Below are 57,671 nucleotides of genomic sequence, written 5' to 3' on the forward strand. Positions count from 1 at the left end.
CGGCAATTATACCGCGAAATATGCGACGCCGTTCGACGGCTATGATCCGACGGTGGCTTTCTCGCAGAAGACGCGGAGCTGGGCGATCTTCGCGCAGGACGAATGGAAGATCGACGATCATTGGAAGCTGATCGGGGGCCTGCGTTTCTGGCACGATCACAAGGTCGGCACCTATGACGGCAGCGAGCTCTTCTCGGGCTTCACGATGCATTACGGCCCCGACGGGATCCGCTATAACGACCCGACCGGGACGACCCCGCTGACCGGGGTGACCGCGACCCCGGGCGATGCCAGCGCCAATTTTTCGGGTGTCACCGCGCGCGCCGAGATCGATTACAAGCCGAGCCGCGATACGTTGATCTACGCCAGCTATAATCGCGGCAGCAAATCGGGCGGCTTCACCTTCAGCACCGGCACCCCGACATTGGGCCAGTCGGTGATCGATACGATCAACAATATCGCCTATAAGCCGGAGACGCTCAACGACTATGAAGTCGGTCTCAAGACCCGGCTCGGTGCGAACACGACCTTCAACCTTGCCGGCTTCTATTACGATTATCAGCATTATCAGGCGTTCGTGCAGGTCGGCTTCACCCAGTCGGTGCGCAATCTGCGCGCCAGCAACCTGGGGGTCGAGGCGGAACTGGTCAGTCATCCGCTGACCGGGCTGACGCTGCAGGCCAATGCCTCGGCGCAGCGCAGCCGGGTCTATAACGTGCTGCTGCCCGACGGGGTGACGGTGGTGACGCACAATCTGCCGCAGGCGCCGAGCTTCTCCGCCGGGGGCCTGATCCGCTACGAATTCGCGCTGGCGGGGGGTGTCGCCTCGCTCCAGGCCGATGCGCTCTATCAGGACAAGACCTGCTTCACCGTGATGTGTGCGCCGGTCGAGCGCGAGCCGGCCTATGACGTCGAAAACCTGCGCTTCGGCTTCACCCCGAGCGGGATGAAGCTCGATCTGGCGGTGTTCGTCAACAATGTGCTCAACCACGCCTATCGCGTGTACGCTTATGACGGCGCCTATTATAACGGCGAGGTGGCCGGCGTTTACGCGAAGCCGCGGACCTGGGGCGTGACCGCGACCTATCATTTCGGGGGGCAATGAGCATGCGGCATCGATCTCGACCGGCAACGCGCCGCTTGTCGGGACGAGGCGAGGCAAGGCGATGAACTGGTTCGAAACGATCAATCCGGCGACCGGCGAAACGCTTGCGCGGCTGGCGGTCGCCGGTGCGGCCGAGGTGGATGCGGCGGTCGTCCGCGCGCAGGCGGCGCAGCGCCAATGGGCGAGGCTGACCGGGACCGAGCGGGGCCGGATATTGCGCCGCGCGGTCGATCTGCTGCGCGCGCGCAACGACGAGCTCGCGCAGCTCGAAACGCGCGATACGGGGAAGCCGATTCAGGAAACCAGCGTCGTCGATGTCGCGTCGGGCGCCGATTGCATCGAATATTTCGCCGGCGTCGCCGCGACGATCGCGGGCGAGCATATCGATCTGGGGCCGGCGGCGTTCGGCTATACGCGGCGCGAGCCGCTCGGGGTGACCGCGGGGATCGGGGCGTGGAATTATCCGATCCAGATCGCCTGCTGGAAAAGCGCGCCGGCGCTGGCGTGCGGCAATGCGATGATCTTCAAGCCCGCCGAGCTGACCCCGCTGACCGCGATCGAACTCGAGAAGATCTATCTCGAGGCGGGATGCCCCGAGGGGCTGTTCCAGGTGGTGCAGGGGTTCGCCGAGACCGGGCGGCTGCTCACCCGGCATCCCGGGATCGCCAAGGTCTCGCTGACCGGCGAGGTCGGCACCGGGCGCAAGGTGATGGCCGATGCCGCCGCGACCTTGAAGCAGGTGACGCTCGAACTGGGCGGCAAGAGCCCGCTGATCGTGTTCGACGATGCCGATCTCGACAATGCGGTATCGGGGGCGTTGCTTGGCAATTTCTATTCGGCGGGGGAGGTCTGTTCGAACGGCACCCGCGTGTTCGTCCAGCGCGGGGTGATCGACGATTTCCTCGCGCGGCTGAAGGCGCGGACCGAGAAGATGATCGTCGGCGACCCGCTCGATCCCGCGACCCAGATCGGCGCGCTGATCAACACCGCGCATATGGAGAAAGTGCTCGGCTATATCGCGCGCGGGGTGGCGGAAGGCGCCGAGGTGCTGACCGGTGGCGAGCGGATGACCGCGGGCGCTTTGGGCAAGGGCGCGTTCGTCGCGCCGACCGTCTTCACCGCCTGCACCGACGAGATGGCGATCGTCCGCGAGGAGATTTTCGGGCCGGTGATGACCGTGCTGCCGTTCGACGGCGAGGATGAGGTGGTGGCGCGCGCCAATGCCACCGAATTCGGGCTGGCGGCGGGGGTGTTCACGCGCGACCTGACCCGCGCGCATCGCGTGATCGCGGCGCTCGAGGCGGGGACGTGCTGGATCAACGCCTATAATATCACCCCGATCGAGCTGCCGTTCGGCGGGTATAAGCAATCGGGGCTGGGGCGCGAGAACGGCCGCGCGGCGCTCGAACACTACACCCGGCTGAAGAGCGTCTATGTCGCGATGGAACCGGTCGATGCCCCTTATTGACGGCGATTTCGACTATATCGTCGTCGGGGCGGGATCGGCCGGATGCGTGCTCGCCAACCGGCTGAGCGCCGATGGCAGATACAAGGTGCTGCTGCTCGAATATGGCGGATCGGACCGGTCGATCTTCATCCAGATGCCCGCCGCGCTCGCCTATCCGATGGCGACCAAAAGGTGGAACTGGCATTATGAGAGCGAGCCCGAGCCGTATCTCAACAACCGCCGGCTGCACACCCCGCGCGGCAAGGGGCTGGGCGGGTCGTCGTCGATCAACGGGCTGGTCTATGTCCGCGGCAACCCGCTCGATTTCGAGCGCTGGCAGGACGAGGAGGGCGCGCGCGGCTGGGGCTATGCCGACGTCCTCCCCTATTTCAAGCGCGCCGAGACGCGGAAGGAGGGCGGCAACAGCTATCGCGGCGGGGAGGGGCCGCTCTCGACCACTTACGGGACGCTCGAAAACCCGCTCCACCAGGCGTGGCTCGATGCCGCGGTCGAGGCGGGCTATGAACTGAGCGAGGATTATAACGGCTATCGTCAGGAAGGCTTCGGCCGGATGGACATGACGGTGCGCGGCGGCGAGCGCTGCTCGGCGGCCAAGGCCTATCTCTATCCCGCGATCAAGCGCGCCAATCTGCGCGTCGAACAGCATGCGCTGGTGACGCGCGTGCTGTTCGAGGGGCGGCGCGCGGTCGGCGTCGATTATGAGCAGCACGGGCGGACGGTCACCGCGCGCGCGGCGCGCGAGGTGATCCTGTCGGGCGGGCCGATCAATTCGGTGCAATTGCTCCAGCTGTCCGGCATCGGCCCGGCGGCGGCGCTGGCGCGCCACGGCATAACGCTGGTCGCCGATCGCGCGGGGGTTGGCGCCAATCTGCAGGATCATCTCGAATTCTATTTCCAGATGGCCTGCACCCGGCCGGTGACGCTCTACGGCCACGCCAATCTGTTCGGCAAGGCGATGATCGGCTTGCAATGGCTGCTGACCAAAAAGGGGCTCGGCGCGTCGAACCATTTCGAAAGCTGCGGCTTCATCCGCAGCCGCGCCGGCGTCAAATATCCCGATATCCAATATCATTTCTTCCCGATGGCGATCAATTACGACGGCTCGTCGCTCGCCACCGAGCACGGTTTTCAGGCGCATGTCGGGTCGATGCGCAGCAAGAGCCGCGGCACCGTTTCGCTGCGCAGCGCGAACCCGCATGACAAGCCGCTGATCCGCTTCAACTATATGAGCCACCCCGACGATTGGGAGGAGATGCGCGCCTGCGTGCGGCTGACGCGCGAGATCTTCCAGCAGCCCGCCTTCGCGCCGTGGCGCGGGCGCGAGATCCAGCCGGGGGCCGATTGCATCTCGGACGAAGCGATCGACGCCTTCATCGCCGAAAAGGTCGAAAGCGCGCTGCATCCTTCCTGCACCTGCAAGATGGGCGCGGCGAGCGATCCACTGGCGGTGGTCGATCCCGAATTGCGCGTCATCGGGGTGGAGGGGCTGCGCGTCGTCGACAGTTCGGTGATGCCGTCGATCACCACCGGCAACCTCAACGCGCCGACGATCATGATCGGCGAGAAGGGCGCCGATCATATCCTCGGCGCGCCGCTGCTGGCGCCGTCGAACGAGCCTTATTATGTGGCGCCGAACTGGGAGAGCGCGCAGCGATGATCGCCGACGATCTCGACGCGGCGGTCGCCGCCCCCGCGATCCGCCGCGCGCCGGAACCCGCCGCTGCGCATAACGGCGAGCTGCACCGCGAGCTTGATTGGAAGGGCGCCTTCTGGGCCTCGTCGGGGGTGCCCGCCGGGGTGCTGCTGACGATGGGCGGGATCGCCGCGACGATCGGCCAGCCCGTCTGGGTGGTGTTCATCGCCTCGATCCTGATGGGGTTCATCCAGAGCTTCGTCTATGCCGAGATCGCCGGGCTCTATCCGCACAAATCGGGCGGCGCGTCGGTCTATGGCGCGGCGGCGTGGCTGCCCTATTCGAAATTCGTCGCGCCGATCTCGGTCTGGTGCAACTGGCTGGCGTGGTCGCCGGTGCTCGCGCTCGGCACCAGCCTTGCCGCGGGCTATGTGATGGCGAGCCTGTTTCCGCCGACCGCGGCGATCAACACCTGGCATATCACGCTCGCCGATCTCGGCTTTATCCGCGAAGGGCTGACCCTGCGGATCAATTCGGTGGCGATCATCGGCGCGGGGTTCCTGCTGCTCACCTTCGCGCTCCAGCATCACGGCGCGGCGCGCGCCGCCTCGGCGCAGAAGATCCTTGGCATCGCCTGCCTCGCGCCGCTGATCCTCGTCGGGGTGGTGCCGCTGGTCACCGGCGATCTGCCGTCCGATCATCTGTTCCCGCTGCTGCCGCTGGTGCGCGACGCCGCCGGAACGGTGCATTTCGGCAGCTGGGACATTTACGGCATCACCGTGCTGATGGGGGCGATGTTCGGCGCGGGCTGGTCGACCTACGGCTTCGAGACCGCGGTCTGCTACACCCGCGAATTCAGGAATCCGGCGCGCGATACGCCGCGCGCGCTGATCGCCTCGGGATTGCTGTGCATCCTGATCTTCGCGCTGGTGCCGCTGGCGTTCCAGGCCTCGCTCGGGCTCGAAGGGATGCTGACGCCGGGGATCTACGACGGATCGGGGGTCGCGCTCGCGCTGGCGCGGATCGTCGGCGGCGGGGTCGTCGTGTCGAACATCTTCATCACGATGCTGATCCTCTCGCTGCTGCTGATCGTGATGACCTCGATGATGGGATCGTCGCGCACGCTCTATCAGGCGTCGGTCGACGGGTGGCTGCCCAAGTATCTCGCGCGGGTGAACCCGCACGGCGCGCCGACCGCGGCGATGTGGACCGATCTCGGATTCAACCTCCTGCTGCTGCTCACCTCGGATTATTTCGCGGTGCTGATGATCAGCAACGTCTGCTACATGGTCTTCAATTTCCTCAACCTGCAATCGGGGTGGATCCACCGCATCGACCGCGCCGGCTGGGAGCGCCCGTTCCGCTGCCCGACGTGGCTGCTCGCGACCGGCGCCGTGTTCGGCTTCGTCAACATGGCCTTCATGGGAGCGGGGGCGGATGTGTGGGGGAAGAATACGCTGCGCAACGGGCTGATCGCGGTGTTGCTGATCGTCCCCGTCTTCCTGTTCCGTCACTTCGTGCAGGACAAGGGGCGGTTCCCGGTGCGCGCCGAGGGGGTTGCCGAGCCGCCGACGGTGCGGCGTGCGGGGGTGCTGCCGTGGGTGGCGCTGCTGGCGTGCGTCGTGGTGGTGGCGGTGGCGCACGCGGTGGCGCGGCTACCGCTCCATTAAATCCGTGCAATGCTGGTGAACCCCGGCTGCCAGGCCAGTTCAGCGTGCGAAAAGACGTGCCCCGCTAGACCCACTCCTATCGAACAAGCGTAGAGGAGTGGGACCATGAAGATCACAATCCCCTTGATCGCCATCCTTGCCGGGAGTGCTTTCGCAACGATCCCTTCGGTCGCATCGGCGCAAAGCTGGGGTGTCTATGTCGGGTCGGACAGTCCCTATTATGACCGGGGCTATTACAACCAGGGTTATAATTACGACCGGTCTTATTATCGGGATCGCGATGGCGGTTATTACCGGCATGACGACTGGCGCGATCGCCGCGAGCGGTGGGAGCGCGAACGTGCGCGGCGCTATTGGATGCAGCGCCGCTGGGAACGCGAACATCGCTGGCATCACGATGACGACGACGACAATTGATCGTTAGCGTCGCGGGCTCAACCGCGTCACCGCGGTTGCGCCTTCGCGCGCCTCAATTGTCGCAGGCGTCGTAATATCCCGCGCGGCAGGCCGCGACGGCGCGGCGCCATTCGGCCATCTCGCGCTCATATTGCGCGCGGCTGCGGGCATAGCGATCCATATCGCGGTCGTGGTCACGCGATGCCGCGACATAATCGGCATCCTCGTAACCGCCCGGGCGCACGACATGATAACGCGGCCCGCGGTTGGCGGCGGCGGCCTGGAGGTTGAGCTGGCGGGTTTGCTCGCTGTCGCGCGCATGCGCGTCGGCGCTGCGCATCGAGGGATCGCGCGGATCGTCGGCGAAGGCTGCCGTGGGAATTGTCGCTGCGATGATCGCCACGCCGATAAGCCGCTTGCCGCGCATGTAACGCACCCCACCCTTGAACCCGGCACGGGCGTATCAGCGCGCTAGCGTTTCGCAAATCAATTGCGACGAGATGCCGGCGCGCGCGTCAGGCGGGTTGGTGCGCGGCCTTCACCGATCGTCGCAGCACATCGCCGTAGCCGGTCGCGATACAGGCGTAACCCTCGTAAAATCCCCGGCTTTTCAGCAGGCGGTGCATCTCGCGCAACCGATAGGGCGGCACTCCGGCGGCAAGATGGTGTTCGAGATGGTAACTCACATTATTGGGCGCGACGAACAGCCGTTCCCACCAGCGCACCAAGGTGGTCGAGGTATTGAGTCGCGCATCGGTGTCGCTGCGGTCGGTCGCGACGCCGTGCTCGCCGATCTGCCGCAGCCGGACGATCGCGGGATAGACGAACAGCAACGCCACCCACCACAAGGCATAGGCCCACCAGCCGCCCGCGAGCGCGAGGATCGCGAACAGCCCGGCCTGAAACACCAGCCAAGGCCATTGTTCGGCAAAGCGGAAACGGCGGAAGGCGAGCAATTGATCGCGAAATCCGGTCCGCCCGGTCAGATCGCGCGCGAATTTGCGGCGCAACGATTCGCGCGCGACCGGATAGCTTTTGACGAAGCCGATATCGGGATCGTTCGGGGTGCCGGCAAACCGGTGGTGCTTGAGGTGATAGCTGCGATATTTGGGCAGCGAGCTCATCATCGGCACCGCGGCGAGCCATTGCCCGACGGTCTCGTTCAAGCGTCGTCCGCTGAACAAGGCGTGATGCGCGCAATCGTGGACGATGATGCCGAGCCCGAGTTGCCGGCCGGCGATCACCAGCACCGCGAGCACGATCGTCAGCGGATTCGGCCAGGCGATCGCCAGCGCGAAGGCGCCCGCGATCAGCGCCCAGTTGACGGCGAGCGTCCACCAGCCCCACGCATTGGAGGTACGCGTCAATTGTGCCAGTTCATCCTTGCTGAGAAAGTCGGTGAACCGATCGCGGGGCATCGTGCGGGTCCTTCGGGCTGTCGAACGGAGTTGTAACAGGAAATGGCTTTGTGAGTCAAATATCGTTACATCACTGGCGCGAGCCCTTGTCGGCGCGGACGCTCGCGCTGGCCTTTCTGTCGACCAGCGGCGCGCGGCCGATGCGCGCGGCGGCACTGGCGCGCCGCGCCGAAATCTGCGGGGTCGACGGCGCGGCGATGCGGATGGCGCTGGGGCGGCTGGTGCGCGACGAGATGGTCGAGCAGGTCGAGCGCGGGGTCTATGCGATCGGGCGCGAGGGGCTGGCGCTCAATCGCGTCGCGCGCGGCTGGGCCGAGGCGGAATCGCGCGTCCGGGCGTGGGACGGACGCTGGATCGTCGTTGCGGTCGATCATCTCGGGCGCAGCGACCGCCGGCAGGTGCGCGCGCAGGAGCGCGCGTTGCGGCTTAACGGGCTGGCGCGCGCGGAAAGCGGCTTGTGGGTGCGGCCCGACAATCTGGCGCTGTCGCTCGAGGATTTTGCCGCGCGCCTCGTCGGGCTCGGGCTCGACGAGACCGCGACGATCCTCGGCGACGTGCGCGCGCTCGCGACGCAGGAGGCGGCGTTCCGCGGTCTATGGCCGGCGGCGGCGATCGCGGCGCGCTACCGGCACTGGATCGACGAGATGGCAGCGAGCGAGGATCGCCTCGCCGCGATGACGACCGTCGAGGCGGCGCGCGAGACGTTGCTGCTCGGCCAGTCGGTGATCCGCACGATCAACACCGATCCCTTGCTGCCCGCCGAGATGGTCGATGCCGCGCTGCGGGCGGAAATGATCGCGGCGATGCGGCGCTACGATACGATCGGCAAGAGCTTCTGGGCGAAGGTCGAGTGAGCGATATCCTTAGTAGTTGAAGTATTCTGCGCGCGGGGATAGGTCTGGCGGCACTTCGACCCGATAGAATAACGGAGAGCCGCAGATGGAGATGACGCGCAGGGGGCTGTTGGGTGGCGCGCTGGCGGGGGCGGCGATCTCGGCCGCGCCGCTGCGCGCGGCGACCACGCCCGAGGATCGCTGGATATTGCTGGGGACCGGCGGCGGGCCGGTGATGCGCAAGACGCGGATGCAGCCGGCCAATCTGCTCCAGGTCGGCGATCGTTCCTATCTGATCGATCTCGGCGCGGGGGTGACGCGGCAATTGGTGCAGGCCGGGGTCGCGCCGAGCCGGATCGACGCCGCGTTCATTTCGCATCTCCATCTCGATCATACCGCGGGGATCGCCGCCTTCCTGTCGCTCGATTGGGTACAGGCGGCGATGCAGCGGCTGCGCAGCGCCCCGGTGCCGATCTACGGCCCACCGGGGACGCAGACGGTGATCGACAGCAGCATCAAGGCGATCGCGATCCAGGCGGATATCTTCCGCGGCGAGAGCGCGCATTCGCCGCCGCCCGACAAATTCTTCTTCGGCAAGGATATCACCCAGCCGGGGCCGGTGGAGGTGTATCGCGACGAGATGCTGCGGGTGACCGCGGTCGAGAATACGCATTATGCGACGATGCACCTGCCGGCGCGGCCTTATGGCCACGACATGTCCTTCTCCTATCGCTTCGAAACGCCGCGGCGCAGCATCGTCTATACCGGCGATACCGGGCCGAGCCCCGCGGTGGAGGCGCTGGCCAGCGGCGCCGACGTGCTGATCAGCGAGATCATCGACCTGCCGGGGGTGGTCGCGGATATCCGAAGCCGCAGCGCGGACAAGAGCGTCGATGTCACCCCGATGATCCGGCATATGGAGCTGGAGCATCTGACCCCGGAGAATGTCGGCGCGCTGGCGGCGCGGGCCAAGGTGGGCAAGCTGGTGCTGACCCATTTGGGCATGGCGCCGGGGGCGGAGGATCTCGACGAAACGGCGGCGCTGGCGGCGATCCGCAAGAATTACCGCGGCCCGGTGGTGGTGGGGAAGGATCTGATGCGCGTTTGAGCATCGCGCCTCAGATCGGGACGACCTCTCCGTTCGCGCTGAGCTTGTCGAAGCCCTGGCTTTTTCTTCCGACGAAGAAGGACAGCCCTGCGACGAGCGCAGGGCGAACGGATCATAGCCGCCCACGAATGTTCGGGCCCGGCGCCGATCCAGCCCCGGGCCCCCGTTTTCTTACTTCGGCATCCCGCTCAATCCGCTCGCCGTGCGCAGCGCGGTGCCGTCGAGGCGATAGCCGTCGAGGAACACGGTGTTGACGTGGCGGAGGGTGCCGAGATCCTTCGAGGTGTCGCCGTCGACGAGGATGATGTCGGCGGCCTTGCCCGGCGCGATCGATCCGGCGCGATCGGCCATCCCGGTTATCCGCGCGGGGATGATGGTCGCGGTCTGCAATGCCTCGGCGTTGCTCAGCCCGGCCTGCTGGTAGAGCTCCAGCTCGCGCACCAGCTCGAGCCCATAGCCGTCGGTGCCCGCGACGATCCGCACCCCGGCCTTGTGCAGCCGGTTGACCAGCCCGACCATCTTGTCGAAGCTCTTGCGGAAATCGTCGCGCGTCAGCCCGCCGAACAAGGGATAGCCGCCGACCCGCCAGCTCCGCGCGACCGCGGGCGGCGCGATATCGGCGAAGGGCGCATATTCGGGCGAGATCGCCGAGCCGTCGGAGGTCATCATCGGCTCCCACACCGTCAGCGTCGGATCGATGATCGTGCCGCGCTTGGCGAGCTCGGCATAAAAGGCCGTCATCGCCGGGGAATCGAGATCGACGTCCTTGCCGTATTTCGCCGGGCCTTCGAGCCGCGCGGCGGTATTGGCCTTGTCGACCACCTCCTGCGGCATCGCCTGCATCATGATGAAATTGATGTGGGTGACCTCGTCATAGCCCGCGCGCACCGCATCGAGCGGGCGCATCCCGGCGGGGATATGGCCGTGGACGTGGAGCCCCAATTTGTGCGCCTCGGCGGCGGCCGGGGCGATCCACGCCGGATTCATCGAGGTGTAGAATTTCGCGCCCCACAGCCCGGCCTGTTTGATCTTGTCGACCGCGGCGACCGCCTCCGCCGCCGAGGAGACGGTGAGCGCCCCCTGCGCGGCGAGCGGGTCCTTGCGATCGATGATCACCGAGATCTTGCCGTCGGGGGCGAGCAGATCGCCCGCCGCGCGGCGCCTGTAGATGCTGTGCGCGTCGTCGATCAGCGAGCCCGGGCTGCGATAATTGGTCATCCCGGTCGCGACATTCTGCAGCAGGTTCCAGTCGTCGCCGACATGCTGGTGCGAATCCCACAGCCCCGGCGACAGCGTCTTGCCGCGCCCGTCGATCACCGTCGCGCCGGCGGGAGGCTTGATCGACCCGCCCGCGGCGACCGCGGCGACCTTGCCCCCGGCGATCAGCACCGCGCGATCGGGCAGATATTTGCCCGCCACCGAATCGAACATCAGCACATGATCGACCAGCGTCGGCGTGCGATTGGCCGGGGTGAGGAATTGATGCGCGACATCGCGGACCATCGCCGCGGTGGCCTTGTCCTGGATCTCCTTCAGCTTCGGGCCGTTCTTCTCATATCCTTCGGGCAGCAGCGAAATGACCCCGGCATTGCCGAAGAAGCGATTGTCCTTGTCGAGCCACACCGGCAGCGGGGCGAAGCTGTAGCCGCGGATGAAGGCGAGTTTGACCGTTTCCGCGCCGTTCGGCCCGTCGATCTGCGCCGGCTGGCCGATCGTGATGCTGGCATGCCCGCCCGGCAGCATGTCGATGCCCTTGTCCCCGGCAGCGACCAGCGCGTCGACCTCGCGTTCGGCGGCGAGCGGCGGCCCGCCATAGGTGTTGTAGCGTTTGCCGGCGAACGGGGCCGAGCCCGAATCGATCACCGTCTTCCACCGCGCGACGCCGCCCGCGTCGACGTCGAACGTTTCGGTCGCGTCGCCCTGATCGGTATAGCCGCGGATCGCGATCGCGGTCGGCCGCTTGTCCGGCCCGAGCGTCATCACCTCGTCGGTCTCGGTGACCCAGCCGCGCAGCGACATCGACATGCGATAGGCGATCCGCCCGTCGGGCATCGTCCACGACCAGACGTCGCCGTGTTTTCCGGCGATCGAGCTGAAGGTATAGTGACGCGCGCCAGCCGGCGCGGTCATCAGCTGATCCTTTGAGATCGGCTCGGCGGTGGCGGTCGACGCGGCAATGACGAGCAGAGACGCGAATAATATCCGGCGCATAGATGTGGCCCCTCAACGAGAATGGGGCGGAAACTGACAAGCCGCTGGCGCCAGCGCAACGATTGTTTGATCGCGCGGCAGCTTGTCGCGCTCACTGTGGCGCCGCTGCCGCATCGCGGACCCGGAATCAGCGTCACAAAGCGGCTTCATGAACGCGCGTCGGACGATTACGGTCGCGTGCGATGCTGGACCAAATCAACATCCGCGCCGCAAGCGTCCTCGCCGCGGTCCTGATCCTCGCGGGGTGCGCGGGCGGCAATTATCGCCCCGTCAGCGATACGCCGGTCAGGATCGGCCGGCCCTATGTCGTCCGCGGCACGACCTTTGTCCCCGCCGCCGATCCGACCTACGACATGCTCGGCTATGCAAGCTGGTATGGCGCGGAATCGGGCAATCGAACCGCCAACGGCGAACGCTTCCGTCCGCGCTGGATCACCGCGGCACACACGACATTGCCGCTGCCGACCTATGTCGAGGTGACCGCGCTCGAAACCGGGCGGCGGATCATCGTGCGGATCAACGATCGCGGGCCGTTTGCGACCGGTGGCGGGCGCATCATCGACCTGTCGCGCGGTGCCGCCGACGAACTCGGCATCAAGGCGCAAGGGCATGCGCCGGTCCGCGTCCGCCGCGTCGAGCCTTCGGAGAAAGATCGCGCACGGTTGCGCGCGGGCAAGCCGGCGAGCGAGCTGCCGCCATTGCCGCCGGGGCAATTGGCGAACCTGCGCATGCAGCTTGCGACCGGTATGCAGGCGCCCATCGCCGAGTCCGGCGATCCGGGCGCGCCGATCACCCCGTTGCGGCGCTGAGACGAAAGGCCAGTGTCGGCGCCGGCCCGCCCAAGGGAGAAGGGGCCTTGGCCGGCGCCGCTGGCTCAGCTCTGCTGAACCAGATTCTGGCGTGTCGTAAAGGATTGCTCGGGGAATCGTTCGAAGATCAGGCCGCTATTCTGCGATCCGAGGAAGTCGTCGAAATAAGCGATCGTATGGCGCAGCCCCTCGCGCAGCATCACGGTCGGTTGCCAGCCGAGTTCGGTCCGCGCCAGCTCGATATCGGGGCGACGCTGGCGCGGATCGTCGGTCGGCAGCGGCTTGCGCACCAGTTGGGACTTGGAACGGGTCAGTTCGAGGATCGTCTCGGCAAGCTCCAATATGGTGAACTCTCCGGGATTGCCGATATTGACCGGGCCGGTGAAATCGTCGGGACTGGCCATCAGCCGGATCAGGCCCTCGATCAGATCGTCGACATAGCAGAAGGAGCGCGTCTGCTCGCCGTCGCCATAAATGGTGATCGGCTGGCCGGTGAGCGCCTGCATGATGAAATTCGAGACGACGCGGCCGTCGCCCGGGTCCATCCGTGGGCCATAGGTGTTGAAGATGCGCGCGATCTTGATCTTCACCGATCGCTCGCGATGATAATCGAAGAACAGCGTTTCGGCGCAGCGCTTGCCCTCGTCGTAGCAAGCGCGCGGGCCGGTGGTGTTCACCCGGCCCCAATAATCCTCGCGCTGCGGGTGGATTTCGGGATCGCCATAGACTTCGCTGGTCGACGCCTGGAGAATCTTCGCGCCGACGCGTCGCGCAAGGCCGAGCATGTTGATCGCGCCGTGGACGCTCGTCTTGGTGGTCTGCACCGGGTTGACGCGATATTGGATCGGCGAGGCCGGGCAGGCGAGATTGTATATCTCGTCGACTTCGACGAACAGCGGGAAGGTCACATCGTGCCGCAGGAACTCGAAGCGAGGATTGCCGAGGAGATGGCTGATATTGTTCTTCGATCCGGTGAAGAAATTGTCGACGCACAATACCTCATGCCCGCGGGCGATCAGCCTGTCGCAGAGATGAGAGCCGAGGAATCCGGCGCCACCGGTGACCAATATTCGTTTTACACCCCTGTTCATCGTTCTGCTCCCTTCGGTTGTGCAACGGAGGCTCGCGAAACATCGTCTTGATCATCGCGCCGAGATATCGGCGGCTGAACCGTGCCATCTCGGCATGGCCGCTGCCCGGCCGCACGGCGGCGAGCAGGCTGAAGATCGCCCAGCGGCTGGCATAGCCGGTAAAAAGGATCGCGTCGTAGCACAGCCGGGCGAGCGGCCCGCGCCCCTGGCGGAAGAAGAAACGCGGCCCCTTGTAGACCGTCGCCAGCACCTCCAGCGAGGTCTGCCGGGCAAAGCTCTGCCCGTGGTGGTGGGTGATGCTCTGTCGTGCGGAATAAAGTACCTTCCACCCCGCGTCGCGGACGCGCCGGCACACCTCCATATCCTCGCCGAACATGAAGAAGGCGGGATCGAAGATGCGCGGCCCCGCCGCCGCGCGCCGGAAGGTGAGCGACGCGCCCGACACCCAGTCGATCGGGCGAATGCCGGGCGGATCGTCGTCGAGATAGACCGCCGGCGGCGCCCAGCGGCGCGGCAGCAGGTGGCCGAGAAACAGATAGTTCCACGCGAGATTGGCGAGGGTGGGAAAGGCGCCGCCGGACGCGCGCTGGAAACTGCCGTCGCTGTTGCGCAGCCGCGCGCCGAGGATGCCGATCGCCGGATCGCCCGCGATCGTCGCCAGCATCGTCGCAATGGCGTCGCGGTCGACCATCGTATCGGGGTTGAGCAGCATGACGAACGGCGCGGCGGTCGCCTCGTAACCGCGCTGGCAGCCGCGCGCGAAGCCGAGGTTGGCGCCGCTTTCGATCAGCCGCACCGCGGGGAATTCCGCCGCGACCATCGCCGCGCTGCCGTCGGCGGAATCATTGTCGACGACGATCGTCTCGATGTCGCCCGGCGCCAGCCCCTCGCTGTCGCGGACCGCGGCGAGACAGTCGCGGAGCAGATCGCGGACGTTCCAGTTGACGATGATGATGGCGAGGCGCGGCGGCGCGATCATGCCGCGATATCCCGATAGAGCGCGGCATAGGACGGGCGCAGCGTCGACCAGGCGTAATTGGCGCGGACATGATCGCTCATCACGCGCCGCTGGCGTTCGGCGGGGTCGTGCATCATCGTTTCGAGCAATTGCGCGAGCGCGCCCGGCGCGGTCATGTCGATCCAGCAATCGGGATTGGGCAGCAGCCAGCGGAAATGCGGCGCATCGTGGGTGACGACGGGCAGCCCCGCCCCCGCCGCCTCGACCAGCGCGAGCCCGAATGCCTCGAAGGTCGCGGCATGCGGCATGACATCGGCCAGGGCGTAGAGCTCGCCGACCTCGCTGGAGCGAACATGCGTCACCCGCACCCGATCGCCGAGGCGCGCGCGGGCGTAATCGGGCAGATCGGGATCGCCATGATCGAGGCTGCCGTCGAGCCACAGCAACGGCGCGCCCGGCAGGCGCGCGACCTCGTCGATCAGGTGGTGGGTGCGCTTGTGCCCGCGATTGAGCGCCGCGACCGAGAGGATCACGAAGCGATCGGAGGGGATGCCGTGCCTCGCGCGCAATTCGGCGCGGCCGAGCCGGGTATGGAAATGGTCCGGGCGGTATCCGCAGGGCACCAGCCGCATCGCGCGCGCCGTCTGGCCGCCCGCCACCGCCTCGGCGAGCGTCGCGGCGGAAATCTGGTGGAGCACGTCGCACGGCGGATAATCGCGCGGCGGCATCGCCGTCCCCTCGGTATAGAGCAGGCGGAAGCGCAGTTTCAGCGCGCGGCGCAGGTGGAACAGAAGCCGCGCGAGCGGCGGATCGATGACGTGGACGATATCGTAGCGGCCGTCGCGCAGATGGGGCAGCAGCGCGAGCGCGAAGGTGAGGCATTCGGCGTGCATCGGGGTGCGCCGCATCAGCCGGTGGATCGGCAGATAGCGGATCGCACGCCCGCCGCGCGCCAGGAAGGGGAGCGCGATCTCGTCCGCGGTGCGCGGGCCGCCGCCCTTGAACAACGTCATGCTGAAGTCGCGGCGCATCTCGTCGAACAGGTCGCGGAACAGGCGTTCGAACCCGCGTTGCACCAGCCCGACGCCGGGGCAGGCGATCGCGACGCGCGGCGCGCTCATGCCATGCCTCCCGAAACGATCATCCGGCCCTGGCGCAGCTCGTGCCACAGCGGCCGGATGCTGAAGCGCGCCGCGACCGCGGCGATCGCCGCCAGCGTCGTCACCAGCGTGCCGGCAACGACCCCGCCGAGGAAGGAGCCGGCGATCGGGCTGGCGTCGACGATCGCCACCGATGCCGCCGCGATGGCCAGCAACGCCGCGACCGGTCGCCAGTCGAGCCGAATCTGCACCGCGCGCTGGCCGAGCCAGGAGACGATCGCGGTGCCAAGGAGCAGCTCGACGACGAGATAGCCGATCGCCGCGCCGAGCACGCCGAAGCGCGGGACGAGCAACAGCAGCGCCGCGCCCTGGCCAATCAGCGACAGCAACGTCAGCCCCATCGCCTTTCCCTGCCACCCGGCGATGACGATCAGCGGCGACATGACGGTGGTGATCGCGCGCAGCAGCAGGGTCCATGCCATCAGCCGCAGCACCGCGACCCCCGCGAGGAATTCGGGCCCCATCAGCCCCATCAGGAACGATGCGCCGCCGTGGATGCCGGCGAACATCAGCGCCGCCGCGCCGGTGGAGAGGATCAGCGCGGCCTGTTGCGCGCGCGCCAGCCCGGCGCCGCGTTGCGCGAGGACGGGGAAGAAGGCCGAGGTGACACCCTGCACCGCGACCAGCACGGGGAAGATGAAGCGCGCCGCCGCCATGTAGAGCGCAACCGCCTTGAGATCGAGCAAACGCGCGAGAAGCAGCGGCGCGAGCGCGTCATAGGTGACGACCAGCAGCCCGGCGAGGCCGAGCGGCGCCGCTTGCTTGAGCAGATCCAGCGCCATCCCGCGCGGCGGCGCGCGGCGGCGCATCAGCGGCGCGGCCCAGTGGATCGCCAACCCCGCCTGAACGAGACGCGCCGCGGCGAAGGCGGCGGTCAGCAGCGCGACCGGCGCGCCGGCCCAGGCCGCCGCCGCCAGCAGCGGCAGCGTCGCGAGCGTCCCCGCCAGCTCCGCGGCGATATCGCGGTCCATCCGCATCGCGAGCCGCAGCGCCGCGCGCGCCGGCTGGAGCCACGCATTGGCGAGCACCGAGGCGCCGCCGACCAGCCCCGCGAGCACCAGCGCGCGATCATCGCCCATCGCCAGCAGCAGCAGCGGCAGGGCCGCGGCGCCCGCTACGCCCTGAAGCGCCTTGATCCGTGCGAGCGCGGTCAGCAGCGTGTCGCGCCGCGCGGGCACATGCGCGATATCGCGCACGGCGATGTCGGTCTGGCCGAAATCGACCAGCCATTCGAACAAGGTCACATAGGCCAGCACCAGCATGTAGGCGCCGAAATCGGCCGCGCCGGCGAGCCGCGCGACGATCAGCGCGCTGATCATGCGCAGCGCCGACAAGGCGATCCTGCCGGCGACGAGGCTGGCGGAATTATGGAGGAGGCTGCGCGCGCTCATGCCGTCACCGGCCGGTTGGCCATTTGCCAGTAGCGCACCGCGACGACGATCGCCGCGGCCATCCAGAAGACGCGCGCGCCCGGCATCTGGCGCAGATAGAAGCTGCCGAAACCGTCGACCAGATTGGCGCAGAGCCCCGCCAGCGCGCCGATGCTCAGCGCGTGCAAGGTCGGATCGGCGCAATCGCGCGCGTTGCGCCAGCCGATGCGCAGCAGCGTAAGAAGCACCGCGAGGAAAGCCACGAAACCGATCGTCCCCTGCTCGGCCCAGGTGAGCAGGTAGATATTGTGCACCACCGGCCAGTCCGCGCCGAACCGCTGGATCAGCCCGACATGGCCGCCATATTCGGTGCGCCCGGGGAGGTTGTAGACGAAGCTGTTGAGCCCGGTGCCGACCAGCCAGTGATCCTTTACCATCCCCCAGGCGACGCTCATCCACTCCCAGCGGAAATCGAGCGCGCCCGGATCGCTGCCGGTAAAGCGGTGAAGAATGGCGGGGGCGGCCGCGATCGCGCCCAGCGCCGTTGCGGTCAGCGTCGCAATCGCGAGCGGCGCGGCGCGATGGCGCGATGCCGGGTGGCGCAGCAGCAGCGCGATGACGATCGGCACCGCGAGCGCGAAGGCCAGCCAGCCCGAGCGCGACAACGTGAGCAGCAGCGCGAGCATCGCGGTCGCCAGCGTGAGCGCGATCGGCCAGCGCCAGACGCGCCCGACCCGCGTCGCCAGCATCGCCAGCAGCATCGGCGCGATGATGACGATGAACCCGGCGAGCAGATTGGGATGGCCGAGCAACGCCCCGATGCGGAAGGTGTCGCCGCCGTCCATATAGGTCGCCTTATTGGCATATTCGAGCGTGGTGGCGGTCGCCTCGCCGAGCGACTGCAGCCCGATCGCGCCCTTCTTGGCATATTGCAGGATGCCGATCAGCGACTGCAGCATCAGCCCGCAGCACAATGCGGCAAAAAGATGCAGGAACTGGCGCACGCGCACCAGTTCGTTGACGAGGACGAGGAACAATAGCAGCGTCTTGGCCATCTGGACCGCTTCGACCAGCGGCAGATGCCCGAACGGGCCGACCGAGGCGGTGAAGGCGCCGAGCAGGATCATCACGCTCCACCAGAAGGTGACGGGGGAGAGCCGCAGCCGGCGATGCCCGGCAAGGATATCGCGCACCAGGAAGCAGACGAGCGCGACGAGGAAGAAGTCGACCGCCTCGATCGAATAGGCGCCGGCGCCGCCCATATGCGGCAGCGGATGGAAACGCTTGGCGATCCCGAGCGGCGCGGTGAGACCGAGACCCCAAAGGCAGAACAGCCGCGGATTGCCCGACGCGATCATCATCCCCGCCCCCGCGATCGCCCCGGCGGACAGCAATGCGATCTTCGGCGACGGGGAGAGCCCGGCGACGACGATCAGCGCCGCAATTGCCGCCGCCAGCGCCGCGAGGCCGAGCACGCGAAGATCGGCGTCGGCAGGCGCGAGGCGGCGGATCACGCGGTTGGATCCGTCGGCGGGAGCGCGAGCAGCATCCCGACCTGCCCGATCGCATTGGCGCGAAACGTTTCGCGGCAGCGCGCGAGATCGGGCATGCGCGACTGGCCCTCCTCGGCCAGCACGATCACCAGATCGGCGCCGGCGGCGATCGGCAGGTAGCGCGTGTCGCTGAAAATGGCGTGCTGCTGGATGAGGATATGATCGAAATGCGCGGATAGAGCTGGCAGCAGCGCGGGGAGATCGTTCGAATTCACCGCGCCGGGATTCAGCCCCGCAGGCATCAGGAAGACCGAGGGCCGCGGGAGGAGCTGGATCATTTCGAGCGCGCCGTGGGGATCGTCATCCCGCATGTCGGAAAAGCCCGGGACCGCGCTCAGCCCGAGCGCGCTGCTGATGCCGTCGGCGCGCAGCGTCGCATCGACGACCAGCAATCGCCCGCCGAGCTCGTCCTGCAGCATTGCGGCGAACATCAGCATCGTATCGTTGGCGGTGCCCGCGTCGCAGACCGCGCTCAGCAGGATCGTCGCGATCCGCTTGCCACCCGGCTGCGCCGCGCCGATCCGCCGCGCGAGGTGACGAAAACCGCGCGATGCGGGTTCGCGCGCGACCGCCGGCCGCGCAAGGCGGCGGGCGATCCGGTGGTGCAGCAGCGAGAGCGTCGTGCGGATCCGCGCGGCGCGCCGCGAGGGTTGTGGCGGACGGGCGCGCTCCACGGGCTCGCGCGGCGGATCGGCGGGGATCTCCGCAGTCGCGTCAGGCGCCGGCGCAAGCGTTGCCGGCGCGGGCAGCGGCGACAGCGACGATATCATGTCGGTGAAGGGCGGCTGTACGGTTATCGCCTCGAGCATCTCGGCCATGTTCGGCGGATGCGATTCGCTTGCGGCGTCGGCGATCCAGCTCGCCGGCTTGCTCCAGTCGCGATGCTCGCCGGCGGCCCTCGGCGGGTCGGGCCGTATGGGTCTCCACACGACGACATAACCGCGGGGAACGCGCGCCCACGGGCGGCCGGGGCGGCGGATGATCTCGCGGCCGCAATGCGCGCAGGTCGAAAAGCCGATGCCGGCATTCCATACCGCTCGCGCGCCTGTTCGATGCAAGCCCAGTCCGCATAACATTGGTCATCGCTCCCGCACGGAATCCGATGTCGCCAGCTATGAATAACGCGATACTTGAGGCGGATGATTCATAGATGAAATCATCACGGCCGCGTCATAATCTTGAAATACCAAGATGAATCAACAAAGAGATTCGCCCTGTCTCATTCTGGGACGCGACGAAATTTTGTACTTATTGGCTATTAACATTCGTAAAGTTGTTGATCACGATCCCCTTCGATTCGCGAGTAAAGGGGCGAATCGGTTCGTGCTCTAACTATCCGAACCGGCTGGCAGAACAGCGAACCGCGGCGTTCAAAGCGTATGTGTGAAAGCTTCCCTCCTTTATCAATCGGGGGTGATGATCTGTCATGCGTGATGGCCGAACAGATGACGATTTCAGATCGCGCGGCGTAGTCCAGCAATTCGGCGCCGTTTTCGTGCGCCTATGCCGGTTGACCGATACCGCGCTCGTCGTCGCGATGCTGTTCCTCGTCTTTGCCGCCGGTTGGGAATCGCCGCACCCGATCGCGGTGGAAGCATTGCTATGCATCGCAATATTGGAGCTGATCGCATCCTTTTCTCATCTCAGCCGATCGTGGCGGATCAATAGACTGCGGCACGAGCTCGCCAAGCTGACGGTCTATTGGACTGCCTGTTTCGTGGCGATCATGGCATCCTTCTATCTGATCGGCGATCTGCCGCTCGACCAGGCGGGGCGGTGGCTGCCGGCGGCGGCGGGATGGTATGCCTCATCGCTGGCGGCGATCATGCTGTTCCGCATCATCCTGCGGATGGCGCTGCGCTATTATCGTGCCTTCGGCCACGATCAGCGCAATGCGGCCTTTATCGGCGCCACCGATACGACCGAGCGCCTGCTGGCGGTGTTCGACAAGCATCGCTGGATGGGGATCCGGCCGCTCGGCGTATTCGACGATCGCCGCCCGGCGGACGGGCGCACCGTCGCGCTGGGCGAGGATGCGTTCGGCGGCAATGTCGACCAATTGTACCAGCTCGCGCGGCAGGGCCGGGTCAGCCGCATCTATGTCACGCTGCCGATGGCGGCGGAGCAGCGGATCAAGGCGATCATCGACCGGTTCGGGGATACCACCGCGTCGATCTATTATTGTCCGCCGCTGTCGCGACTGGATCTCGTCGGCGCGCGCTGGGACGATCTCTATGGCCAGCCAGTCGTCAGCGTGGTCGAGTCGCCGTTCGAGGGCTATTCGCGTGTCGTCAAGCGGATCGAGGACGTCGCATTATTGGTGTTGATCCTGCCGATCATTCTGATCCCGACGATCCTGATCGCGCTGCTGATCCGCCTCGATTCGCCCGGCCCGGTCTTCTATCGCCAGACACGCTACGGGCTGGACGGCAAGCCGTTCCAGATCTGGAAATTCCGCAGCATGTACGCGGGCGGCGAGGATCGGTTCGTGCAGGCGCGGCGCGGCGACACGCGGGTGACGCGCGTCGGGGCGATCCTGCGCCGCACCTCGCTCGACGAGCTGCCGCAATTCTTCAACGTGCTCGACGGCAGCATGTCGGTGATCGGGCCGCGCCCGCATCCGGTAAGACTCAACGAAGAGTTCCGCACGGTGATCCGCCGCTATATGGTGCGGCATAAGATCAAGCCGGGGATCACCGGACTCGCCCAGGTCAACGGGTGGCGCGGCGAGACCGAGACGCTGGACAAGATGCAGCAGCGTGTCGCGCACGATATCGAATATCTGCGCCGCTGGTCGCTGCGGCTCGATCTCAAGATCCTGCTCCAGACGCTGATCGTGCCGTTCCACGGCCGGAATGCTTATTGATGCGGGCGCGATTTCTTCCCCGGCTCGCGCATCAACTCGCGCCGCTGGCGATGCTGGCGGGCTGCGGCGCCGCGGCGCCCGAGCCGGTGCTGCCTGCGGCCCAACCGGACTGGCGGGTCGAGGCTGCGCCGCAATTGCCCGCCGGGGCGCTGCGCGCGCAGGCGTTGTGGAACGATCCGTCGGTGCTGCGCGAGGGGCGGGGGTACGTCATGTATCTGACGACCAGCACGGTCAAACCGTTCGAGCCGCCGATCCTGCCGTTCCGTGCGGTATCGCCGGACGGGCGCAGCTGGTCGCTCTCGCCCGCCCAACCCTTGCTATCGCCGCAGGGCGGCCCCTATGTCAGCGTCGAGACGCCGAGCGTCGTGCGCTTCGCCGGCCGATATTTCATGGCCTTTACCGGTATTTATCCGTCGGGCGCGGCATCGCCGATGGCGATCGGGCTCGCCGTGTCGGGCGACGGGGTCACATGGCAGGTGGCGCAGTGGACCTTGCTCAAGGCGACCGGCGGCGCGACCGACTGGAACGGCTATCTCGTCGGCGAGCCCGGCGCGGTGGTGGTGAAGGATCGGCTGCTGATCTATTTCTCCGCGGTCGGCGCGCGCGAGGGTGGCGGGCCGCCGCTCCAGTCGATCGGCGTGGTCGAATCGACCGACGGCGCGCATTTTTCCGCACCGCGGCAGGTGCTGACGCAGGGCGCGCTCTATCCCGCGGCGCAAGGCTATGCCGGCTATAGCTCGCCCGCCGCGCTGGCGCGCGCCGACGGGAGCGTCGACCTCTTCTATTCGGTCGTCCATGTCCTCAAGGGCGGCGATCCCGAGTGGCGGCAGGTGGCGATCCACCACGCGCGTTCGCGCGACGGCTCGCCGCCGTTCGACGAGGATCGCGCGCCGGTCGTGACCCGCGACAGCGCGCGCTGGACCGGCGGCGAGATCCTCGCCCCCGCGCCGCTCGTCGACGACGGCATGCTCAAGCTCTGGTTCGGCGGGCATGTGCGGCAGGCCGCGCTCGCGCCACTGATCAAGCGCGGATTGAAGGGGCCGGAATTCGGTATCGGCTTCGCGGCGATACCGCTCGACCGGTTCGAGCAGGCGACAGGGGAAGTGACGAACGCTGTTCAACGATGATGGAAGGGGAGACATTCCATGAAGGTCGTTATTCTATGCGGCGGGCAAGGTATCAGGGCCTTTCCCTTCACCACTTATCTGCCCAAGCCGATGCTGCCGCTGGGCGGCACCCCGGTTCTGGTTCATGTGATCAAGAACTTCATCCGTCAGGGCTTCACCGACTTCATTCTCGCAGCGGGTTATCGCAAGGATGTTCTTCACGATTATTTCGAGGGCAAGGATATCGGCGCGCGGATCGAGATCGTCGATACCGGCGAGGATTCGGATACCGGACGCCGCATCTATAATTGCCGCCACCTGATCGACGGCCCGTTCATCGCGACCTATGGCGACGGGCTGTGCGACGTCCCGCTCGACGATCTGGTCGCCTTTCACCACGGGCATGACGCGCGGCTGACGATCACCTCGGTGCCGATGTATTCGCAATATGGCGTGATGAGCGTCGCCGACGATGGCGCGATCAGCAAATTCGTCGAAAAGCCGCTGATCGAGGATTATTGGATCAATGCGGGCTTCATGGTGATGGACCCGTCGATCTTCGACGACTGGAACGGCGAGAATCTCGAGCGCGATATCATCCCGCCGCTGATCGGGCGGCACGATGCTTATACCTATCGTCACGCCGGCTTCTTCAAGTCGTTCGATTTCTACAAGGACGTGGTCGAGATGGACGAGGTGATCGCCAGCGGCGGCCCCTTGCCCTGGGTGGTCGCGCCGGTGCTGCGGGAGCAAGCGGCATGAGCTTCTGGAAAGGTAAGACCTGCCTGGTCACCGGCGCCACCGGCTTCCTCGGCGGCTCGCTCGTCGCGCGGCTGCTCGATGAAGGCGCCGAGGTCGTTGCGCTGGTGCGCGATATGGTGCCGCAATCGCGCTTCCACGCCGGCGATCTCGCCGCGCGCGCCAAGGTGGTGCGCGGCCAGCTCGAGGATTATGAGCTGATCGAGCGCGCGATCAACGAATATGCCGTCGACACGGTATTCCACCTCGCCGCGCAGGCGATCGTCGGGGTCGCCAACCGCAATCCGATGTCGACCTTCGAATCCAATATCAAAGGCACCTGGGTGCTGCTCGAGGCGTGCCGCCGCGTGCCGACGATCGAGCGCGTGATCGTCGCCTCGTCCGACAAGGCCTATGGCGACCACGACATGCTGCCCTATCAGGAGGATTTCGCGCTGCAGGGGCGGCATCCCTATGACGTGTCGAAGAGCTGCGCCGATCTGATCGCGCTTTCCTATGCCACGACCTACAAGCTGCCGGTGTCGATCACGCGCTGCGGCAATCTGTTCGGGCCGGGCGATCTCAACGTGAACCGCATCGTGCCGGGGACGTGCCTGTCGATCGTCGACGGCGAACGCCCGGTGATCCGCTCGGACGGCTCGCCGGTGCGCGACTATGTGTTCGTCGAGGATATCGTCTCGGGCTATCTCAAGCTCGGCGAGCATATGGGCGACGACGCGGTGGTCGGGCGCGCGTTCAACTTCGGCACCGGCGATCCGGTCAGCGCGCTCGATCTGGTGCGCCGCATCCTCGCCGGGAGCGCGCGCGCCGATCTCGAACCGATCGTGCTCAACAATGCGCACGGCGAGATCCAGGCGCAATATCTCTCCTCCGCGCTGGCCGCCGACAAGCTCGGCTGGACGCCCGCGGCGGGGCTCGACGAGCGGCTGACGCAGACCTTCGACTGGTATCGGGAGAATCGGCATTTCTTCTGAGCGGATCTTCGTCGGCATCCCGACCTTCAACCGGCCCGATTTCGTCCGCGAAACGGTGGCGAGCCTGCGCGCGCAGACCTTCGGCTATTTCCGCGCGATCGTCAGCGACAATCGCTCGCCGGACGGGGCGGGCGACACCGTGCGCGCCTATGTCGAGGCGCTCGGCGACCGTCGCATCGGCTTCGTGGAGCAGCCGGAAAACGGCGGCGAATATGGCCAGGGGCGCTATTTGTTCGGCGCCGCGGGCGATGCCGATTATTTCTGCATCCTCCACGACGACGATGTGCTGGCGCCTTCCTATCTGCAGCGCGCAGTGGCCGCGCTGGACGCCGCGCCCGATGTCGCGCTGTTCGTCGCCAACCCCTGGGTGATGGATGAGGCCGGAACGCGGCTGACGCTGGAAACCTATGGCTATCAGCGCGATCACGGGCGCAGCCGGCGCGAAGGCGGGCGCTTCCCGGTGCTCGAGACGCATATGGCGAGCGGGTTCACGCCGATCTCGGGCACCGTGTTCCGCACTGCGTGGCTGCGCCGCTCGGGGTTCGTCGATCAGGATTGCCACGGAAATTTCCCGTTCGAACTCAACGTCATGACCCGCCTGGGCGATATCGGCGCGACCGGCTGGTACGAGCCCGATCTGCTGCTCGGGGTGCGCTATCATGCCGGGTCGCTGCGCAATATGCTCGGGCTGATGCGCAATCCGGCGGTGGTCGGCACGATGCTGCGCATCCTCGAACGCCGGCAGTATAGCGGTGCGCCCGAGCGACGGCGGCGCAAGATCGTCTCCCGATTGTACCGCGCGCAGGCCGATATCGCGCTCGCCGGCGGCGACCGGGACGAGGCGCGTGCCAAGCTGCGCGCCGCCTGCGCCGCCAATCCGCTGTCGCCGCGGGCCTGGGGGCGGCGGCTCGGCGTGGCGATGGGGGCAGGGGCATGAGGGCGGCGGTCGCGACATTCCTGCTGCTGCTCGCCGGCTGCGCGGGGAGCCTCAACGAAACCCGCACGATCCCTGCCGCGCCCGACGTGCTGACGTCGATCGGCCGCTATCGCCAGGCCTATGTCCTGGCGCCGGGCGATGTGATCGAGGTGCTGGTCGATCATATGCCCGAGGTGTCGCGTACCGTGACGGTGCGACCCGACGGGATGGTGAGCCTCCCCAAGGCCGGCGACCTGCGCGTCGCGGGCCTCATGCCGCAGGAGGCGGCGGGGCTGGTGCGGCGCGAGTTGCTGCGCCGGATCATCGATCCCGAGGTGACGATCACCGTCACCAACCCGCGCGAGGAAAAGGTATTCGTCGCGGGCGAGGTGGGACACCCCGGCGCGCTTCCGCTGCGCGACGTGCCGACCGCGGCGCAGGCATTGATTCAGGCCGGGGATATCGGGCGGTCGGGCAAGCTTTCCAACGTGGCGCTGATCCGGCTCGAACCGTCGGGCTATCTCACCGCGCATATCCTGCAATCGCAGGCACGCGGGAAGGCGGGGCTGCTGCTGACGCTCCAGAATGTGCCGCTCCAGCCCGGCGACCTGCTGATCGTCCAGGAAACCGCCAGCTCGCAATTCGCGCGGGTGATCCAGGACTATCTCAATGCGCCGCTCGGCGGGCTCAATCAGGTGCTGATGCCCTACGCCCAGCTCAGGGTGCTGCAGGAGATCAGCAAATGACCGACGCCTCCCCCCTGCTGCCGGCGCCGGAGGCGGTGGCGCATCGCCCCGAGGCGGATACATTCGATTTCCGCCGGGCGGGGCAGGCGCTGATGCTGGCGGTCGCCGGGCATCGGCGGCTGATCCTTGTCGTCACCGGGCTGACGCTCGTGCTGGTGACGCTCTATATCGCGCTCTGGCCGCCGATCTATACCGCCTCGGTGACGCTGTCGGCGGGGGCCGAGGACGATCGGCAGCGCGAAAATTTCTATGACGGATGGGCGGTGTTCCGGCGCAACGCGCTGAAGGACGAAGTGGTGATGGCGACGTCCGGCCCGGTGCTGCATCAGGTGATCGGCGAGCTGAAGCTCGACTATCGCGACGTCTATCACCCGCCGCTGCGCTATCTCACCTATCTGTGGACGCAATCCTGGCCGGGCGAGGCGTGGCGCTGGACCAAGGAGCGGATCTTTCCCCGGCCGCAATCGCGCTACATCCTCTCGCCGCAGCAGCAGGAGGAAGCGCGCACGCTCGACGATTTCCGCACCGGGGTATCGCTCCAGCCGCTCAACGACACCAATATCGGCGTCCTGCACGTCCGCGGGCCTTCGCCGCGCGTCGCGGAGATCGCCGACAAGGTCGCGGAAACCTATCTCGCGCAGCGTCGCCAGCGCTTCGCGCGCGAGGCGCGTCAGGCGTATGACGCGCTCGAGGTGGAGGCCGATAAGACACGGCGCAATCTGCTCACGCTCGAACAGCAGATGGAGCGTTATTATACCCAGAACGACATGCTGTTGATGTTCGAGAAGGACAAGGTAGAGGTCAGCCAATATCTCGGCATGCAAGGCGAGCTCGACGCGCGGCGCACCGCGATCGCACAGACCCAGCGCGAGTTGATGGCCGTATCGGGGCAATTGGCACGCGAGGCGCGTGAAGTCGTCGCCGCGCGGACATTGGGGGACAATCCCGTCCTCGCGACGATGCGCCAGGATCTCGCCAAGCTGAAACTGTCGCGCGACAATATGCTGATCCGCTATCGCCCGGATTCGCCGGAGGTGGCCGATCTCAACGCGCAGATCGCGGTGCTGGAAAAGCAGATGGCAGGTCAGGCGGCGCGCAGCGTTCAGCAGACCAGCATCGCCCGCAATACCGGCTATGAGACATTGGCGGCGCGCAAGGCCGCGCTCGAATCCAAGCTCGCGGGCGATCGCGGCGCGTTGATCAGCCTGTCGGCCGATGTCGCCGCGCGGCGGCAGGAGGTCGATCGCATTCCGCAGAAGATGAAGGAAAGCCACGATCTCGGCCGCGCGCATGATGCGCTGGAAAAGACCTATCTGGCGTTGCAGGAGAAACTGACGACCGCGGCGGTGACCGCGGCGACCGCCGAATCCGCGCCCTCGTCGATCCAGATCGTCGAACATGCCGCGCTGCCCGACAAGCCCGACTGGCCGTCGACCAAGCTGCTGCTGATCGGCGGGCTGATCGCCGGGCTGGGCGCGGGGGTGGCGAGCGCGCTGGTGCTCGATGTCGCGCGCGATCGCGTCAACCGGTTTCGCCTGAGCGCGCCCGACGCGCCCTTTCCGCTTCTCGCGACCGTCGCGCAGGACCCGTCCTTCGCGCGGGGATTGTATCGGGGATGAAGGAGCCGAGCGGCATGAAATATCAGATCCTCAGCGCGACGCGCGCGCTCGGTTTGTTGCCCGTGTTCGACCGCGTCTCCTATCTGCGCCGGACCGCGGGGAAAGCGCGCGACAATCGCGCGTTCCGCGCCGCGCATCCCGATTTCGCGGTGCCGCCCGCCGATCTCGCCTTCGATGCTTACAACAAGGTCGACTGGGCGGAGTATCACGATATCGGGCACGAACATGCCCGGGTGTTCGCGGACCTAGTGCGCCGGCACGTTCCGGCGTCGTCGCGGCTCAGTATATTGGAATGGGGTTGCGGGCCGGGGCGGCTCATCCGGCATCTGCCCGATCTGCTCGCCGATCGCGCGCCGCGGCTCACCGGCACCGATTACAATCCGGCGACGATCGCGTGGTGCGCGGTGAACCTGCCCGGGATCGATTTCGCGCTGAACGAGCTCGCGCCGCCCTTGCCCTTTCCCGACGGGACGTTCGACGCGATCTATAATTTCTCGGTCTTCACGCATCTTTCCGCCGACATGCACGAGGCCTGGGCGATGGAATTGCGGCGCGTGCTGCGGCCCGGCGGCCTGTTGATCGCGACGACCCACGGCGATCACTATCGCTATCTGCTGGCGCAGCGCGCCGAGCGCGAGGCTTATGATCGCGGCGAGATCGTCACCCAGGCGCAATATCAGGAGGGGAAGAAATGGTATTTCGCGGTCCACCCGCCTGCCTATGTGCGGAACAGGCTGCTCGCGCGGTTCGAACGGGTCGAGCAGGTACAGCCCGGCGCGACCGCCGATATGACGCAGGACGTGTGGATCGGGTTCAAGCCGCATGAGTGATGCATCCGCCCCGTTGCGCATCGCGCTGATCGGCGACCGCGGAATTCCGGCGCGCTACAGTGGGTTCAGTACCTTGGTCGAGGAGCTGGCGGTCGGGCTGGTGCGCGATCACGGCATGGACGTGACGGTCTATTGCCGCAACCAATATTATGATTCGCGCCCGCCGCACTATAAAGGCGTCAATTGTCGGTATCTGCCCGCGCCCGGAGGCAAGAGTTTCGAAAGCATCGTCCACAGCAATATGGCGATCCTCGACGCCTGCGCGCGGCGCTTCGATCTCGCCTTCGTGGTCGATCCGGGGAACGGGCCGTTCATCCTCCCGCTGAAGGCGATGCGCGTCCCCGTCGTCATCCACACCGACGGGCTCGGCTGGCAAAGGCGCAAATGGAGCCCGCTCCAACAGCGTTATTATCAATGGTCGGAGAAGGCGAGTGCCAGACTAGCCGACTGGCTCGTCACCGATTCGCGCGCGATGCAGCGCTATTACGCCCAAGAATATGACGCGCCGTCGACCTATATTCCCTATTCCGGCAAGGTCGGGGACGAGCCGGACGCGGCTGCACTGGAACGCTTCGGGGTTACACCCGGCGATTATTATCTGGTGGTGGCGCGGATGGAGCCGGAAAATAACGTCGATCTTATCATTCGCGAATATCGTGCGGCCGGGGTCACGCGGCCACTGATCGTCGTCGGCAGCGTTCCTTATGAGAGCGATTATGCGCGGGCGATCGCGCTGGAGGATGATGGTCAGGTGCGTTGCGTCGGCGGGGTGTTCGAGTCAACAGCGCTCAACGCGCTCTACCGGCATTGCGCGCTCTATCTCCACGGGCATGAGGTCGGCGGTACCAATCCCAGTCTGCTCCGCGCGATGCATTGGGGCGCGCCGTGCCTGCCGATCAACGTCGTGTTCCATCGCGAGGTGGTGGGGGACGACAATCCCTATTTCGACAAGGCCCCCGGCCATCTTGCCGCGTTGCTGCGCGCGCTTGACGGCGACGTGGATCGCCGCGCGGCATTGGGGCGGGCGGCGCAGGCGCGCGCCGCCGCGGTGTTTCGCTGGGATGCGGTGGTCGACGGTTATGCGACATTGTTCCGGCATGTCGTCGCGCAGCGCCGCACCGGGCGGCAGGCGGCGCCGGAAAAGGTGGGCGAAACCTATCGTCCTGAACTGTTCGTTTGAAGATCCTCCACGTCTTCAACCGGCATCGCGGCGGGGGCGGATCGGACAATGCCTGGGATGCGACGATCGCTCTGTCGCGCCGCCGGGGGCTGGAGATCACGACATTCGAGCGCGACAGCCGTGCGCTGCCGCCGGGTCTGGCGGGGAAGGTATCGGCCTTTGCCAACGGCCTTTACGGCGCGGCCGCGCTGCGGGATTTTCGCCGGCGGCTACGCGACGCGCGGCCCGATATCGTCCACACCCACGAACTCTATCCGCTGATCACGCCCTGGGTGCTCGAACTCTGCGCGGATGCCGGGGTGCCGGTGGTGCATAGCTGTTACGATTTCCGCATCACCTGCCCGGTCGCGACGCATTATGACGGCGCGGCGGTCTGCACGCGTTGTGCGGATTCGGGCGCGCATCAGGCGGTGGTGCGCAATTGCCGCGGGAACCGCGCGGAAAGCGCTGCCTTCGCGCTGCGCCACGCAGTGGCGGGCTGGCGCGGTCTTTACCAGCGGCATGTCGCGCAATTCATCGTCCTCACCGATTTCAGCCGCCGCTGGCTGATCGAGCGCGCGGGGATCGCGCCTGAGCGGATCACCGTCAACGAATGCGCGATTCCCGCCGCGCCCGCGCCGGTCGATCCGATGGGCGGCGGCTATATCGGCTATGCCGGGCGCTTCGTGCCCGAGAAAGGGATCGACACCTTGCGCGATGCGGCGCGGATCAGCGGATTGCCGGTGCGGCTCGCCGGCCCCGCGGGAAGCGATCGCCGCCATGTCGACGGCGCGGACATTGCCGTCACCCTCACCGCGAATGCCGAGCAATTGGCGGCTTTCTATCGCGGCGCGCGCTTCTTGGTGGTGCCGAGCCTGTGGTTCGAGACCTTCGCGATCGTCGCCGCGGAAGCGATGGCGCATGGCATCCCGGTGATCGCGGCGCGGATCGGCGCGCTGCGCGACACGGTGCGTGAAGGCGAGACCGGGCTCCATTTCACCCCGGGGGATCCGGTCGACCTTGCCGCGACGATGCGCCGGCTGTGGGACGATCCTGCGCTGTGCCGCCGCCTCGGCCGCGCGGCGCATCGAGACGTGCAACATCGGTTCAGCGAAGACGCGCATTTCACGCGCCTGATTGAGGCCTATCGACGCGCGGCGGCATAGCGAGCCGCGACGCGACCGCCGCGGCTCCCTGTTTTCGGCTATTGGTCGCGCTTCCACCCGAAGGCCGAGAGCATGATGTCGAACAGCCGGGTGTTGGGGAAGAAGCCGTGCACCTTGTCCGCGCCGGGGCCCGATGCGGCGACGATCACCTCCTCGCCGGTGTGCCCGTCCTGGACGCTGATCACGTCGTTGGTCGCGTTGGTGACGCCGGGCTTCGCCGCTGCGGCATCATATTGCGCGGCCAGCGGCGTGCCGCGCTCGCCACCGCCGGTGCGCAGCCCGAAGCTGTGATCGGCGGTGAACAGGATCAGCGTGTCCTTGCCTGCGATCTGGCTGACCCGCCGGATCATCTCGTCCATCTCGACGACGTGGCGCAGCCCCTTCTTCGGATCGTCGGTATGCATGTCCCATTCGACCATCAGGAAATAGCCCTTGGGATTGCGGGCGAGCTGCGCGATCGTCGCCTCCACCGTCGGGATCGGCGCGAAATCCGTGTCACGCAGCACCGCCGCGCGGCGCGCATCGCGCACGATCGCCGGATCGTCGCCGAAGCGGTAGCCCGATGCCGCAAAGGCCTGTTCGGGCGTGGTCTGCCGCGCCGCGAGCGAGGCGACGGCATCGGCGCGGCCCTTGCCGACCAGGATGTCGACGCCGTCGCCGAAGCGCGGCGCGAGCATCTGGCGGAAGATCTCGTCCTTGTCCTTGCGCGCGCCGACATGCGCGAAGCACGCCGCCGGGGTGGCGTCCCAGATCGCCATATTGGTGATCACGCCGGTCGAAAGCCCGCGCTGTTCGGCATATTCGAGCAGCGTCTTGACCGGGGCCACTGCGCCGTTCTGACCGGTGGGGACGGCCGAAACCATCGAATTGTTGGTCTTGTGGCCGGTCATGATCGCGGTCATCCCCGCGCCCGAATCGGTCACCCAGCGGTTGAGCGACGAGGTGTCCGACAGCCCGATATGCGGCATCGAATGGATGAACAGCGATTGCGGCCGGTCATGCGCGAGGATCCCGCCGGCGTTGAGCGTCGGCAGCCCGCCCGCGTCGCCGAGGAACAGGATGACGTTGCGCGCTTCCTGCGCGACGGCGCTCCCCGCTGTGGCCGAAAGCAGCACGGCGACGGCGCCCGCCAGCGCGCGGCGGGTCTTGGAGATATGGGTCATTCGGTGGCTCCTTGCTGATGAGATGACGAGGGCGGCAGAAGCGAGAGGATCAGGCGCGCACGCAGCCCCGGCCGATTGTCCTCGAGCGCAAGCCGTCCGCCGTGGAGCGAGGCGACGGCGCTGGCGAGGCTGAGGCCGAGCCCGGTGCCCGGGGTGTTGCGCGCGCGATCGAGCCGGCCGAATTTGCGGATCGCCTCGGTCCGACGTGCGGCGGGGATGCCGCCCGCGCGATCGGCGACGCAGATATGCACCTCGCCGTCGACCGCCTCGGCCTCGAGCGCGATCGCGCCGCCTGCCGCGCCATATTTGAGCGCATTGTCGATCAGGTTCGCCACCGCGCGCGCGACCAGCGCGCGATTGCCGTGGAACTCGAGCCGCGGCGGGCAGGCGACGGTGATCTCGACCCCGTTTGTGCGGGCGAGCGGCTGGTAGATCTCGCCGAGATCGCCGAGCACCGCGGCAAGGTCGAAGCGTTCGAACGTGCCGCGCCCGACGCCGGCCTCCGCGCGGCTGATCTCCAGCGCGCTTTCGAGCATGTGCAGCACGATGCCGACTTCCAGCGCGATCGCGTCGAACCGCGCGCGGGATTCGGGGGCGGGCGATTCCGCCAGCGCCTCGCTCACCTGGATATGGATGCGCGTGAGCGGGGAGCGCAGATCGTGCGCCAGCGCGTCGGTCAGCGTGCGATGTTCTTCCACCAGCGTTTCGATCCGGTCGAGCATCGCGTTGAGTGAGGTCTTGAGGCGGTCGACCGGGTCACCGCTGCCGTCAGTATCGGCGCGGCGCGCGAGATCGCCCGCGCCGACCTGCTGGCCGATCCCGGCGATCGCCGCGACCATGCGGTTCATCTCGCGGACGATCGCGACGCTGCCCAAGAGGCCGACCGGGACCGCCAGTGCAAAGGCGGCGAACAGCGCGAGCAGCAGCGCCCCCTCCATCCGCGCGCGATTGTCGAGCAGCCCGCCGAGCAGCAGCCGGTGCCCGGAGGGATAGCGGACCGTCTTGACGAGGAATTTATCGGGCGCGCCGCCGCTGTCGCGGGTCAGCGCGAACGGGGTCCAGTCGATCGGCGCGGCGAGCCCGGCGGGCCAGCGTGCGATATTGCCGGCGAGCTTGCGGCTTTCGGGATCGACCAGCAGGATCGCGGTCCGGTCGCGATGCGCGCGTGCGGCGCGGCTCTCGACCTCGTGCCTCAGTTGGGCGATGCCGCCGCGCGCATATTGCTTTTCGAGATTGCTCTGCCGGAATTCGAGCGGGCGGGTGAAATCGGCGATGATGATGCGGTCGACCTGGAAATAGACGTAGAGCAGGATCGGCAGGATACAGGCGAGGTTGAGCACGAGGTGCAGCGCGAGGAAGCGCCCGCTGGTCGAGCGCCACGCGGGCAATCGGCGCCGCGCGGGGCTCATGCCGGCGCGCCCAGTCGATAGCCGGCGCCGCGCACGGTACGCAGCAGCGGGGTGAGCCCCGGCCGGTCGATCTCCTTGCGCAAATTGCTGACATAGACGTCGATCACGTTGGTGCCGGGATCGAAATCGTAATTCCATACCTTCTGGAGGATCATCGAGCGGGTGACGACCTGCCCCTGGTTGCGCATCAGGAATTCGAGGAGCTGGATCGCGCGCGGCTGGAGCTGGAGCAGCTGCCCGGCGCGTTCGGCGCGTGAGGTGAGGAGATCGAGCGTCAGGTCCGCGCAGGCGAGCCGGGTGACCACCGCGGGCGCGGCGGCGCGGCGGCGGTGGAGCACCTCCAGCCGGGCGAGCAGTTCGGTCATCGCAAAGGGCTTGACCAGATAATCGTCCGATCCGGCGCGGAGCCCCCGCACGCGCTCGTCGGTCGAACCGATCGCGGAGAGGATGATGACCGGCGTGTCGCAATCGCGCGCGCGCAGCGTTTCGAGCAGGCTGAGGCCGTCGAGTCCGGGCAGCATGCGATCGAGCACGATGCCGTCGAGATCGTCCTGCTGCGCGAGCTCCAGCCCGCGCACGCCGTCCGCGGCGCGGCGGACGTTATAGCCCTCCTGTTCGAGGCCCGAGGTGAGGAAGTTGGCCGTGGCCGGGTCGTCCTCCACGACAAGAATGGTCCTGCTCATGCCGCTCCGGTTCGCGTTCGGGAGGCGCCGCCAGGCGCCTCCCCGTTTCATCTTCAGAAGTTGAGGCGCACCCCGGCGAGGTAGCGGCGGCCGAACAGCTCATGCTCGATCGGGCGCGAATAGCTCCCCTGATAACGGATGCCGGCCTCGTTGGTGAGGTTGTTGGCGTCGAGATAGAGCTGGATATTGTCGTTGATCGAATAGCGTAGCGACAGATCGAGGCGCGCGACATTGGCCCAATAAGTGTCGCCGATAATATCGCCGCTGCCGATCGCGTCGAGATACGCCTTTTGCCACTGATAGCTGACGCGGGCCGAGAAGCCGTAACGCTCGTAATAGCCCGAGATATTGTAGATCAGCGGCGAGGCGCCGGGCAGATCGGTGGTGCGGCCGTCGGGTGTCGTCGCCTTCGAGTCGTTGAGCGTCAGATTGGTCTGGATGCCGAAGCCCTGCGCCCAATCGGGCAGCCCGGCCGAGCGTGCCAGCCCTTCGAGCGGCTGCGAGAAAGCGAATTCGATGCCCTTGATATGGCCGCCCCCGCCGTTGGCGATCGTCGAATAGCGATAATCCGACCGATCGATGCCGCCCGAGTTGAGCACGTCCGACCCGAATTGCGTCAGCTCGACATCGTAGAGGATGTCCTTGAGATCCTTGTAATAACCGCCGACCGAGAAGAAGCCGCGCGAGGGCATGTACCATTCGAAATAGAGGTCGACGCCCTTGGCGCGCTCGGGCTTCGCCTTGGGATTGCCGCCCGAGACGATCTGATCGGTGTCGTTGTAGGAGAAATTGGGTCGCATCTGATCGTAATCGGGCCGCGCCGCGCCGGTATTGCCCGAAAGACGCAGCTTCATATTGCGATTGATGTCCCAATTGACGTGGATGCTGGGATAGACCGAGACGAAGCTGTTCGAGACGACGGTCGGCATCCACCCGCTATTGGTCATCGACAAAGCAGAGCCGGTGTTCTTGATGCGCTCGATGCGGGCGCCGTAGACGATATTGCCCCAGTCGAAATAGGTCGTGCCCATCGCATAGCCGGCGATGACTTCCTCGGTGACGCGATAGTCGTTCTTCTGGCTGGTATCCTTCTGGATCTGTGCCGCGCCGGCCGCGACATATTTGTCGAACAGCGCGGTGCCGAGCTCGCTGGAGAAATATTTGAACCCATAGCCGAGCGGCAGCTTGCCCTTATAGGGCGTGTCGATGCTGATATCCCCCTGGGTGGGGCTGGCGAGCCCGGCGGCGGCGAGCGTCGCGGGGGTCACTTCCAGCACGGTGCGGCGCGAGGTCTTGGTGCGCTTGTCATATTCGCCGCCGAACTGGAAGACGGTATTGGCGCCGAACAGTTCGAGGCTGTGCTCGATATCGAGCTTGCCGGTATAGGCATTGGTGCGATCGAGCTGGCGGTTGCGGGTCATCGACAGGAATTGCAGCTCGGTCGGCGAAATATAGGGCCGCGCCGCGCCCGCGCTATAGGTGCCGTTCGCGTTGCGCACCGTGTTGAACAACTGCACCTTCGACAGGTTCGGATCGGTGAAGTCGTAGACGAGGGTGGGACGCTTGGTGAAATCGGTGGGGCTGCTCCACGAGGATTGGAACGGCGGCTTGCTGCGATCGTCGGCGCGGGTGTAGTTCAGCCGCCACTTGATCTTCCATGTATCCATTTCGTGCTCGCCGGCGAGCGTATTGGTGAAGATGCTCTGGCGCGAGGAATTGGAGTTCAGCGTGCTCTCGATCTCGGCGCCGTAGAGCGTGCCGCGCATCGGGGTGTTGCCGGTGCGGATATCGGCATAGCCGGTGGTGGTGCCGACCTTGCTGCTGCTCGTCTTCTTGGCGTCCTGATCGAGATCGAAGACCCAGGCGTTGCGCAATTCGTCGTCGCGGAACTGGCTGTAGATCGAGGAGAAGAACACCTTGTTGTCGCTGTCGGGGCGCCATTCGACACGCCCGGAGAAGGAGGTGTTGCTGCGCTTCAGGCGATAGAGCTTGTTCTGCGTCTTGGCGTTCCAGATCCGGTTCTGGCCGCCGGGCTCCTGATCCTCGGGCGCGATTTCCCACGAATTCTCGAAATTGTCGGTCACCATGTCGCGCTCGTAGCGCGAGCCGCCGACCAGCACGCCGATCGTGTCGTTGGCGAAGCGGCCGGACAGGAAGCCGCTGACATTATATTGCTTGCCCTGGCCCAGATCGTTGTAGCCATAGCCCCCGTCGAGCGAGGCCTTGAGGCCGGGATAGTCGAACGGGCTGCGGGTGACGATGTTGATATTGCCGGCGACGGTCTCGCCCGGCATGTCGGCGGTCACCGCCTTGCGGATCACGGTCTGGCTGGCGATCGACGACGGGATCGTGTCAAAGCGCGTCTCGCGGCCGGCGGGGCTGATCACATTGACCCCGTCGAACGCCATCGTCGTCCAGCTCGCCGGCGAACCGCGCAGGCTGATATAGCGCTCCTGCCCCTGATCGCGGCCGACGCTGACCCCCGGCAGGCGGCTGACCGCGGCGGCGATATTCTGGTCGGGGAAGCGCCCCGCGCTGTCGGCGGCGATCACGTCGACCAGCGAGGTGGAGGCGCGCTTGAGCTGCAGCGCGGCCTCTTCGGATTCGGCGATCGGGCGGCTGCGGCTCACGACGATGTCGCCCGCCGTATCGGTCGTCCTGGGCTTGAGCGCCACCTTGACCTCGGCGGCGGCGCTGGTGCCGACCTCGACCGTTTCATGGCCGGTCTCGAAGCCGATATAGCTTATGCTCAATTGCTGGGTGCCCGCCGGCACGCGCTGCAGCGTGAAGCGGCCGTCGCTGTCGGTGACGCCGACGATATCCGATCCCTCGACGCGCACCTCGGCGCCGTGCAGGAAATCGCCCGATGCATTCACCACCACGCCGGATACGCGGCCCTCGGCGCGCGGGCCGGCTTCGGATTGCGCATATCCCGGCGCCGGGGCGAGCGAAACGCTCGATACGGCGACGGCGATCAGCGCGGCGCGGAGCCGCAGACGGTTCTTGGGATTGTTCAGGAAAACAGGCACGGCAAATAACCCCCGGTTTTCGCAATTCGATGAATTGCGTGTTTTCAGAAAATCCTCCGATGTGCGGGAAACTATTCTTGAAGTCGTGTTGAAGTTACGGGTTTGCCCCGTGTGTCAAAACATCTTCTACAGAGTCACCGACGCGCGCCATCGTTGTGGATCGTCGGGACGGGCACTAGGCGGGCGTATTTACGCTTCTGTGACATCGCGAAAAATTAGGGAAATTTAAGATTTGCCCGCCTAGCCGGCGCATTCCGCCGATTTCGCCCGGATCGCGCGCGTGACGGCCGGCGCCTGCTGTCACCGATCGGTCACACCCGCGGCATACCCCGCAATCTGCATCCAACGGAATCCGCCCATGAAGAACCCTATGCCGCGCCTCCGCCTCCTCGGTGTTCTGCTCGCTGTTCTTTCCGCCCCGGCGCTTGCCGCGCCCGCGCCCGGCAAGACGGAGGTGACGGTGGAACGCGTCGTCATGCTGATGCGCCACGGCGTGCGCCCGTCGACCAAATTCCCGGCGACGCCCGCCGGCACGACCAAGGAGGCGTGGCCGGGCTGGTCCACCCCCGCGGGTGATCTGACCGCGCACGGCGCAGAAGGGGTGAAGCGTCTCGCTGCTTATGATCGCATGCTGTTCGCCGAGCAGGGTCTGCTCCCCGCCACGGGCTGCGCGGCGCCGGGCACGATCGCGGCCTGGTCGAGCGGCAGTTCGCGCGCGATCAAGACCGGTTCAGCCTTTCTCGAAACGTTGCAGCCCGGGTGCAAGGTCGTGCTCGATCACCCGGCTGACGAGGATGCCGAAGACCAGTTCCACCCGACATCGGCGGTCGACGGCGACCGCGCATTGGCGGCAGCGCAGGCGCAACTTCCGCCGGGCGGCCTGGAGCACGTCGTCGCCGAGCGACGGGCCGATTTCGCGACGCTCGAGCGGATCGTCGGCGTGCCGGTCGACACCGCGTCCTCGCTCAAGGCCATCCCCGGCGACAATCCGGATATCAAGGGCGGGCTCTCGTTCGGATCGACCGCCGGGCAGACGATCCTGCTCCAATATCTCGAAGGCATGCCGATGCGCGAGGTCGGCTGGGGCCGGGCGAGCAAGGCGGATATCCAGGCCGTGCTGCGCTTCCACCCGACCAAGTTTCAATATGAAGTCCGGCCGCCCTATGTCGCGCAGCGCGTCGCCGCGCCGCTCGTCAGACGGATCGTCGATGCCTTGTCCGGCGACGGGCCGCGCGTGACATTGCTGTTCGGCCACGATGGCAATCTTGCCGCGCTCGGCGGCTTTTACGACATGCACTGGACGATGGCCGATTATCCGCGCGACGATATCGCCCCCGGCGGCGCGATCGGGTTCGAGCTGGTCCGCGACGCGGCGGGGCGTCGCTACGTCCGCGCGTTCCAGCAGGCGCAGTCGATGGACCAGCTCAGGCAGCTTACCCCGCTGACCCGCGCCGCGCCGCCGAGCCGAAGCTATCTGACGATTCCCGGCTGCGGATCGGATGTGATGCGCTGCGATCTGGCGACGTTCGAAAGGCTCACGCGCGATCGGCTCGCGCGCCCGGCGGACTGACGCGGGCGGCGCGTCAGCGCTCGCGTTTCCAGATCGTCACCGTGCCCGCATCGCCGTCCACCCGCACCCGGTCTCCGCTCTCGATCAGCGTGAAGGGATCGCGATCGAGATCGACGACCGACGGCACCCGCATCACGACGCAGCCCAGCGCGACCTTGGTGGTCATCGTGGTGAAAACCATCGCCAGCGGCGCGGTGCCCGCCAGCCGCGCGGTGTGGAACACCCCCGACCAGCCCGATGAGCCCTTCGCGCCGGGGAAGACCAGCACCTTGCCGGCGAAGCTCGTCCCCTTCAGCTCGTGGCGGCTCTCGATCACGGTGCCGGTCATCGCATTGACGCCGCCCCAGCCCGAGATCGTCTCGCGCGTCACCAAAGTCTCGCCCTCGGCCACCCCGCCGACGACGCCGCGCCCGTGGAGGACGATCGGGCGCAATTCGGTTTCGATGTCGCTCATGCCACGAGCCTCCCGTTCCACTTGCCGGTGCAGGCCGCGTCGATGCAGTCGGCGGTCGTGCCATACCACCCCTCGATCCCCATGATCGCGGGCAGATAATGAACCTGTTTGGCGCTATCGAGCGCGGCGACGCGCGTGCCGGGGGGCACCGCCTGGCTGATCGACGAGCAGGTATCGGTCATCAGCTTGGCGCCTGCTGCAGAGAGGATCCGGGTATAGCCGCTGGCGTCGGCGGTCGCCTTCACCGCGCGCGAGGTGAAGATCCACAATTCGCTATTGGCCGAAACCCGGCGCCCCTCGATCAGCCGTGCGGCCTCGGCGATCTGCTCGACCGAATAATGCGGGCAGCCGAGCATGACGAAATCGACATCGGTGTTGCTCCCCACCGCGTTGAGCTGTTCATAGGTCCGCGCCCGCGCCGCTTTGTCGTAGACGAAGACCTCGCCGTGCGCCGCGCCGCCGAACGCCGCCTCGATCGTCGGGGCTTCGGGGGTGATGCCGACCATATGATACATTTCGACGCCGCCGGACGAGGCGGCCGCCGCGCCGAAATGCTTGTGGCGGATCAGGCTGGGCGCGCCGATCGCGCCGTCGAGTACCGGGATCGTATCCTGCACCGCATCGCCGGTGAAATAGCCGAGCATCCCCCAGTCGAAGATATCGTCGACCGGCACCTCGACCCGCACGCGGTTCTGCCCGCGGCGGTATTCGTCGCGGTGGAAGCCCCAATCGGGGATGCGTTTGGCGAGCATCGCCGCGCTGGTCGATTCGCGTCCCTCGCAATTGGTGCGCCCGCCGATCACCGAATTGCAGAAGACCACCGCGGAGCTTTCCATCCATGCGCAATGCTCGCCCATCACCGGCACGTTGCCGGCGAGATAGGGGGTGCAGGTCTTGAGCACCTGGATGCCGTGCGCGGCGACCTGGCCCTCGTCGTAGACGAAATTGTCGTGCTGCGCCTCGGTCATCCCCTGATCGCGCCACAGCGACGGGTCCATCCCGCCCTGCAGGTGACAGGAAAAAGCGTTCATCCGCGGCACGTCGACCACCTCGTCGGAATCGAGATCGAAACGCGAGAAGATCGCGCGATAATCGCCGCCGTCCGCGCGATAATAATTCTTGAGCCACGGCGTCGACGAGCCGGGGACGCCGGCGACATTGTTGGTCTCGACGAAACGCTCGGCGCCGAGCGCGTCGGCATAGCGGATCAACAGGTCCATCGCCTTGGCGACCGCCGCGCCCTCCGCGCCGTCGGCCATCGCTCGTTCCGCCTCGGTCAGCGCGACCATCTTTCTCTCCTTAAGGTAGAATGCTACTTATATCGACAGAGAAGGGGGTTTGCCAGCACGGTTCAGCGCAACTGATCGAGCCGGCGCAGGATCTGGTTGAGCACCTTGAGCGCGATCTGGAGATCGTCGGGGTCGACGCCGTCCAGCACCTCGCTGCGGAGTTTGTTGGTCACCTTCATGATCTCGCCGATCACCGCGGTGCCCGCGGGGGTGATGCGATTGGTCGTCACCCGCGCATCGGTTTCCGACTGGCGGCGCTCGATCAGCCCGTCGCGCGCAAGCAGATCGAGCATCCGCACCATCGTCGGCCCTTCGACCGAGATCAGCCGGGCCATCTCGCCCTGCGTCATATCGCGCTCGGCGAAGGCGACGAGGAACAGGGTTTCCCAGCGCGCCATCGTCTGCTTGAGCGGCTTGACGCGATCGTTGGCGACCTTGCGCCAGCGCCGCGCGGCGGTGACGATCGCGCGGGTCATGCGGAAATAATCGTAGTCGCCCGCTTCCTCGGGGAAATGTGTGCGATAGTTGAGCAGATGGCGCTCGCTGATCGCCGGTCCCTTGTCGTCGGCGATGCGGTCGATCTGCTCCCTCAGCGCATCGCGCTGGGGCACGAGCGCCGGCTGCGGGCCGCGCCGCTGCTCCGATCGCCGCCCCGCGCGCTTTTGCGTGCCATCGCTCATCTTCCGCCCCGATCCGTCATGCCTGACCTATGGTCATAGCGCCCGGCGCGCGCGCGGAGCAACCGCGACGCCGGGGAGGACGGCGGGATTGCCGCGCCGCACGATCAGCCCGATGCCGATCGCGCTGGCGGCAAGGATCGCGGGGCACAAGGCGAGGATCGCGAAGCTGCGGACGATCGGCATCCCGCTCGACAGGACATAGCCGCCGATGATCGGCCCGCCGATCCCGCCGAGCTTGGCGATCGAGGTGGCCCAGCCGCCGCCGTTGGCGCGGATCGCGCTGGGATAGAAGACGCTGGCGATCGACAGGATGCCGAAATGCGCCCCGCCGACGAAGGTAGTGGAAATGACCGAAAGCCACAGGAAGAGCTGCGGGTTCATCGGCAACAGCCCCACCGCGAGCAGCACCGGCGCGGCGCACAGCGGATAGACCGCGACCGCGAACGGGCCGAAGCGATCGGTGAAGCGCATCAGCGTTAGCCCGAGCACCGCGCCCATCACCCCCGAAAAGGAGGAGACATAGGCCGCCGTCTCGCGGCTGAACGCCATGTCCTCATAGACGATCGGCCCCCAATTGGCTTTGAAATAGACCGCGAGCGTGCTCATGATATAGCCGAGCCACAGCAGCGGCGTGAGGATCGCGAGCCGGCCCTCGAACAATTTGCCGACAGTGAAATTGCCCGTGTCGGTCTGCTCGTCGCCAAGTACGAAACGATCCTCGGCGCGCGCATCGAGCGCGGGGGAGAGGCGGTTGAGCGTCGCCGCGACGAGATCGGGTTTGAGCGCCTTGCTGGTCAGGAAGCGAATCGATTCGGGCAGCCATATCGCCAGCGCGACCGCACAGACCAGCGTGCAGACCCCGCCGAACACGAAGACGCCTTCCCAGCCGTGGTGCGGCGCAAGCCACACCGTTACCGGGCCGGCGAGCGAGCTGCCGAGGCTGTAGCCCATCATGATGATCGTGATGACCGTGGCGCGCATCCGTTTCGGCACGAATTCGATGTTGAGCGCCCAGGCGAGCGGCAGCATCCCGCCGATCGCGAAGCCGTCGGCGAAGCGCAGGATCAGCAGCGCCTCATAGCTGCGCGCGAAGGCGGTCGCGAGCGTCAGCAAACCGAAGGCGAAGGCCGCGGCGACGATCGTGCGCCGCCGCCCGACGCGGTCGCCGATATAGGAGAAAGCGAAGCCGCCGACCATCATCCCCAGGATGCCCGCGGAAAAGACGTTGCCGAGCATCGGCTTGTCCAGTCCCAGCTCGTCGCGCATGTACGGCGCGGTGAAGCTGATCATCATCATGTCGAACCCGTCGAACACGGTGATCAGCCAGGAGAGCAGGATCAGCAGATAGTTGAACCGATCGAGCCCGCGGTCGTCGATGACGCGGGCGACGTCGATGGTGCGGGGCGCGGCCGGCATATCAGCCCCGCGCCCGCAGGCGGATATCAGCCGGAAGCACGAACATAGTCCCCTCCTGGAGGCGCTTGGCGGGCCGTGGCGTTCTTGCGACGCCCTCGGCCCGGATCGGATCAATTTCGCAATATTCTTGATGTCATGGACGCGCGGGTTCCTGCACCAGCGCGGTGCCCTTGGCCATCGGTTGCACGCCGCGTCGATAGAGATCGAGATAGCCGGTCGGGTGCGCGGACAGCGGCTGCGCTTCATTGGGGCGTGCGGCAAATTCCGCCGCGTCGACCAGCACGTCGAGCCGTCGCGCCGGCACGTCGATCAGCACGATATCGCCGTCGCGCACCTGGCCGAGCGGGCCCCCGTCGACTGCCTCGGGCGAGACTTCGGCGATCGTCAACCCCTTGAGGCACAGGCCGGAGAGCTGGCCGTCGGTGACGAAGGCGACGTCGCGTGCCAGCCCCGCCGCGTCGATCGCGAACAGCACCAAAGATGCGCCGCCGCCCATCGCCGGGCCGCCCTTCGGCCCTTGCCCGCGCAGGATGACGACATCGCCCTTCTCCAGCGTGCGCGCCTCGATTTCGGCGAGCAAAGGCGCGGTCTGATCGAACACGCGCGCGCGGCCCTCGAAACGCTCGGGGCGCTTGGGATCGCGGATGCCGAGCTTCACCACCGCGCTGGCCGGCGCGAGGCTGCCCTTGAGGATCACGATCGATGGGCCGTCGGAAATCGGCGCGTCGAGCGGGCGGATGATCGCCGTATCGCCTTCGGGCGTGTCGGCGATCACCGCGGCGAGCGGCTGGCCGGTGCAGGTCATCGCATCGGTCTCGATCACCGGGGCGAGCCGCTTGAGCATCGCCGCCGCGCCGCCGGCATCCTCGAATCCCTCGATCCGCACCGGGCCGTTCGGGCGCACCGCGGTCAGCACCGGCACCTTGCGGCCCATTTCCTCCCAGATCGCGAACAGATCGACATCGACCCCCGCCTCGACGGCGGTCGCCTGGAGGTGCTTGATCGCGTTGATCGAGCCGGAGACCGCGAGCGTCATCGCCGCGGCGTTGCGGAACGCCGCCTCGGTGAGGATGCGGCGCGGGCGCAGATCCTCATGCACCATCTCAACGATGCGCGCGCCGGCCGCACGCGCCTTGTCGAACATCTTCTCGCTATTGGCGCGCACCGGGGCCGAACCGGGAATGCACATGCCCAGCGCCTCGACCACGCAATGCATCGTGTTCGCGGTCGCCATCCCGGCGCACACGCCCGGGCCGCGCACCGCCTGCGGGATCATGTCCTCGATCGGGAATTTCGGCGTCTTGCCGAAACGCTCGCCGACGCTGCCTGACCACAGATCCTCGAGGTCGACATGCTCGTCGCCGATCATCCCCGAGGCCTGATAGCCGCCGATCACCAGCAAGGTGGGGATGTCGAGCCGGGCGGCGGCCATCAGATGCCCTGGCGGGGTCTTGTCGCACGAGGTGAGGCAGACCATCCCGTCGAGCATCGCCGCCTCGACCTGCACCTCGATATCGTGGGTCACGACGTCGCGTGCGGCGAGGATATAGCTGCCCATCTTCGCCGCGCCGGTGATGAAATCGGAGGGCGCGGTGGTGCGGACCTCGAACGGCACGCCCCCGGCGGCGCGGATCGCGTCTTTCACCACCTTGGCCACCCCGTCGAGATGCGCGAAGCATACCGCGAGTTCGGACGACGAATTGACCACCGCGATCTTGGGCTTGAGCATATCCGCCTCGCTCAGCCCCAGCGCGCGCCAATGCGAGCGGCGGGTGGGCGAATTGGCGGCAAGGCTGCGCAGTTCAGGCATATCTTTCCTCTCCGTGCTCGGCGCTCAGGCGCCTGTCATTCGTTGGCGGCGCGCGCGACCGCGGCGGGGGCCGGCTCGCGAACATGAGCGCCCTGTTCGCGCAGCAGCGCCTGAAGCGCGGCCACGTCGACATCGCGCGGCTGCACCCCGTCGCGCACCGCCAGCGCTGCCGCGGCGCCGGCCGCGTGACCGGTCAGCCAGCATTGCGGGATCTCGCGCAGGAAGCCGTGCGAATTGGCATCGCATGAAACATGCCGGCCGCAGGCGAGCAGGCCATCGAGGCGCCGCGGCACCAGCGCGCCATAAGGGACCGAGATGACCGGAAATTTGGGCGAGACCGAGGGGCTGACGCCGATCTCGTCGGGCAGCACCTGTCCCTCGCTCCACTGACGCCGCTCGACGCGCCCCACGCCGGCCAGCCGGCGGGTGTGGCGCACGCCGAGCTGTGGCGCGCTCTGCAGCATGAAGGCATCCTCGAAGCCCGGCGCATGTTCGCGGAAGAAGGCGCAATGGCTGGCCATGAAGCGATGCGAGCGGACCTCGATTTCGGTCTGCTCGTCAACGTCGAGTGCGGACATGCCGGTCTGGCGCGGGCCGAGGAATAGCGCGATATCGTTGCGCCACGAGACATAGGGCCATTGGAAGAAGCCGAGTTCCGCCCGTCCCTTGGCGAGCAGCGCCTGATAGGCGGCGGGATCGCCGGTGCGGAAATCGAGCCAGCGCTGCATGTCCACCCCGCCGAGCATGAAGGCGGTGTTCATCGCGTGATGCGTGTCGGCGGGTTCGATGTCATTGTCGAAATCGGCGCCGGCGCGCGCGAACATATCGCCGTCGCCGGTCGCGTCGATCACCACCTTCGCGCGGATCGCCTGGCGGCCCATCTTGCTTTCGAACAGCGCGCCGCGCACGCATCCGTCCTCGACGATCGGCACCGCCGCCCAGCCGTGGAACGCCAGCCGCACCCCGGCCTCGATCAGCATTTCCTGCGAAACCAGCTTCAGCCGCTCCGGGTCGATCGTCGGCGACCAGGCGACGATGCCGTGGAAGGCGGCGGTGCGCGGCATCCAGTAAGCGGCATGTTGCGGATCGCGCGATCCCCATTGTTCGGGCGGCGGCCCGGCGATGCCCTCCGCGGGGAGGCGGGCGAGCACCGCCTCGGCAAAGCCGCGGATCACGGGTTCGCCTGCCCAGTCGGTCATGCGGTCGATCCAGATGACCAGCCCGCCGGTCGAAAGCCCGCCGAGATGATTGTAGCGTTCGAGCAGCATCACGTCCGCCCCCGCCCGCGCCGCCGCCCAGGCCGCCGCGGTCCCCGAAGGCCCGCCGCCCACCACCAGCACGTCGCAGCTGTGATAGATCGGCAGATCGCGCGCCGGCTCGCGGTACGTGCCGGTGCCGTTGCGCGGCGCGAAGGTACGCTCGCGCGCCTCGAACAGATCGGAAGTGAGGATGCGATCCTCGGTCCGCTCGACGCTCTGGATCGTGGGTTTGACGGGTGGATTTTCTGACATTGCCGTTCGGCTTTCTGATCGGTCGTGGCGGGCCGATCGGGGCCTCGCCGGAATTCGGTAGCATTATATGTATTTCCGTTTCGGGGCTGTCAACCCGACCGGCCGGTGAGCGAGTGCCTGTCTAAATTACTGATATATCACGATTAAAATAACGAGCGGAGAGCCGATGCTGCCAAGAAAAATAGCATTCTTCTAAAATAAGTAGAATAATACCTATTGTTGCATTAGGCTACGTTCCAACGACGGCGCCCCGCAGCGCGCCGCGACAGGAGGAGGGAGCTTATGCGGAGAGGAAGCATCGCGAATCGGGTTCGGCACGGGGCAAGCGCATTGGCGCTCGGGCTCATGATCTCGGCCCCCGCGGCGCATGCGCAGGACAATGTACCGCCGGCCGATACGCCCGCGGCGAAGCGTGTCGCGCCGGCGGAGGAGGCGTCCGCCGACGCGGGCGGTTCGCACGACATCATCGTCACCGGATCGCGTCTCTCCGGGGGCTTTTCGGCGCCGACGCCGGTTTCGGTGGTGGCCGCGGCGCGGCTTGAGCAGCGCGGCATCGCCAATGTCGCCGACGCGCTCAACGAGGTTCCCGCCTTCCGCCCGTCGAACACCCCGGCGAGCGGTGAACTTGCCCCGACCGGCGGCTATGTCGGCGGGCGCATCCTCGATCTGCGCGGGCTCGGTGCGGTGCGCACGCTGACGCTGGTGGACGGCAAGCGCTTCGTCCCCTCGACCACCCAGGCGACGGTCGACACCAATATGATCCCGTCGATCCTGCTCCAGCGCGCCGAGGTGGTGACCGGCGGCGCCTCAGCGCAATATGGCTCGGACGCGGTGGCCGGGGTCGCCAATCTGATTCTCGACCACCGGCTGGAGGGTGTGAAGGCGTCGCTCCAGAACAGCGTCACCAAATATGGCGACAACCGGACCTTTGTCGGCGGGCTCGCCTTCGGCACGCGCATCGGGCAATCGATGCATCTGGTGATCGGCGGCGAATATGAATCCGGCGCGGGGATCGGCGATTGCCAGTCGCGCGATTTCTGCCGCAGCGAAGTGCTCAACTTCGGGCGCAACCCCGGTTATTCGGGGATGCCGGCCAACAACATCATGGGATCGATCCGCCCGTCAACCGTGCCCTTCAACGGCGTGACGGTGCCGCCGGGCAGTGCCTATACCGGGCGCACCTTCCCCGCGCTGCGCCCGATCGACGGCATCACCTTCGCCAACGACGGCACGCCGCGGCGCTTCGTCTACGGCGGCATGTCGAACAATCTCTACATGACCGGCGGCGAGGGGCAGGGGCAGAACATCTATTTCAAGGATCTGTTCTTCAACGCCCCGCTCGAACGCTATGCGCTCACCGGCAATCTCGATTGGGACGTGGCGCCCAATCTGTCGGCGTCATTGATGGTCAATTACGGCCACCTCAACGCCGAATATAGCGCGACCGCCTATCGCAATACGGCGATCACGATCCGCGCGGACAATCCCTTCATCCCGCGCTCGGCCGATCCGACGCTGGATATCCCGACCCTGCTCGCCGCATCGGGGGCATCGTCGTTCCAGATCGGCAAGGGCTTCGCCGAGCTCGGCCGCGCGCCGATCGTCACCACCAACAATGTGTTCCGCGCGGTGGGCAGCCTCAAGGGCAAGATCACCGAAGGCGTGGACTGGGATGCCTATTACCAGTTCGGCCGCAACGATTTCCGCTCCGAAACCCGCAACCAGACGGTCAGCGCGCGGATGCTCCGCGCGATTGACGCGGTGATGGGGCCGAACGGCCAGCCGATCTGCCGCGTCAACGCCGATCCCAACCCGGCCAACCACGATCCGGCCTGCGTCGCGTACAATCCGTTCGGCGCGCAGGCGAGCCAGGCGGCGAAGGATTATGTCACCGCCGACGGTTACCAGACCGCGATCACCACCGAGCATGTCGCCGCGTTCAACGTCCGCGCCAAGCTGTTCGATCTGCCGGGCGGTACCGTCCAGCTTGCGAGCGGGATCGAATATCGCAACGATTCGGTACGCGGCGACGCCGATCCGCTGTCGCGCAGCCTGGCATTCTTCTCCGGCAACGGATCGCGCGTGTCGGGGAAGATCGAGGTGGTCGAGGGCTATGCCGAGACCGAGCTGCCGATCGTCCGCGCGGCGCCGTTCTTCAACGAGCTGAGCCTCAACGGCGCGATCCGCCGCACGCATTACAGCCGATCGAGCGAGCTTTCGCCCAGCTCGAGCCTGTCGGTCACCACCTATAAATATGGCGCGGTGTGGGAGCCGATTCCGGCGATCCGGCTGCGCGCCACCAAATCGCGCGACATCCGCGCGCCCAATGTGATCGAGCTGTTCGGCCCGACGACGCTGGCGAGCGGAATCCTCACCGATCCGGCGCGCGGCGGGCAACAGGTCAATCCCGCGATCACCAGCGGATCGAACCCGAACCTCCAGCCCGAGCGCGCCGATACCTTCACCGCCGGGATCGTATTCAAGCCGAGCGGGGGTTTCCTCGGCCGGTTCCGCGCCTCGATCGATTATTATGAGATCAAGGTGCGCAACGCGATCAGCACCTTGGGGCAGCAGAATATCGCCACCCGCTGCTTCGAGGGCGAGCTGCGGAGCTGCGACCTGATCACGCGCGGCCCCGACGGCAGCATCACCCAGGTCCGCGACGTGCTGCAGAACGTCAACGAGCTGATCAATCGCGGCATCGACGCCGAGCTGGAATATCGCCAGCCGCTCGGCACGCTGGGCGACGTCAACTTCCGGCTGCTCGCGACCTATGTGAAGGATTTCATCACCGTCGACGCGGTCGGCCCGATCCAGCGCGCCGGGCAGACCGGGCTGCGCGGCGGCACCCCGCCGGGGCTCCCCGATCTGACGCTCGACGGGCTGGTGAGCTGGACCAAGGACGATTTCACGCTCAACTTCCACGGCCGTTACATCAACAGCGGCTTCTACAACGCCGCCTTCATCGGCCCGGATCAGGCGGGCTATAATATCGCCGCGGTCAACAGCTCGAACACCAACAAGGTGCCGGCGCGCGCCTATCTCGACATACTCGCGCAATATCGCATCCGCCACGGCGACCGGCACGAGCTGACCGCCTTCTTCGGCGTCGACAATCTGACCAACACGATGCCGCCGCTCAATCCGGGCGCGCACGGCACCGGCAATACTATCCTGTTCTCACCGTTCGGCCAGACATTCAAAGTCGGAATGCGGCTGACCTATTAAGGGGGCGATCGCCGCGTCATCCCGGAATTTTTCCGGGGTGGCGCGGAGATGGCTAACGCGCCGAGATCACGCGTTGCTGCGCGTCGAGCAGAAATAGCCGATCCGCGCGCTGCGGCAGGTCGGCGAACATATGCCGGGTCAGCCGCTCGTAATGCCGCACGAACCGCTCGACCTCGGCGTCGCTCATCACCCGGCCGGCGGCGCCGGCACGGTCGCGCAGCTTGCGTTCCTGCAACAGCCGGTTGGCGAACACTGCGTCGAAGCTCGGCGGGCGAAGCATCACCAGCCGGTCGATCCGCGCGAAAAGCGCCGCATAATCCCCGGCGAGCGCGGCGTTGACGTGGCTGCGCCAGATGCCGTCGGCGTCTTCCTCCGCCTCCAGCGCGTTGACCGGCGCCAGCAGCGCCTCGGGAGCTTCGGGCGTCGCGCCGACGCACCAGCCTTCGAACAGGATGATGTCGGGCCGCGCGGTCACGCTGCGCCACGCGCGTTCGGGCAGCCGATCGTCGTCGGCCTTGCTGAATCGCGGGACGCGCACCGGGGCGCTAACGGGCGCGCGCAGCGCATCGATCAGCGCACCGCCGAGTGCCGCATCGTGCGTCCCCGGCACGCCGCGGGTGGCGAACAGCGGATGCACGTCGCACGCCAGCACCAGCCGGTCGGCCCGCGGCAGATAAAGATCGTCGAGCGACAGCGTCACCGCGCCGAGGCCGAGCGCCGGCAGCAAGGCTTGTTCGAGGAACGCGGCGAGCGTCGATTTGCCGCTGCCTTGCGCGCCGTTGATGCCGACGACCAGCGGCATCGTCGCCGCCGCGCGCCACGCCGCGATATCGCGCGCCAGCGGCCGCCACCAGCGTTTCACCTGCGCGGTATAATCCGCCGGCAGGCCGTGCTCGGTGATCAGCGCCGCGACGCTTCGGCTCATGCCACGGTGTCGGGGGTGGGTTTGCCGTCGAACCAGGCTTCGAGATTGGCGAGCACGCGCAGCCCCATCGCTTCCCGCGTCTCGCGGGTCGCGCTGCCGAGATGCGGGAGCAGCACGGCATTGTCGAGCACGCGCAGCGCAGGCGAGACGTTCGGCTCGCCGGCGAATACGTCGAGCCCGGCGCCCGCGATCCGCCGTTCCTGCAACGCCGCGATCAGCGCCGCTTCGTCCACTACATCGCCGCGCGCGGTGTTGATCAGGATCGCATCGGGGCGCATCCGCGCCAGCGCCGCGCGGTCGATCATATGCCGCGTCTCCGCGCCGCCCGGCACATGGAGCGAGACGAAATCGGCGTCGGCAAGCAAATCGCCGAGATCGGGGACGAAGCGCGCGCCCAGCCGGTCGGCGATGTCCGCCGGAGCGGGGCGGCGCGCATAATAAGCGATCTCCATCCCGAAGCCGAAGCGCGCGCGCTTGGCGGTCGCCTGCGCGATCCGCCCGAAGCCGACCAGCCCCAGCCGTTTGCCCTTGAGGCTCTGGCCGAGAAGATGCGTTGGCCGCCAGCCGGTCCAGGCGCCGGCGCGCAGCTCGCGCTCGCCTTCGCCGCTGCGCCGCGCGGTCATCAGGATCAGCGTAAGCGCGAGGTCGGCGGTCGCGTCGGTGAGCACGCCGGGGGTGTTGGTCACGCGGATCCCGGCCGCGCGCGCGGCCGCCAGATCGATATGCTCATAGCCGACGCCATAGCTCGCGACGATGCCGGCGCGGCGATCGGGAACGCCGAGCACCGCGGCGGTGACGCGATCGGTGATCGTCGGGCACAAGGCGTCATGCGTGCGCATCGCGGCGGCCAGCTCGGCCTCGCTCAACGGGCGGTCGTCGGGATTGAGCGTCACCTCGAACCGCGCCGCCGCCCGCTGCTCCACCGCCTCCGGCCAGCGCCGCGTCAGCAATATCCGGGGGCGAGCGGTCACGCGGTCGGCCGATCCAGCGACGCGCGGAAATAGGCGCCGAACGGATCGTCGGCATCGGCCGGGGGCGGCCCTTCGCGCACGGTGGTGCGACGCATGTCGCGACGCTCGTTGCGCACATCGAAATCGCCGCCGCGGTGCATCGAGGTGAGATTGTCCCAGATGACGAGATCGCCCGGCTGCCATTTGACCGAGAAGATATATTGCGGCTGGGTGGCGAAGTCGATCAGCTCGCGGATCAGCGCCTGCCCTTCGTCGCGCGGAAGCCCGACGATATCGATCGCGTGGCTGGCGATATAGAGCGCCTTGCGCCCGGTCGCCGGCTGGTCGAGCACAAGCGGGTGGCGCGCCTTGGGACGGGCATCGACATCGGCTTCGCTGAGCGGGAAACCGGCGAGCTTGCGCGACCACCACAAGGAATGTTCGGCCTCCAGCCCATCGATCCGCGCCTTCATCGCGATGGGCAGATCGTCATAGGCCGAACGGGTATCGGCGAACCACGTCTCCCCGCCCTGCGACGGCACCTCATAGGCCAGCAGCAGCGAATAGGACGAGCGCATTTCCATGAACGATGAATCGGTGTGCCACAGCCGGTCGCCCTTTTTGTGCAGCAGCAGATTTTCGTCGCGCACGATCTCGCCGTCGCGGGTGAGATTGCTCGCGTCGAACAATTCGGGATAGCGGTGACGGCGCGGACGATCCTTCATCGCCGGCGCCAGTTCGAGATGGCCGAAGATGCGGCTGAAGGCGATATGGCTTTCGTCGTCGAGCCCGGTATCGCGATAGACGCAGACCCCCCATCGATTCATCGTATCGACGATCTCGCGGCGCATCGCGGGATCGAGCGGCCGGGTGAGATCGACGCCGGAGACTTCCGCGCCGAAACGTGGCAGGATGGGTTTGACGGTCAGGGGCACGGGCGGAGACTCCTTCGATCACGGCGCAGATAGATGCGGCCGAGCAGGACGAGCGCGACCGCACAGGCGGCGGGCGCGAGCGAAAGCAGGACGAAAAGGTGGCGCGGCGGCAGATTGGCGGCGAGCAGATAGCCGCCGAGCAACGGCGCGGCGATCGAGCCGATCTTGGCGATCGAGGTTGCCCAGCCGGCGCCGTTGGCGCGGATCGCGCTGGGGTAGAACATCCCGGCGATGCTGTGCATGCCGAAATGCGCCCCGCCGATCATCATCATGCTGAGCAGCGAAAGCGACGCGAAGCCGGGTTTGGCCAGCGGCGCGATCCCCATCAGCAGCAGCGCCGGGACGGCGAGGATCGGCAGCAGCGCGATCGCGATCGGCCCGACGCGATCGGTGAAACGCATCAGCGCCAGCCCCGCGAGCGCCCCGCCGACCGAGGTGACCGAGGCGATATAGGCGGCCTCCGCGCGGGTGAAGCCGACCTCCTCGAACAGGATCGGTCCCCAACTCGTCTTGAAATAGATCGCCAGCGAGCTGCCGATATAGGCGATCCACAGCAAGGGGGTGGTGGTGCGCAACGCGCCGTCGAACAGGCTGGCGATGCGGAAACGATCGCGCGGCGCGGCGCCCGCCTTTTCATCGAGGAGGAGAAAGCGATCGTGCGCGCCGGCGCCGAGCCCCGGCTCGATCGCGTTGAGTGCGCGGGCGATCCGCCCCGGCGACCGGCGCTTCACCGCCAGGAAGCGCGCGGATTCGGGCAACAGCCAGCAGAGCAAGGCAACGAGCGGCAGCGTCACCAATCCGCTGAGCAGAAAGATCGAATGCCAGCCGAAACGCGGCGCCAGCCACACGGTGAGCGGCCCGGCGATTGCCCCGCCGATCGTATATCCCATCATGATCAGCGTCACGACGGTCGCGCGGTAGCGCGCCGGGACATATTCGATGTTGAGCGCCCAGGCGAGCGGCATCAGCCCGCCCAGCGCGACGCCATTGGCGAAGCGCAGCGCCATCAGTGCCTCGAACGACCCGGCGAAGGCGAGCGCGATGCTCGACAGCCCGAAGGCGAGCACCGAAAGGATGATCATCGGCCGCCGCCCCCAGCGATCGCCGAGCCAGCCGAACGCGAAGCCGCCGAGCATCGCGCCCATCGTGCCGATGCCGAACAGCCGCCCGAGCTGGACGGGATCGATCGCGAACTGGCCGCGGATATAGGGCGCGAGAAACGACAGCACGAGCATGTCGAACCCGTCGAAGAAGGTGACCAGCCAGGAGATCGCCACCAGCCGGACGACGAAGCCGTTGAGCCGCTGTCGCTCGATGACCGCGGCGACATCGATCGCCCGTTCGCCGGTGGCGGGGGGAAGGGGGCCGGCCACCGCGCGGATCAGCTGCCGAAGCGCACGCGCGCGCCGATCTTGAACGCCCGGCCGACCGGATCGAACAGGATCTGGTTGGTGCCCCCCGACGGCCCGGGGATCGACGGCGGATCGCGATCGAGCAGATTGTTGATCGTGCCGAACAATTCGAATTCGCGGCCGTCGACCACCGGCACCTTCACCCGCGCGGTGAGATCGAGATAGAAGCGGCTCGGCACCCGGTTGTTGTCGACGCTGGTCGGCGAGGTGATCGAATAGCCCGGCTGATCGGGGCCAGTGAAATTGGTCCAGTAAATCCCCGACGGAATATATTTGCCGTGTCCGGTGAGCTGGAAATCGCCCTTCGTCCAGGTCAGCAGCCCGTCGATCACATAATCGGGCACGCCCGGCACGGTGCCGGTGCGGAAGCCGGTCTGACCGGCGCGATCGACCGCGCCGGCGGAATCGACCGTGGTCAGCGCCTGGGTGATGTTGGCGAGCAATTGCGCGTTGAGGCTGCCGAGCCCGCCGAGCGGCTGGCGATATTGGAATTCGATATCGAACCCCTTGGTGCGCAGCTCGTTCGAGTTGAGATAGACATCCTGCACCTCGAGGATCGTATTGGTCGTCGGATCGCGGGTGATCAGCGCGCAGAACTGCGTCACGCCCTGATTGCAGCGCTCGGCGAGGGTTTGCGCGCCGAGCGTGCCGATCGCGTTCTTCACCTTGATGTTGTAATAATCGACCGACATGCGGAAGCGCCCGAGGAAGCCGCCGCTGGGCGTCAGCACCGCGCCGACCGTCCAGCTATCGGCGGCCTCGACCGACAGGTTCGGGTTCGATCCGGTGATCACCGTCGGATTGGTCTGCAGCCCGGTCAGCGGATCGGTCAGCCCGATCGTGCGGCGGGTGCGCGGGCCGAACAGCTCGCTGAGATTGGGCGCGCGGATGTCGCGCGAGCGGGTGGCGCGGAAGCGCACGCCGGCGATCGGCTCATAGACCGCGCCCAGCTTCCAGGTGGTGACCGCCCCGCTCGTGCTGTAATCGGTGCGGCGGATCGCGCCGTTGAGGTCGAGCGCGTGGCCGATCGCCGAATCCGCGAACACCGGCACCGCGATCTCGCCATAGCCTTCCTTGACGTTGACCGAGCCGCTGAGCGCGCTGCCGTTGAGCGTCCAGAAGCCGTTGACGAGCGACACCGGGTCGGTGGTGCTGACGATCCGGTCGCTGCGATATTCGCCGCCGACCGCCAGCTTCACCGGCCCGGCGGGCAGGGTGACCAGCGTGCCGCGCAGATCGATCGCCGCGACATGCTGCTCGTTGGTGGTGTTCTGGAAGCCGTTGCCGGTGATATAGGCCGCGGCGCGAGGATCGTATCGGCCCTCGCCGAACGGGTTGAACGGCACGCAATTCGGATCATCGTTGGCCGGGTTCGCATCGGCGTTGACGCGGCACACCGCCTGGCCGTTGACGTTCACCGCATCGATCGCCTTGGGCAGGTTGAGCGTGTTGATCGCATTGTACGATCGCTGGCGGAATTCGGTGCGGCCATATTGGTAGAAGCCCTCGACCGTCCAATTGTCGCTGACCTCCGCCTTCAGGCTTACCGCGCCGCGATAGGTGGTGGTGCGCGTCTTCGCATATGACGGGCCGAGATCGAAGCCGGCGCGGCCGAGCACGAACGAGGCGACGCCGTTCGCGTCCATCGCCGCGGCGATCGAGGCCGGGATGAACGGATTGTCGCGCTTGATCCGCCCCATCAAGCGGCCGTCATAGTCGCGCAGCACGTTCGACACGACGGTGCCGCGCACCTGGCCATAGGACAGATCGACCCCGAGCGTGACGCGATCGCTCAGCTCCGCGGTCAGCGCGGCATAACTGGAGACGCGTTCGACCGGCACCTTGAGGCGGAAGGGGGAGATGAACGAATTGCGCCCCTGCCCCTCGCCGCCGAGCATGAACAGCGGGCCGACCAAGGTGCCGTAATTGAACGGTGCGGGGGTTCCGTTGGCGAGGAATTGCGTGCCGCGCAGCGGATCGGTCGCATTGGTGCCGATCGGCCTGCCCGCGGCGTTGTACGAGCGGTTGATGAGCCCGCCCGGGCTGAGCGTCGAGGTGTTGACCCCGGCGATGATCAGATTGGCCGGGAGGCCGCCGGCGCCCGGCGCGGTATTGCCGAGGATCAGCGTCTGATTGGCGCACCACGCGCGCGTATAGCAATCGCCGAGGCCGTCGAGCTTTTCATATTCGACCGCGCCGACCAGATGGACGCGGCTGGAAAGATCGCCGCCGGCGGCGATGCTGGCGAAGAAATTGCCGTCGTCGCCGCGCTGCGAGATTCCCCCGACCACTTCGGCCTGCACGCCCTTGAGCTTGCGGTTGAGCACGAAATTGACCACCCCCGCGACCGCATCCGAGCCGTAAGCGGCGGAGGCGCCGCCGGTGACGACGTCACTGCGCTGGACGAGCGACGATGGGATCAGGTTGACGTCGACGGTGCCCTGCGGGGTGCTCGGCACGAAGCGGCGGCCGTCGACCAGCACCAGGGTGCGTTGCGGATCGAGCCCGCGCAGATCGAGCAGCCGCGCGCCGACCGGGCCGCCGGCGGTGGCCTGCTGCGCCGGGCCGCTCGAACTGCGGAAGCTCGGCAATTGCGTCAGCGCTTCGCCGACATTGGTGATCGACAGCGCTTCGAGGCGCTCGTTGGTCACCGCGGTGACCGGGGTCGGTGCGTTGAAATTGCTGCCCAGCCGCGAGCCGGTCACGACGATCTCGGCCTCGTGCGGTGCCGGCGCGGCGGCTTCGGGCTGCGCCTCCGCGGGCGCCGATTGCGCCACAGCGGCGGTGGCGAGCGCGTGCCAGGCCAATACGGCCACGCTGGCGCCGAGCCACGCTCGAGTCGACCGGGCACGAAGGATTCGCGTCATCTACCCCTCCTCATTTCGGCGCCGCCGCGCCTCTTTGGTAGAATTCTATGTATCATGGTACATACATCGTCAAGATGCGGTGCTAGAAATGACCGAAGACGGTTCGTCGCGGCGGCAGGCGGCCGACCGGAGGAGGGGGAAACGAATGCGCGAAGACCAGAGCCACGATCCGTTCGAGCTTTCGACCGGGCGCTACGCCGATTTCTTCGCGCCGCAATCGCGCGAGGACCTCGAGTTCCGGCTGACCCGCAAGCTGGTGCTGACCGCGCGGCGCTGGACCCAGGTTTCGGAGGAGCGCATCCGTGCCGCGACCGGTCAGTCGCGCGCGCGCTGGCAGACCTTGCTCGCGCTCGCTTTCGCCGATGCGGCGATCACCACCACGACGCTCTCGGCGCGACTCGGCATGGCATGGCCGCCGCTGATTCGGACGCTCAACGCGCTCGAGGCCGACGGGTTGATCCGCCGCGACGAGCATCCGCAGGACAAACGCTCGCGCACGATCGACGTGACCGAGGAAGGCTATCGCGTGATCGAGGCGGTCAAGCCGATCCTCGCGCAGGTGCGGCGCGAAACGCTCGCGCTGGTCGACGACAGCCAGCTGCAACTCGCCACCGATCTGCTCGATGCGGTGCTCGCCGGCGCGACCAGGGCCGCCGGCGCGGACGGGCGCGGATAGCCTCTGGCTTCGCGTTCAAACTTCTTGTACATGAAGATTTCATGGACGCGAATTCAACTCGAGGCGAAGGGTCGGGAGAGCCCTTGCTGCTGCTGCCGGGCCTGATCTGCGACGAGCGGATTTTCGCCGCGCAGCTCGCCCATTTTCCGCAGGCGCAGGCAGCCGCGGACTATGGCGATGCGACGACGTTGGAGGAGATGGCGCGCCGCGTGCTCGCGACAGCGCCGGCGCGCTTCGCCTTGCTCGGTCATTCGATGGGCGCGCGGGTCGCGGTGGAGATCGTGCGGCAGGCGCCGGCGCGGGTCGCCCGGCTGGCGCTGGCGAGCACCGGGATGCACCTGCCGCGCGATGGCGAGGCCGCGAAAAGATACTGGCTGCGCGATCTGGGGCGGACGAAGGGGCACGAGGCGCTGGTCGATGCGTGGTTGCCGCCGATGATCGGGCCGGCGAGCGCGTTCGATCATGCGCTCCACGCCCGGTTGCGCGCGATGTGCGTCGAGGCGGGGCTCGACAAGTTCGAGGCGCAGATCGCCGCGCTGCTGGCGCGCCTGGCGACCGAGGACGTGCTCGGCACGGTCGCCGTGCCGACGCTGATCGCGGTCGGCGCCGACGATCGCTGGTCACCCCCCGCGCAGCATCGCGCGATCGCTGCGCTGATTCCCCACGCCCGGCTCGTCGTGATCCCCGGCGCCGGCCACATGCTTCCCGCCGAGCGGCCCGCGGCGTTCAACGCCGCGATC

At 66.9% G+C, this 57,671-nt stretch carries 46 protein-coding genes (2 of these 46 running past the window's edge); 22 read left to right on the top strand and 24 right to left on the bottom strand.

The window, feature by feature from the left end:
* The 5 genes from NED98_RS02770 to NED98_RS02790 all read left to right on the top strand — a co-directional run.
* Positions 1 to 1,105: the 3' end of a TonB-dependent receptor gene (locus NED98_RS02770; protein WP_265311848.1), read on the top strand. It extends 1,322 nt beyond the left edge of the window; 1,105 of the gene's 2,427 nt are visible here — the last part of the coding sequence; its start codon lies off the left edge, out of view; its stop codon occupies positions 1,103 to 1,105.
* Between the two features lie 61 nt (positions 1,106 to 1,166).
* Positions 1,167 to 2,573: a betaine-aldehyde dehydrogenase gene (betB, locus tag NED98_RS02775; RefSeq protein ID WP_265311849.1), complete on the top strand. Its 1,407-nt coding sequence runs from the start codon at positions 1,167 to 1,169 to the stop codon at positions 2,571 to 2,573.
* Entirely contained in the window at positions 2,560 to 4,230 is a 1,671-nt protein-coding gene (gene betA / locus NED98_RS02780; RefSeq protein ID WP_265311850.1) for a choline dehydrogenase, read from the top strand. The genes betB and betA overlap by 14 nt, the downstream gene beginning before the upstream one ends.
* The gene (locus NED98_RS02785; RefSeq protein WP_265311851.1) at positions 4,227 to 5,876 is read left to right on the top strand and encodes a trimethylamine N-oxide permease; all 1,650 of its coding nucleotides are present in this window, start codon (positions 4,227 to 4,229) and stop codon (positions 5,874 to 5,876) included. Before betA ends, NED98_RS02785 begins: the two co-directional genes overlap by 4 nt.
* Positions 5,877 to 5,981: 105 nt before the next feature.
* Entirely contained in the window at positions 5,982 to 6,293 is a 312-nt protein-coding gene (locus NED98_RS02790; RefSeq protein ID WP_265311852.1) for a hypothetical protein, read from the top strand.
* Positions 6,294 to 6,345: 52 nt separating this feature from the next.
* Here NED98_RS02790 and NED98_RS02795 read toward each other — a convergent pair whose 3' ends face one another.
* Both NED98_RS02795 and NED98_RS02800 read right to left on the bottom strand, forming a co-directional pair.
* A complete protein-coding gene (locus tag NED98_RS02795) occupies positions 6,346 to 6,699 on the bottom strand; it encodes a hypothetical protein (RefSeq protein ID WP_179515537.1) in 354 nt (117 codons plus the stop codon).
* An 88-nt stretch (positions 6,700 to 6,787) separates the two neighbouring features.
* Complete coding sequence (locus tag NED98_RS02800; protein ID WP_265311853.1) at positions 6,788 to 7,690, bottom strand: fatty acid desaturase family protein; 903 nt, start codon at positions 7,688 to 7,690, stop codon at positions 6,788 to 6,790.
* 50 nt (positions 7,691 to 7,740) lie between these two features.
* Between NED98_RS02800 and NED98_RS02805 the strand changes: the two genes are divergently transcribed.
* Both NED98_RS02805 and NED98_RS02810 read left to right on the top strand, forming a co-directional pair.
* Complete coding sequence (locus NED98_RS02805; RefSeq protein ID WP_265311854.1) at positions 7,741 to 8,544, top strand: PaaX family transcriptional regulator C-terminal domain-containing protein; 804 nt, start codon at positions 7,741 to 7,743, stop codon at positions 8,542 to 8,544.
* Positions 8,545 to 8,629: 85 nt separating this feature from the next.
* Positions 8,630 to 9,631, top strand: coding sequence for an MBL fold metallo-hydrolase (locus tag NED98_RS02810; RefSeq protein ID WP_265311855.1), 1,002 nt, complete (start codon positions 8,630 to 8,632; stop codon positions 9,629 to 9,631).
* A 171-nt stretch (positions 9,632 to 9,802) separates the two neighbouring features.
* On the opposite strand, the gene NED98_RS02815 is transcribed toward NED98_RS02810, so the two are convergent.
* Positions 9,803 to 11,761, bottom strand: coding sequence for an amidohydrolase family protein (locus tag NED98_RS02815; RefSeq protein ID WP_265311856.1), 1,959 nt, complete (start codon positions 11,759 to 11,761; stop codon positions 9,803 to 9,805).
* A 263-nt stretch (positions 11,762 to 12,024) separates the two neighbouring features.
* Here NED98_RS02815 and NED98_RS02820 point away from each other — a divergent pair, with 263 nt between their 5' ends.
* Positions 12,025 to 12,651: a septal ring lytic transglycosylase RlpA family protein gene (locus NED98_RS02820; RefSeq protein WP_265311857.1), complete on the top strand. Its 627-nt coding sequence runs from the start codon at positions 12,025 to 12,027 to the stop codon at positions 12,649 to 12,651.
* Positions 12,652 to 12,716: 65 nt separating this feature from the next.
* Here NED98_RS02820 and NED98_RS02825 read toward each other — a convergent pair whose 3' ends face one another.
* Genes NED98_RS02825 through NED98_RS02850 form a run of 6 tightly spaced genes read right to left on the bottom strand, consistent with a single transcriptional unit; the run spans position 12,717 to position 19,841 of the window.
* Positions 12,717 to 13,742 (bottom strand): UDP-glucuronic acid decarboxylase family protein, encoded by a 1,026-nt coding sequence (locus NED98_RS02825; protein WP_265311858.1) that lies wholly within the window; start codon positions 13,740 to 13,742, stop codon positions 12,717 to 12,719.
* Positions 13,651 to 14,721, bottom strand: a complete 1,071-nt coding sequence (locus NED98_RS02830) for a glycosyltransferase family 2 protein (protein ID WP_265311859.1) — start codon at positions 14,719 to 14,721, stop codon at positions 13,651 to 13,653. The genes NED98_RS02825 and NED98_RS02830 overlap by 92 nt, the downstream gene beginning before the upstream one ends.
* Positions 14,718 to 15,821: a glycosyltransferase family 4 protein gene (locus NED98_RS02835; RefSeq protein WP_265311860.1), complete on the bottom strand. Its 1,104-nt coding sequence runs from the start codon at positions 15,819 to 15,821 to the stop codon at positions 14,718 to 14,720. The genes NED98_RS02830 and NED98_RS02835 overlap by 4 nt, the downstream gene beginning before the upstream one ends.
* Positions 15,818 to 17,251: an oligosaccharide flippase family protein gene (locus NED98_RS02840; RefSeq protein WP_265311861.1), complete on the bottom strand. Its 1,434-nt coding sequence runs from the start codon at positions 17,249 to 17,251 to the stop codon at positions 15,818 to 15,820. Before NED98_RS02840 ends, NED98_RS02835 begins: the two co-directional genes overlap by 4 nt.
* Positions 17,248 to 18,744, bottom strand: coding sequence for an O-antigen ligase family protein (locus NED98_RS23255; RefSeq protein WP_265311862.1), 1,497 nt, complete (start codon positions 18,742 to 18,744; stop codon positions 17,248 to 17,250). Before NED98_RS23255 ends, NED98_RS02840 begins: the two co-directional genes overlap by 4 nt.
* Positions 18,741 to 19,841 (bottom strand): tyrosine-protein kinase family protein, encoded by a 1,101-nt coding sequence (locus NED98_RS02850; RefSeq protein ID WP_265311863.1) that lies wholly within the window; start codon positions 19,839 to 19,841, stop codon positions 18,741 to 18,743. Before NED98_RS02850 ends, NED98_RS23255 begins: the two co-directional genes overlap by 4 nt.
* Before the next feature lie 452 nt (positions 19,842 to 20,293).
* On the opposite strand from NED98_RS02850, the gene NED98_RS02855 reads away from it, so the two are divergent.
* The 10 genes from NED98_RS02855 to NED98_RS02900 are packed head-to-tail and all read left to right on the top strand — an operon-like array spanning position 20,294 to position 30,924.
* Positions 20,294 to 21,649, top strand: coding sequence for an undecaprenyl-phosphate glucose phosphotransferase (locus tag NED98_RS02855; protein ID WP_265311864.1), 1,356 nt, complete (start codon positions 20,294 to 20,296; stop codon positions 21,647 to 21,649).
* Entirely contained in the window at positions 21,649 to 22,776 is a 1,128-nt protein-coding gene (locus NED98_RS02860) for a glycoside hydrolase family protein (RefSeq protein WP_265311865.1), read from the top strand. The genes NED98_RS02855 and NED98_RS02860 overlap by 1 nt, the downstream gene beginning before the upstream one ends.
* A gap of 18 nt (positions 22,777 to 22,794) precedes the next feature.
* Positions 22,795 to 23,517: a nucleotidyltransferase family protein gene (locus tag NED98_RS02865; RefSeq protein WP_265311866.1), complete on the top strand. Its 723-nt coding sequence runs from the start codon at positions 22,795 to 22,797 to the stop codon at positions 23,515 to 23,517.
* The gene (locus NED98_RS02870; RefSeq protein WP_265311867.1) at positions 23,514 to 24,488 is read left to right on the top strand and encodes an NAD-dependent epimerase/dehydratase family protein; all 975 of its coding nucleotides are present in this window, start codon (positions 23,514 to 23,516) and stop codon (positions 24,486 to 24,488) included. The genes NED98_RS02865 and NED98_RS02870 overlap by 4 nt, the downstream gene beginning before the upstream one ends.
* Positions 24,489 to 24,504: 16 nt before the next feature.
* On the top strand, positions 24,505 to 25,425 hold the full coding sequence (locus tag NED98_RS02875) for a glycosyltransferase family 2 protein (protein WP_265311940.1): 921 nt from the start codon (positions 24,505 to 24,507) through the stop codon (positions 25,423 to 25,425).
* Complete coding sequence (locus tag NED98_RS02880) at positions 25,422 to 26,150, top strand: polysaccharide biosynthesis/export family protein (protein ID WP_265311868.1); 729 nt, start codon at positions 25,422 to 25,424, stop codon at positions 26,148 to 26,150. The genes NED98_RS02875 and NED98_RS02880 overlap by 4 nt, the downstream gene beginning before the upstream one ends.
* Complete coding sequence (locus NED98_RS02885; RefSeq protein WP_265311869.1) at positions 26,147 to 27,769, top strand: GumC family protein; 1,623 nt, start codon at positions 26,147 to 26,149, stop codon at positions 27,767 to 27,769. Before NED98_RS02880 ends, NED98_RS02885 begins: the two co-directional genes overlap by 4 nt.
* Positions 27,770 to 27,783: 14 nt before the next feature.
* A complete protein-coding gene (locus tag NED98_RS02890) occupies positions 27,784 to 28,599 on the top strand; it encodes a class I SAM-dependent methyltransferase (protein WP_265311870.1) in 816 nt (271 codons plus the stop codon).
* The gene (locus NED98_RS02895; RefSeq protein ID WP_265311871.1) at positions 28,592 to 29,779 is read left to right on the top strand and encodes a DUF1972 domain-containing protein; all 1,188 of its coding nucleotides are present in this window, start codon (positions 28,592 to 28,594) and stop codon (positions 29,777 to 29,779) included. The genes NED98_RS02890 and NED98_RS02895 overlap by 8 nt, the downstream gene beginning before the upstream one ends.
* Positions 29,776 to 30,924, top strand: a complete 1,149-nt coding sequence (locus NED98_RS02900) for a glycosyltransferase family 4 protein (RefSeq protein WP_265311872.1) — start codon at positions 29,776 to 29,778, stop codon at positions 30,922 to 30,924. The genes NED98_RS02895 and NED98_RS02900 overlap by 4 nt, the downstream gene beginning before the upstream one ends.
* Before the next feature lie 38 nt (positions 30,925 to 30,962).
* Here NED98_RS02900 and NED98_RS02905 read toward each other — a convergent pair whose 3' ends face one another.
* Genes NED98_RS02905 through NED98_RS02920 form a run of 4 tightly spaced genes read right to left on the bottom strand, consistent with a single transcriptional unit; the run spans position 30,963 to position 37,208 of the window.
* On the bottom strand, positions 30,963 to 32,087 hold the full coding sequence (locus NED98_RS02905) for an alkaline phosphatase (RefSeq protein WP_265311873.1): 1,125 nt from the start codon (positions 32,085 to 32,087) through the stop codon (positions 30,963 to 30,965).
* A complete protein-coding gene (locus NED98_RS02910; RefSeq protein ID WP_265311874.1) occupies positions 32,084 to 33,496 on the bottom strand; it encodes a sensor histidine kinase in 1,413 nt (470 codons plus the stop codon). Before NED98_RS02910 ends, NED98_RS02905 begins: the two co-directional genes overlap by 4 nt.
* Positions 33,493 to 34,179 carry a response regulator transcription factor gene (locus tag NED98_RS02915; RefSeq protein ID WP_179514248.1) on the bottom strand — a complete coding sequence of 229 codons (687 nt, stop codon included), beginning with the start codon at positions 34,177 to 34,179 and terminating at the stop codon, positions 33,493 to 33,495. Before NED98_RS02915 ends, NED98_RS02910 begins: the two co-directional genes overlap by 4 nt.
* A 53-nt stretch (positions 34,180 to 34,232) precedes the next feature.
* The gene (locus tag NED98_RS02920) at positions 34,233 to 37,208 is read right to left on the bottom strand and encodes a TonB-dependent receptor (RefSeq protein WP_265311875.1); all 2,976 of its coding nucleotides are present in this window, start codon (positions 37,206 to 37,208) and stop codon (positions 34,233 to 34,235) included.
* Between the two features lie 370 nt (positions 37,209 to 37,578).
* Between NED98_RS02920 and NED98_RS02925 the strand changes: the two genes are divergently transcribed.
* Positions 37,579 to 38,778, top strand: a complete 1,200-nt coding sequence (locus NED98_RS02925; RefSeq protein ID WP_265311876.1) for a histidine-type phosphatase — start codon at positions 37,579 to 37,581, stop codon at positions 38,776 to 38,778.
* 13 nt (positions 38,779 to 38,791) lie between these two features.
* Here the strand turns inward: NED98_RS02925 and NED98_RS02930 are convergent, their stop codons facing one another.
* The 6 genes from NED98_RS02930 to NED98_RS02955 form a co-directional block, all read right to left on the bottom strand.
* Entirely contained in the window at positions 38,792 to 39,232 is a 441-nt protein-coding gene (locus tag NED98_RS02930; RefSeq protein ID WP_265311877.1) for an aconitase X swivel domain-containing protein, read from the bottom strand.
* Positions 39,229 to 40,521, bottom strand: a complete 1,293-nt coding sequence (locus tag NED98_RS02935) for an aconitase X (protein WP_265311878.1) — start codon at positions 40,519 to 40,521, stop codon at positions 39,229 to 39,231. Before NED98_RS02935 ends, NED98_RS02930 begins: the two co-directional genes overlap by 4 nt.
* 62 nt (positions 40,522 to 40,583) lie before the next feature.
* Positions 40,584 to 41,201, bottom strand: a complete 618-nt coding sequence (locus NED98_RS02940) for a MarR family winged helix-turn-helix transcriptional regulator (RefSeq protein WP_179514243.1) — start codon at positions 41,199 to 41,201, stop codon at positions 40,584 to 40,586.
* A gap of 33 nt (positions 41,202 to 41,234) precedes the next feature.
* Complete coding sequence (locus tag NED98_RS02945) at positions 41,235 to 42,617, bottom strand: MFS transporter (protein ID WP_265311879.1); 1,383 nt, start codon at positions 42,615 to 42,617, stop codon at positions 41,235 to 41,237.
* A 133-nt stretch (positions 42,618 to 42,750) separates the two neighbouring features.
* Entirely contained in the window at positions 42,751 to 44,427 is a 1,677-nt protein-coding gene (locus NED98_RS02950) for a dihydroxy-acid dehydratase (RefSeq protein ID WP_265311880.1), read from the bottom strand.
* A gap of 35 nt (positions 44,428 to 44,462) precedes the next feature.
* Complete coding sequence (locus tag NED98_RS02955; RefSeq protein ID WP_265311881.1) at positions 44,463 to 45,938, bottom strand: FAD-dependent oxidoreductase; 1,476 nt, start codon at positions 45,936 to 45,938, stop codon at positions 44,463 to 44,465.
* 330 nt (positions 45,939 to 46,268) lie between these two features.
* On the opposite strand from NED98_RS02955, the gene NED98_RS02960 reads away from it, so the two are divergent.
* Positions 46,269 to 49,166, top strand: a complete 2,898-nt coding sequence (locus NED98_RS02960) for a TonB-dependent receptor domain-containing protein (RefSeq protein ID WP_265311882.1) — start codon at positions 46,269 to 46,271, stop codon at positions 49,164 to 49,166.
* Positions 49,167 to 49,218: 52 nt separating this feature from the next.
* Here the strand turns inward: NED98_RS02960 and NED98_RS02965 are convergent, their stop codons facing one another.
* The 5 genes from NED98_RS02965 to NED98_RS02985 are packed head-to-tail and all read right to left on the bottom strand — an operon-like array spanning position 49,219 to position 56,255.
* Entirely contained in the window at positions 49,219 to 50,091 is an 873-nt protein-coding gene (locus tag NED98_RS02965) for a kinase (RefSeq protein ID WP_265311883.1), read from the bottom strand.
* Positions 50,088 to 51,062: a 2-hydroxyacid dehydrogenase gene (locus NED98_RS02970; RefSeq protein WP_265311884.1), complete on the bottom strand. Its 975-nt coding sequence runs from the start codon at positions 51,060 to 51,062 to the stop codon at positions 50,088 to 50,090. The genes NED98_RS02965 and NED98_RS02970 overlap by 4 nt, the downstream gene beginning before the upstream one ends.
* Complete coding sequence (locus NED98_RS02975; protein WP_179514237.1) at positions 51,059 to 51,976, bottom strand: TauD/TfdA dioxygenase family protein; 918 nt, start codon at positions 51,974 to 51,976, stop codon at positions 51,059 to 51,061. The genes NED98_RS02970 and NED98_RS02975 overlap by 4 nt, the downstream gene beginning before the upstream one ends.
* Complete coding sequence (locus tag NED98_RS02980; RefSeq protein ID WP_265311885.1) at positions 51,967 to 53,349, bottom strand: MFS transporter; 1,383 nt, start codon at positions 53,347 to 53,349, stop codon at positions 51,967 to 51,969. Before NED98_RS02980 ends, NED98_RS02975 begins: the two co-directional genes overlap by 10 nt.
* Positions 53,350 to 53,357: 8 nt before the next feature.
* Positions 53,358 to 56,255: a TonB-dependent receptor domain-containing protein gene (locus NED98_RS02985; protein ID WP_265311886.1), complete on the bottom strand. Its 2,898-nt coding sequence runs from the start codon at positions 56,253 to 56,255 to the stop codon at positions 53,358 to 53,360.
* 145 nt (positions 56,256 to 56,400) lie between these two features.
* On the opposite strand from NED98_RS02985, the gene NED98_RS02990 reads away from it, so the two are divergent.
* Both NED98_RS02990 and NED98_RS02995 read left to right on the top strand, forming a co-directional pair.
* Positions 56,401 to 56,931 carry a MarR family winged helix-turn-helix transcriptional regulator gene (locus NED98_RS02990; RefSeq protein WP_179514235.1) on the top strand — a complete coding sequence of 177 codons (531 nt, stop codon included), beginning with the start codon at positions 56,401 to 56,403 and terminating at the stop codon, positions 56,929 to 56,931.
* 83 nt (positions 56,932 to 57,014) lie between these two features.
* On the top strand, positions 57,015 to 57,671 hold the 5' portion of the coding sequence (locus NED98_RS02995; RefSeq protein ID WP_265311887.1) for an alpha/beta fold hydrolase. Its footprint extends 57 nt past the window's final position; only the first 657 of its 714 coding nucleotides appear in the window; the start codon lies at positions 57,015 to 57,017; its stop codon lies off the right edge, out of view.

The organism is Sphingomonas lycopersici (genome assembly GCF_026130605.1).
GTDB classification, from domain to species: Bacteria; Pseudomonadota; Alphaproteobacteria; order Sphingomonadales; family Sphingomonadaceae; genus Sphingomonas; species Sphingomonas lycopersici.

Excerpts from the sequence above, each read along its gene's own strand:
- betB (WP_265311849.1), top strand. The coding sequence starts at position 1,167 with ATGAACTGGTTCGAAACGATCAATCCGGCGACCGGCGAAACGCTTGCG.
- betA (WP_265311850.1), top strand. The coding sequence starts at position 2,560 with ATGCCCCTTATTGACGGCGATTTCGACTATATCGTCGTCGGGGCGGGA.
- NED98_RS02785 (WP_265311851.1), top strand. The coding sequence starts at position 4,227 with ATGATCGCCGACGATCTCGACGCGGCGGTCGCCGCCCCCGCGATCCGC.
- NED98_RS02790 (WP_265311852.1), top strand. The coding sequence starts at position 5,982 with ATGAAGATCACAATCCCCTTGATCGCCATCCTTGCCGGGAGTGCTTTC.
- NED98_RS02795 (WP_179515537.1), bottom strand. The coding sequence starts at position 6,699 with ATGCGCGGCAAGCGGCTTATCGGCGTGGCGATCATCGCAGCGACAATT.
- NED98_RS02800 (WP_265311853.1), bottom strand. The coding sequence starts at position 7,690 with ATGCCCCGCGATCGGTTCACCGACTTTCTCAGCAAGGATGAACTGGCA.
- NED98_RS02810 (WP_265311855.1), top strand. The coding sequence starts at position 8,630 with ATGGAGATGACGCGCAGGGGGCTGTTGGGTGGCGCGCTGGCGGGGGCG.
- NED98_RS02815 (WP_265311856.1), bottom strand. The coding sequence starts at position 11,761 with ATGACCGCGCCGGCTGGCGCGCGTCACTATACCTTCAGCTCGATCGCC.
- NED98_RS02820 (WP_265311857.1), top strand. The coding sequence starts at position 12,025 with ATGCTGGACCAAATCAACATCCGCGCCGCAAGCGTCCTCGCCGCGGTC.
- NED98_RS02825 (WP_265311858.1), bottom strand. The coding sequence starts at position 13,742 with ATGAACAGGGGTGTAAAACGAATATTGGTCACCGGTGGCGCCGGATTC.
- NED98_RS02830 (WP_265311859.1), bottom strand. The coding sequence starts at position 14,721 with ATGATCGCGCCGCCGCGCCTCGCCATCATCATCGTCAACTGGAACGTC.
- NED98_RS02835 (WP_265311860.1), bottom strand. The coding sequence starts at position 15,821 with ATGAGCGCGCCGCGCGTCGCGATCGCCTGCCCCGGCGTCGGGCTGGTG.
- NED98_RS02840 (WP_265311861.1), bottom strand. The coding sequence starts at position 17,251 with ATGAGCGCGCGCAGCCTCCTCCATAATTCCGCCAGCCTCGTCGCCGGC.
- NED98_RS02860 (WP_265311865.1), top strand. The coding sequence starts at position 21,649 with ATGCGGGCGCGATTTCTTCCCCGGCTCGCGCATCAACTCGCGCCGCTG.
- NED98_RS02865 (WP_265311866.1), top strand. The coding sequence starts at position 22,795 with ATGAAGGTCGTTATTCTATGCGGCGGGCAAGGTATCAGGGCCTTTCCC.
- NED98_RS02870 (WP_265311867.1), top strand. The coding sequence starts at position 23,514 with ATGAGCTTCTGGAAAGGTAAGACCTGCCTGGTCACCGGCGCCACCGGC.
- NED98_RS02880 (WP_265311868.1), top strand. The coding sequence starts at position 25,422 with ATGAGGGCGGCGGTCGCGACATTCCTGCTGCTGCTCGCCGGCTGCGCG.
- NED98_RS02885 (WP_265311869.1), top strand. The coding sequence starts at position 26,147 with ATGACCGACGCCTCCCCCCTGCTGCCGGCGCCGGAGGCGGTGGCGCAT.
- NED98_RS02890 (WP_265311870.1), top strand. The coding sequence starts at position 27,784 with ATGAAATATCAGATCCTCAGCGCGACGCGCGCGCTCGGTTTGTTGCCC.
- NED98_RS02895 (WP_265311871.1), top strand. The coding sequence starts at position 28,592 with ATGAGTGATGCATCCGCCCCGTTGCGCATCGCGCTGATCGGCGACCGC.
- NED98_RS02905 (WP_265311873.1), bottom strand. The coding sequence starts at position 32,087 with ATGACCCATATCTCCAAGACCCGCCGCGCGCTGGCGGGCGCCGTCGCC.
- NED98_RS02910 (WP_265311874.1), bottom strand. The coding sequence starts at position 33,496 with ATGAGCCCCGCGCGGCGCCGATTGCCCGCGTGGCGCTCGACCAGCGGG.
- NED98_RS02915 (WP_179514248.1), bottom strand. The coding sequence starts at position 34,179 with ATGAGCAGGACCATTCTTGTCGTGGAGGACGACCCGGCCACGGCCAAC.
- NED98_RS02925 (WP_265311876.1), top strand. The coding sequence starts at position 37,579 with ATGCCGCGCCTCCGCCTCCTCGGTGTTCTGCTCGCTGTTCTTTCCGCC.
- NED98_RS02930 (WP_265311877.1), bottom strand. The coding sequence starts at position 39,232 with ATGAGCGACATCGAAACCGAATTGCGCCCGATCGTCCTCCACGGGCGC.
- NED98_RS02935 (WP_265311878.1), bottom strand. The coding sequence starts at position 40,521 with ATGGTCGCGCTGACCGAGGCGGAACGAGCGATGGCCGACGGCGCGGAG.
- NED98_RS02940 (WP_179514243.1), bottom strand. The coding sequence starts at position 41,201 with ATGAGCGATGGCACGCAAAAGCGCGCGGGGCGGCGATCGGAGCAGCGG.
- NED98_RS02945 (WP_265311879.1), bottom strand. The coding sequence starts at position 42,617 with ATGCCGGCCGCGCCCCGCACCATCGACGTCGCCCGCGTCATCGACGAC.
- NED98_RS02950 (WP_265311880.1), bottom strand. The coding sequence starts at position 44,427 with ATGCCTGAACTGCGCAGCCTTGCCGCCAATTCGCCCACCCGCCGCTCG.
- NED98_RS02955 (WP_265311881.1), bottom strand. The coding sequence starts at position 45,938 with ATGTCAGAAAATCCACCCGTCAAACCCACGATCCAGAGCGTCGAGCGG.
- NED98_RS02965 (WP_265311883.1), bottom strand. The coding sequence starts at position 50,091 with ATGAGCCGAAGCGTCGCGGCGCTGATCACCGAGCACGGCCTGCCGGCG.
- NED98_RS02985 (WP_265311886.1), bottom strand. The coding sequence starts at position 56,255 with ATGACGCGAATCCTTCGTGCCCGGTCGACTCGAGCGTGGCTCGGCGCC.
- NED98_RS02990 (WP_179514235.1), top strand. The coding sequence starts at position 56,401 with ATGCGCGAAGACCAGAGCCACGATCCGTTCGAGCTTTCGACCGGGCGC.